The organism is Cryptosporangium sp. NPDC048952 (assembly GCF_043197895.1).
Classification (GTDB): domain Bacteria; phylum Actinomycetota; class Actinomycetes; order Mycobacteriales; family Cryptosporangiaceae; genus Cryptosporangium.
Genome location: NZ_JBICTY010000004.1, coordinates 448,995 through 503,180, shown reverse-complemented (window position 1 = coordinate 503,180; position 54,186 = coordinate 448,995). Strand labels below are relative to the sequence as shown.

Genomic DNA, 54,186 nt, shown 5'->3' with positions numbered 1-54,186 from the left:
GTCGTCGGTCTCGGGCCGACGGTGCCGAGCGTCGCCACCGGTCTGGAGATGTTCAGCAAGTCGCTCGACGCGGCACAGGCCGGCGACAACGCCGCGGTACTGCTCCGCGGGGTCAAGCGCGAGCAGGTGCAGCGCGGCCAGGTGCTCGCGGTGCCCGGCAGCGTCACGCCGCACCAGCGGTTCCGGGCGACGATGTACGCACTGACCTACGCCGAGGGAGGTCGGCACACGCCGTTCGAGGCCAACTACCGGCCCCAGTTCTACTTCCACACGACCGACGTGTCGGGTGGGCTGGAGCTGGACGGGGTGGACCTCGTGATGCCCGGTGACACTCTCGACCGGGTCGTGGTGGACCTGAGCAAGCCGGTCGCGCTCGAGGTCGGCCTCGGCTTCGCGGTCCGTGAGGGCAACCGCACGGTCGCCGCGGGAACGGTCACCGAACTGCTGGACTGAAGACGATTCACGGCCCGGTCGGGAAGTTCCCGGCCGGGCCGCGAATCATCGACGATGGATCCGTGAACAGCGAAGAGCACGAGGTCGTCGCCACCGTTCGGGAGTTCGTCGACCGCGAGGTCAAACCGGTCGTGCGCGAACTGGAGCACACGAACACCTACCCCGAGCGCCTCATCGAGCAGATGAAACAGCTCGGCATCTACGGCCTGGCCATCCCCGCACCCTGGGGCGAGGCCCCGGTGTCGATGCCGTGCTACGCGCTGGTCACCGCGGAACTCGCCCGGGGATGGATGTCGCTGGCCGGCGCGATGGGCGGGCACACCGTCGTTGCGAAGCTGCTCCTCGACCACGGCACCCAGGAGCAGAAGGACAGGTACCTCCCCCGCATGGCCACCGGCGAACTGCGCGCCACGATGGCCCTCACCGAACCCGGCGGCGGCTCGGACCTGCAGGCCATCACCACGGTCGCCACGCACACCGAAGACGGCTACCGCATCAACGGCCAGAAAACCTGGATCTCCAACGCCCGCCGCTCCGGCCTCATCGCCCTGCTCTGCAAAACCGATCCGGACGCCGAGCCCCAGCACCGCGGCATCTCCGTGCTCCTCGTCGAGCACGGCCCCGGCCTCACCGTCTCGAAGGATCTCCCGAAACTCGGTTACAAAGGCGTAGAAGCCTGCGAACTTCATTTCGACGACATGCGCGTCCCGGCTGACGCGGTGCTGGGCGGCACGCCTGGCCGTGGCTTCGCCCACATGATGAAGGGCCTCGAGACCGGACGCATCCAGGTCGCGTCCCGCGCGCTGGGCGTCGGACAAGCAGCTTTTGACGATGCGTTGCAGTACGCGCAGGAGCGCGAGTCGTTCGGCAAGCCGATCTGGCAGCACCAGTCGATCGGCAACTACCTGGCCGACATGGCCACCAAGCTCACGGCCGCCCGCCAGCTGATCCTCTTCGCCGCGGAAAAACTCGAGTCCGGCGAACGGGCCGACCTCGAAGCGGGCATGGCGAAGCTGTTCGCCTCCGAGACCGCGATGGAGGTCGCGCTCGACGCGGTGCGTATCCACGGCGGCTACGGCTACTCGACCGAGTTCGACGTCGAACGCTACTTCCGCGACGCCCCGCTGATGATCGTCGGTGAGGGGACGAACGAGATCCAGCGCAACGTCATCGCCGCGCAACTCGTCAAGCGTGGGGGGTTGGGCTGACGCCGTCCCAGCTCAGGTCGTCGAGGTTGACGACGATCGCCTCCTGTGTGGTGCGGGCGATCACGACGACGGCCTCGGTGTCGGGGTCGGGGTTCTCCTCGCGGTGCGGGACGTACGGCGGGACGAACACGTAGTCGCCGGGGGCCGTCTCGATGCGGGTCTCGACCGGTTCGTCGCCTTCCAGGTCGAGGAACACGAACACCGGGGTGCCGGACACGATGTAGATCGCGGTCTCCGACGCGCCGTGGTGGTGGTTGGCCGAGTTCGTCGACGCCGGGACGTGCGTCTGCCCCATCCACAGGTTCTCCGCGCCGACGGTCTTGCCGCTGATCGCTTCGACGCGACGCATGCCCTTCGTCTGCGTCGTGTCACCGATGAGACCGGCCGGTGCGATGCGGTGGAGCCTGCGGTGGAACGGGTCGATGTCGGCCGGGAGCACGACCCCGCTGGGAGTACGAGAACCGGCCGGAACGTGGAACGGAGAGGACATCAGGCACCTTTCGCGAGTTCGTCGACGTCGAGCAATCGCTCTACCGCACGCGCGGCGACCCCCACGGTCTCCGGCGACAGACCGCGCCGGCCCCAGAGGTTGAGCGGAAGGGGGTGCGGCCGTGGCAGGTCGTACCGGGGAATCAAGCCTTCCGGCGTCTGGCCGAGCGTCGCCAGCAGCGCGACACCCAGACCCGCGCCGACCGCGGCCTGCACCCCGGCGAGCTGCGCCGACTCCGCGCTGATCTCGGCCGGGATGTCGTGCCCGGCGAGCGTCTCCAGAGCACGGGTACGCAGGGCACACGGGTCGTCGAACGCGGCGATGGGGATCGGACGGCCGGCGACCGGCTTCCACGTCGGCGACGCGTACCAGGTGAGCTCCAGCTCCCCGACCGGCACCGCGCGCGGATCGTCACTGTGGCCCAGCAGCAGCGCCATGTCGATGGCGCCCGACGCGAGGGCGTCACGCAGACGCGTTCCCCGGTCGATGCGGAACCGCGCGGTCATCCCGAGAGCCGAACGAAGGCAGGGCAGCAGCTGCGCCGCGGCGTGTTCGGTCGAGCCGATCACCACCGTCTGCTCGGCCTCGAACCCGAACGCGCGCATCGCTTCGTCGTGCACGGCGAGGATCCGGCGCGCGTGGGCCAGCAGACGCTCACCGTCGGGGGTGAAGCGCGAGCCGCGTCCGGAACGCACGACCAGCGGGCGGTCGACAGCGGACTCCAGCCGACGGACGTGCTGGCTGATCGCGCTCTGGCTCAGCTGCAGCGATCGCGCGGCGCGCTGGAAGCCACCGCAGTCGGCCACCGCCACGTAACTGCGCAGCGGAACGATGTCCAGGCTCACGGTCATCCCCCACCTCGATTGATAAGCGAAAACGATCAGTCGTCATCGCGCAACGTCGTTGGACTTTTCCTACCTGCTCGATCAGGATAGTGGACATGAGCCCGCTGGTCAGTGTGATGAACGCCCACTGTCGCTGCCACTGACGCCGTCGCTTGCCCCCTTTTTCTGGAAGGCCCCCTATGTCTCGTCGTGCCCTCAAACTGGGCGCCATCCTCCTCGGAGTCGGCGGCCCGGGTCAGCACAACACCTGGCTCGACAGCGACGTCGCCGCCGACGCCAGCGTCGACATCCGCTGGTACATCGCACGTGCGCAGGAGGCCGAGGCCGCGAAGTTCGACCTCGTCTTCATCGTCGACAGCCAGTTCATCACGCCGGACTCGCCGAACCACTACCTCAGCCGCCTCGAGCCGCTGACCCTGCTGTCGGCCGTGGCCGTGCACACGACGCACGTCGGCCTGGTCGGCACGATCACCACCTCGTACAACGAGCCGTTCAACGTCGCCCGGCGGCTCTACTCGCTGGATCACATCAGCGGCGGGCGCGCCGGTTGGAACGTCGTCGCCACCGGCGACGCCGGAACGGCCGGCAACTACAGCCGCGAGCAGCACTTCGACTACGCGACCCGGTACGGGCGTGCGCTCGAGCACGTGCGGGTGGCGCAGGGTCTCTGGGATTCGTACGAGGCCGACGCGTTCCCGCGCGACAAGGAGCGCGGCGTCTTCTTCGACCGGGACAAGCAGCACACGCTCGACCATCGCGGTGAGCACTTCTCGGTCGTCGGCCCGTTGAACCTCGAGCGTTCGCCGCAGGGTCAGCCGGTGATCTTCCAGGCCGGGGACTCCGAGGACGGCCGTGACCTCGGCGCGAGCATCGCCGACGCGATCTTCACGCACGCGGCGACGCTGGAGCAGGCGGCCGCGTTCCGCACCGAGCTCCGGGAGCGCGCGGCCGCGAAGGGCCGTGACCCCGAGAACGTGCTGATCATGCCCGGGATCTTCCCGATCATCGCCGACACCGACTCCGAAGCCCGCGCCCGGGAAGCGAAAATTCTCACCGAGAAGAGCTTCGACCGCGCCCTCGCCGAGCTCGGGCGCCCGTTCGGGTGGCACGACTTCAGCCAGTACGACCTCGACGCGCCGTTCCCCGAGATCGACGCCGCCGCGGCGAACAGCTTCCGCACGCAGGCCGAGGCGATCGTCGCCCACGCCCGGGAGCACGGCCTCACGCTGCGCCAGGTCGTCGAGCACCAGCTCGACGCGCACCGCTCGCCGTTCGTCGGCTCGCCACTGACCGTCGCGAACGAGATCCAGCGCTGGTACGAGGGCGGCGGGTTCGACGGGATCAGCATCAGCGTCAACTCGCCTCGCGAGTTCGCGCGCTTCACCGACCAGGTGCTGCCGATCCTCCGCGAGCGCGGCGTCGTCCGCACCGACTACGAGGCCACCACCCTCCGCGGCAACCTCGGCCTCCCCATTCCGGCAAACCGGCACACCGCTGTTCCGGCGTCGTCCCTCTCATGACCAGAAAGAGCACCCCCATGCGCCGCTTCACGGTTGCCCTGGCCGCATTGGCCCTGGCCTTCACCGCCACCGCCTGCGCCGGCAACGGAAACGCCGCCGCCGGCGACGGCACGTCCACGCTCCGCTGGGCGACGTCGTACTTCCCGACGCACTGGGACCCGGTGGTCTCCGGCAGCGGCGCGCAGTTCCGTGAACTCGCGCTCGTCTACGCCTCGCTGACCAAGACCGACGAGAAGGGCAACGCGGTCCCCGACCTCGCCGAGAGCTGGAAGTACAACGACACCGGCGACCAGGTCACGTTCCACCTGCGCCCGAACCTCACGTTCAGCGACGGCGAACCGGTGAACGCCGCCGCGGTCAAGGCAGCGATCGAACGTGCCAAGACCCAGAAGAACTCCGCGCTGTTCGGCGACCTGACGTCGATCAAAACCGTGACGGCGAGCGGCGACCTGGACGTCGTCGTGCAGCTGACGCAGACCGACTACCAGATCCCGCTGCTCTTCGGCGAGCGCGTGCTCCAGGTCGCCAGCCCGAAGGCCGACCCCACCGCGCTCGACCAGAAGCCCGTCGGCGCCGGGCCGTTCATCGTCACCCAGCTGACTCCGGGCACCAAGGCCGTCCTCAAGAAGAACCCGGACTACTGGGACGCGAAGAACATCCACATCGAAAACGTCGAGCTGATCTCCGCGCCGGACGCCGCGACCGTCGTGTCGGGCCTGCAGACGGGCGTCTACAACTTCGCCGACATCACGCCGAACAACGCCGAAGCGGCGAAGGCCGCCGGCCTGGACGTCTTCGTGCAGCCGGGCTTCAACGCCAACAACATCAGCATCAACGTGAACAAGGCGCCGTTCACCGATCCCATGGTCGTCGACGCCGTGCGGTACGCGATCAACCGGCAGGAGTTCGTCGACAAGCTCGGATTCGGCTACGGCGAGTCCACTGACCAGCCGTTCCCGAAGAAGTACGTGGCCTACGACCCGGAGTCGGCCGACAAGTACGCCTACGACCCGGCCAAGGCCAAGGAGCTGCTCAAGGACGTTCCGCCGATCAAGCTGACGCTGGTCATCCCGGCCGCCGACCCGCAGGCCGAGATCGTGCAGTCGCAGCTGGGTGCCGTCGGGATCACCGTCGACATCAAGGTCGACAAGAATTGGGCGACGCCGTTCTTCGCCAAGGACCTGACGCTCTCGCTCTACGGCACCACCGGACGTGACTCGGCCGTGCAGACGCTGACCGCGCACTTCGGACCGAACGGCCCGCTGAACCTCAGCTCGCCGTACCAGCCCGATGGGTTCGACGCCGCTGTCGCGAAGGTCCGGCAGACGCCGCTGGAGTCGCCCGACTACGCCTCGGTGCTGCAGGCGGCCACCCGCGCCGGCCTGGAGAGCAAGGCGCTGGTGTTCACGTACTCCTCGCCGAATCTGCTGGCCAAGAGCAAGTCCGTGTCGGCCCTGCCCGCCAATCCCGGCCACATCGACTGGAACGGGGTCACGATCGCATGACCACGGTCGTCGCTGAGCCGCCACTCGTGCTGATCAAGGTCCAGCGGGCCACCGCGCGCATCCTGATCACCGTCGCCCGCTCACTCGCGATCTTCGTGCCGGTCTTCCTCGTCGCGACGTTCGTGACGTTCACGCTCCGGGCCTTGAGCGGCCTCACCCCCGCCCACAGCCAGCTGGGCGAGGACGCCACCCCCGAGGCCGTGGCACGGATCGAGCACGAGTGGGGTCTCGACCAGCCGTTCCTCGTCCAGTACTGGCACTGGCTCAGCGACGTCCTCCGCGGTGACCTCGGCCGCAGCTGGTCCAACGGCGTGAGCGTCACGCAGCTGATCGCGGAAGGCCTCGCGATCAGCCTGTCGGTGGCCGTGCTCGCGATGATCCTCGGCGTCGTCTTCGGCTTCGCGTTCGGCGCCCTCGCGGCGCTGCGGCGCGGAACGTGGATCGACCGGTCGATCACCGGAGTGCTGACCGTCTTCTCGATCATGCCGCCGTTCGTGATCGGCATCCTGCTGGTCGAGATTTTCGCGGTCGGCCTCGGCTGGTTCCCCTCCGGCGGTTACATCCCGTTCGAGGTCGGCTTCTCCCCCTGGCTGGGGCACCTGATGCTGCCGGCGCTCGCGTTGAGTTTCGACGCGATCGCCGACGTCGCCCGGCAGTTGCGTGCCGGACTGGTCGGCGCGTACTCGGAGAACTACGTGACCGGCGCGGTGGTCCGGGGCTTGAGTTCGCGCCGGATCTTCCTCCGGCACGTGCTGCCCAACGGCGTCGGACCCGCGCTGGCAGTGCTCGGGCTCAAGTTCCCGGTCATCATCGGCGCCTCGGTCGTCACCGAGTGGATCTTCGGCCTGCAGGGCTTCGGCCGCTTCGCGAACGACGCCGCCCAGGCCGGTGACGTGCCCGAGGTGCAGGGCGTGCTCGTCGTCTCGATCGTGCTGGTCGTGAGCTTCAACCTGATCGTCAACCTGGTGCTCGGCAAGATCACGCCGGCATCCCACCGGGGGGTCTGAGAGATGCTCCGACGAATTCTCACGCTGCGCGCCGGTCAACTGGCGGTGGCCATTCTGTTCGTCGTCCTGCTACTGGCGGTCTTCGGCCCGATCCTCGCGCCGGAGAAGGCCACGACCACGCCGTTGCTGGGCGTCTCCGGCGAGCACTGGCTCGGCACCGACTACCTCGGCCGCGACGTGTTCAGCCGCCTGCTCGAGGGCTCCCGCGACAGCGTCGTCGGATCGGTCCTCGTCGCGCTGGTGGCGCTCGTCGTCGGGGTGATCCCCGGCCTGCTCTCGGTGCTGCTCGGCCGCGTCTTCGAATGGACGACGCTCCGACTGGTCGACACACTCGTCGCACTGCCGTTCCTGGTCTTCGCCGTGGCGGTCACCGCACTGCTCGGCAACGGCCTCACCCAGGCCATGCTGGTCACCGGCGTGCTGGTTTCGCCGCTGTTCTACCGGGTGACACGCGCGGCGACGATGGCGGTCGCGCACTCCCAGTACGTCGAGGCCGCGCAGATCTCCGGCGCGTCGACCGGCTGGATCATCCGCCGGCACGTCTGGGCCAAGGTGCTCCCGCCGATCGCTGTCGCGCTCGCCCAGACCATCGGCGTCGGCTTCATCATCGTCTCCAGCCTCACGTTCCTCGGCATCGGCGTGCAGCCGCCGGCGCCGACCTGGGGCGGTCTGCTCGCCTCCGACCTCAACTACCTGCACTACCGGCCCTTCGCGCCGGTCGCGCCCGCGTTGCTGATCATGGCGACCGTCTGGGCGTCCAATCTCCTTGCCGACGCCATCCGCGACGTGTCCGGCGCGGCCGGCCGAGCCCTCATCGACGCGCGGAAGGTGGTCCGATGACCTCGCTCGCCGTACGTGACCTGCACATCCGCGACCTCGTCAACGACCGCGAGATCGTCCACGGCATCTCGTTCGACCTGACGCCGGGCAAGGTCGTCGGCATCGTCGGGGAATCCGGCAGCGGGAAGACGCTGACGTGCCGGGCCGCGCTCGGGATCCTGCCGGAGCACTTCGTCGTGTCCGAGGGCACGATCGAGATCGAGGGGCGGGACATCACGGGGCTGTCGCCGGCCGAGTGGACCGGCCTGCGCGGTTCGACGATCAGCGCGGTCTTCCAGGATCCGGCGTCGTATCTCAATCCGTCGATGCGGGTCGGTGCGCAGATCGCGGAGGTGGTCCGCGTGAAGCTGCGGGTCTCCCGGCGCGAGGCCCGGCGTCGTTCGGTGGAGCTGTTGGCTGCCGTCCACCTGCGCAACCCCGCGCTGGTGTACGAGCAGTACCCGTACGAGCTCTCCGGCGGCATGCTCCAGCGGGTCCTGATCGCCGCGGCGATCGCGGCGGACCCGGCCGTGCTCATCGCCGACGAAGCCACCACCGCGCTCGACGTCATCGTGCAGGCCGAAATCCTCGACCTCCTCGCCGACCTGCGTGAACGCACCGGGCTCGCGCTGCTGGTCGTCTCCCACGACCTGGCCGTGATCGCCCAGCTCTGCGACGAGGTGCTGGTGCTGCGCGACGGCGAGGTCGTCGAGCGCGGCACCACGGCCGACGTCCTGCACGACCCGCAGCACGAGTACACGCGCCTGCTGATCTCCGAGCACGAGCAGTACGGCCTGGAGAAGTACCTGGAGGCCGTCGATGTCTGAGCAGATCCTGCAGGTTACCGACCTGTCCGTGCGCTACGGCCGACGCCAGGTGCTCCACAGCGTTTCGCTGGACGTGAGGCCCGGCGAGACCGTCGGCATCATCGGCGAGACGGGGTCCGGCAAGTCGACGCTGGCCCGCGCGGTGCTCGGGCTCGTGCCGGCTTCTTCCGGTCGCATTCTCGTCGACGGCTCCGACGTAACGAGGTTTTCGAAGCGCAAGTGGCGGGCGTTCCGTCGCCGGGGCGTCGTCCAGTACGTGTTCCAGGATCCGCTGCGCAGCCTCGACCCGGACCTTCCGATCGAGGACTCCCTGATCGAGCCGCTGCTCGTGCGTGGGATCCCGCGTTCGGAGGCGGTGGCGCGCGGACGGGAACTCCTCGGCCGCGTGCGGCTCGACGAGGAGCTGCTCGGCCGCCTCCCCAGCGCGATATCGGGCGGGCAGCGCCAGCGGGTGGCGGTGGCTCGCGCCCTCATCACCGACCCGGCCCTCGTCATCCTCGACGAACCGGTCAGCGCCCTGGACTCCGCGAACCGCGTCCTCGTGCTCGAGATCCTCAAGTCGCTGGAAGCCGCGCTGGTCTTCATCTCGCACGACCTGGGCTCGGTCGCCGGTGTCGCCGACCGCATCGGCGTGATCTACCAGGGAGAACTCGTCGAGGACCGTCCGACGCGCGACCTGATCACCGCACCCGGACACGCCTACAGCCGGCTGCTCGTCAGCTCCGTGCCGACCCTGCGCTCGGCTGCCTCTGATCGATCCGAACGGGAACAGCTCCGCGCCCTTCTCCACGTCTGAGGAGAGATCCTTTGATCCACCTCGCACTGCACCCCTACGGCGTCGGCGGGCCCGGCCAGCACGGCCTCTGGAAAGACCCCCGGATCGCCAAGAACGCCAGCATCGACATCCAGTACTACATCCGCCAGGCCCAGATCGCCGAGGAAGCCCTGTTCGACGCGCTGTTCATCGTCGACAGTCAGTTCATCAACAGCACGTACCCGTCGCATTACCTCAACCGGCTCGAGCCGCTGACGCTGCTGTCCGCGGTCGCGGTGCACACCAGCCGCATCGGCCTGGTCGGGACCGCGAGTTCGACGTACAACTCGCCGTTCAACCTCGCCCGCCGGTTCGGCTCGCTCGACCACATCAGCGGTGGACGCGCCGGCTGGAACGTCGTGACCAGCTTCGACACCGGGACGTCCCGCAACTACGGGCTCGAGGAGCACCTCGACTACGCCACCCGCTACGGCCGCGCACTGGAAGCGGTGCAAGTCATCCGTGGGCTCTGGGATTCCTACGAGGACGATGCCTTCCCGGCCGACGTCGCCCGGGACGTGTTCCTGGACCCGACGAAGCTGCACGCGCTGAACCACGTCGGGGAGCACTTCCGGGTCGACGGACCGCTGAACCTGTCGCGGTCGCCGCAGGGGCAGCCGGTGATCTTCCAGGCCGGGGTCTCGGAGGAGGGGCGTAACCTGGCCGCGCAGGTCGCCGAAGGCATCTACGCGCCGGGGAGCTCGATCGAGCAGGCGCACGAGTACTACACCGACATCAAGCGCCGTACGGCCGCTGCCGGGCGCGACCCGGACCACATCAAGGTCTTCATCCACGGCGGGCCGGTCGTGGCGGCCACCGACGCCGCCGCCCGGGACCGGGAGCGGGAGATCTTCGCCGAGGACAACAGCTTCTCGGCGAACCTCGCGCTGCTGGGGCGGGGGTTCGGGGCCCACGACTTCAGTGTCTACGACCCGGACGGGCCGTTCCCGGACGTCGCTCACCTCGCTGAACGTGGGGGGCGTACCGGGGCCACGAAGATCATCGAGCGGGCGCGGCGGGAGAACCTCACGCTGCGCCAGGTCGTGGAGAGCGCGAACGAGTTCAAGCGGTCGCCGTTCGTCGGGTCGCCCGAGACGGTCGCCGACGCGATCGAGACCTGGTTCGCCGCCGAGACGTTCGACGGCATCAACCTGGCGTTCCGCACCGACGAGGAACTCCTCTTCTTCGTAGAAGGCGTAGTGCCGCTGTTGCAGAAGCGAGGCCTCTTCCGCACCGAGTACGAGTCCGACACCCTCCGAGGCCACCTAGGCCTTCCCATCCCGACGAACCGGTACGCCCAATGACCGCGCTGACCGACGCCGACGCGTCCGCCGTCGCCACGCCGTCCGCGGCCGACGCCTCCGCCGTCGAGTCGGCGGCGCGCGGAGGCGCCACCCCGTCCGCGACCGGCGGGCGGGACGTCCACACCGTCCACTTCCCGGACGCCGGCCCACCGGACGAAGTGGACGTCCTCATCGTCGGAGCCGGGCCCGTGGGGTTGTCGGCGGCGATCGAGCTTTCCGCGCGGGGCGTCGACGTCGCGGTGGTCGACCGAGCGCGTGAGGCCACGTTGATCCGGGCGGGCGCAATGGGGCACACGCCCCGGGTGGTCGAGCACTTCCGGCGCTGGGGTGTGCTCCAACGCATCCGCGACGAGTGGACGTTCCCACCCGAGTGGAACCGCGGCATCCGCCTGGTCACGTCGCTGGTGGGCCACGAGCTGATCCCGACGCCGCCCCCGGCGTTCACGGGTCCGGGCACCCGCCGAACCTCCTCGGAAGAGGCCCTGCGCCGCCCCCAGTCCGCCCTCCAAAAGGTCTTCCTCACCCACCTCACCGAACGCGGCATACCAATAGCCGGCGGCTGGCGGTTGGAAGCGCTCCGCGAGACCTCGGAGGGCATCGAAGCCGACCTTTTCGCGACCGCTCTCGCCGCGGGGCCGACCGGCACGGGAACGGGCGAGCGGCGCACGATCCGGGCACGTTACGTGCTCGGTGCTGACGGGGGCAGCAGCACCGTGCGGCGGCTCGCGGGCATACCGCGCGACGGCGATCGCGCCACCGAGAAGCGCTACCGCCTCATCGTCCGCACCGGCGACATCTCCGACCGCGTCGGCCCTGCCCCCAGCGGCACGAACATCGTCTTCAACCAGAAGGCCTCCGGCTTCCTCGCCGCGGTGAGCACCCGCGAATGGCGGGTCTACGCCGGCCCGTTCCCCCTGGACCACGAACCAACGAACGACGAACTCCTCGACGTCGCAAGGGCCGCCTTCGGCTTCGACGTCGACCTGGAGATCGCCTCCGCAACCACCTTCTACGAAGCCACCCGCATAGCCCGCACGTTCCGCCAGGGCCGCGTCCTCCTCGCGGGCGACGCAGCACACGTCCGCACTCCGGGCGGCAATCTCGGCGAGGGCTTCGGCGACGTGGTGAACCTCGGGTGGAAACTCGCCGCCGTCCTCGCGGGTCACGCGCCCGACTCGCTCCTCGACTCCTACGACTGGGAACGGCGTCCCCACAACCAGCGGGTAGCCAACTTCGCCCTGGCGAGGGCCCATCGGTCGCGGGAGGCGCTGGCCGACATCCGCGCGATCGGCGTCCCGGACGACGCCGACCTGAGCCCGTCGGCGCACGAAAAGCGCGCCGCGATCACCGCCCGGCTCAGCGCCGACCACGTCAACGCCGCCGGCGTCACCTTCGACGAGCGCTACGACCATTCACCCATCGTCTGGACAGACGGCCAACCCGGAGCCCCCTGGCGCCCCGACGTCTACGAAGACGACCCCCGCCCGGGCCACCGCGCCCCCGACGGCACCGTCGACCCCTACGGCGGCACCCTCTACGACCGCATCGGCACCAACTTCGCACTACTCGTGCTCTCGTCGGACCGCACCGTCGAGAAAGCCTTCACCGACGCGGTCGACGAGACCCTCCCGTTCACCGTCATCCACCTGGACGGAGTCCGCGACCTCTACGGCGCCGACAACGTCCTCGTCCGCCCCGATCAGCACGTCGCCTGGCGCGGCGACACCCTCCCGGTCGGCGGTGCCGCCGCCGTACTCGACCGGATCCTCGACAGGAGCCCCCGCATGACCGACTACCCCGCTCCGCAGGGTCTGCGCACCCGCGGCACCGTGCTGATCGTCCCCGGCCGCGGCGAAACCCCCACCAGCTACGCCCGCCTGGCCACCCGCCTGGCCGCCGACGCCTACCACGTGCGTGTTCTGCCCTCGACGGCGTCCGCGGCCGCCGGCACCGAGCTCGGCACCCTGCGCGACGAGTTGACGGCAGCGGCCGGCGATCCCGAGCTCGTGCGCCCCCTGGTGCTCATCGGTGCCGACACCGGAGCCGCCGCAGTCGGTGCGCTCGTGGCCCAGGGCGACACCGCCGCCGACGCGGTAGTACTCGCCGGCCTACCCGGCTACACCACCCGAACCACCGACACCTGGGACGACGAACTCGACACCCGTACCCACTGCCCCACCCACCGAGGCGTCCTCACCACCGACGCCACCCCGGGGGCCCTGAACGCCGCCGTCGACAGCGCACTGCTCGACGCCACCTACGGCAGCACAGTGGATCTCCCTCACCTGATCATCGTCGGCGACACCGACCCCTACGCCGACCGCGCCGCCCTGACGAGGGCAGCCAAGGCCCTCCCCCGAGCCCGCCTCGTCGTCGTCCGCAACGGCCACCACGACGTCCTCAACGACCTCCAACACCGCTCGGTAGCAGCGGAAATCGTCACCTTCCTGGAGGCGCTCCGGGATTCCGAGGAACTGGTCCCGTTCGTGACCGTCGAGTCGAGCGCCTGGTGACCCAGGGGCCAGCTCCTCTCCGCCCGCGCCGCCGCCCTGTTCGCCAGCGACCTCCCCACCGGCTCCCACCCGGGCCCGGCCGCCGTCACCGCCGCGATCGCGCATTCGGTGCGCAGCTGCGGCGGCACCCGCGGGTGCGTCGCCGCGCTCGCCACCGCGTACGGCGACTGCCCCGAAGTGGCCGCCCCGCGCATGCGGTGGGCGCTCGGCATCCTCACCGAACCGCTCGCGCTCGCCGCTTAGAGCTCTCCTGGGCGACCGTCCACTACCGATGCCGGGCGTGCATTTGCCGGACTGTTTACCCTGCAATTGTGGACACGGCTCAATTGCTGAATGTCTTGGCTTTGGCGGTGGCATTCGCCGCTGTGGTGGCGTCGACCGCTCTTTCGTGGCGCGCTCTCCGCTTGACGCACAACGCGAACCATTTACCCGTCGTCCTCGACGCACTCGAGGCACAACGAACGGCGGAATTCGCCACTCACGAGATCACACTCTGGGAGGAACTACCCAACCACGACGTCGCGCTAGGCTTCACCAGGCTGCCCGAGCCGCTGCGTGGCACGGCGTTCGAAGTCGCGTGTTATTACCAACATTTGAGCGCGCTGGCCGAATACGGCTTCGCCGAATGGGATCTTGTCGCCGTTCAGGTCTCGTACCGGATGCAACGCACCTGGACGTGCATCGAAGCGCACGTCCACGCCGAACGCGAATACCGCGGCGGCGAATACACATTCCTCAACACCTACGAAACGTTCGCGGCGAAGGTCGCGAAGACCGACATCGGCGAAGCCACCGAACGCCTCCACGAACGTGGCCGCCTGGCCCGCCTCCGGCACCGCCCCACGCCGCGGCTAGCAGGCGGCGGCGCGGGCGTGCAGTAGCGCCCGTTCGCGCTCGTTGCGAGTGAGGGAGGCCGCCCGCTCGAACTCCGCCCGCGCCTCGGTGTGCCGGCCCAGCTTGACCAGGAAGTCGCCGCGCGTCGCCGGGAGCAGGTGGTAGTTCTGCAGTGTCGGGAACGCCAGGAGCTGGTCCAGCAGCGCCAGCCCGGCCTCCGGCCCGTACGCCATCGACAGCGCCACCGCCCGGTTCAGCTCCACCACCGGCGACGGCTTGGTGGCGGCGAGGCGCTCGTAGAGTTCGGCGATCCGTACCCAGTCGGTGTCGTCGAAGCGGCGGGCCCGGGCGTGGCAGGCCGTGATCGCCGCCTGCAGCACATAGGGCCCAGGGGTTTCGTCGACCAGGGTTTCGGCTTTGGAAAGGGCGGCCAGGCCGCGGCGGATCAGCAACTGGTCCCAGCGGGCGCGGTTCTGGTCGGCCAGCAGAATGGGCTCGCCGCCGGGACCGGTGCGGGCGGCCGCCCGGGAAGCCTGGATCTCCATGAGCGCCACCAGGCCGTGCACCTCGGGCTCGCGCGGCGCCAGCCGGGCCAGGACGCGGCCGAGCCGCAGGGCGTCCTCGCACAGCGCCGGGCGCATCCAGTCGTCGCCGGCGGTGGCCGAGTAGCCCTCGTTGAAGATCAGGTAGACGACCTCGAGCACCGAGGAGAGCCGGGCCGCCAGCTCGTCGCCCTGCGGCACCTCGAACGGCACCTGGGCCTTGGCCAGCGTTTTCTTGGCCCGGACGATCCGCTGCGCGATGGTCGGCTCCGGTACCAGGAAGGCCCGGGCGATCTCGTCGGTGGTGAGGCCGCCGAGCAGCCGCAGCGTCAACGCGGTGCGCGCCTCCATGGACAGCACCGGGTGGCACGCCACGAACACCAGCCGGAGCAGGTCGTCGCCGATGCCGTCGTCCTCGGCGACGAGCGCGCCGATGTCGGGCGTCGCCTCCTCGAGTTCCCGGCCGACCTCCTCGACCTTGCGCTGGAAGGTCTCGTTGCGCCGGATCTGGTCGATCGCCCGGCGCTTGGCCGTGGTCATCAGCCAAGCGCCGGGATTACGCGGTACACCGTCCGCCGGCCACTGCTCCAGCGCTGCGACCAGCGCGTCCTGGGCGAGCTCCTCGGCCACGCCGACGTCGCGGACGAGCCTGGTCAGCCCGGCGATGAGCCGAGGTGATTCGATCCGCCAGACGGCTTCGATAGCGCGGTGGGTATCAGTGGCCACCGCCCCTGTATACCGTGATCAGACGTTTCCGGCGGCTTCCCGCTTCTCCGCGGCCTCGCGCTGCTCCGGGGTGAACTCGTCGCCGAAGTCGTCCGGGCCGAACGCGCGCCGGATCTCGAGGTTGGTGCCCGAGCCGTCCTTCGGCTGCGAGATCGGGCAGCGCTTGAACCGCTCGACGGCCTCCTCCAGCGACTTCATCTCGACGAGCCAGTAGCCGGCGATGAGCTCCTTGGTCTCGGTGAACGGCCCGTCGACCACGGTCTGCTTGTCGCCCTCGTAGTAGATCCGGGCACCATCGGAGCTGGGCGCGAGGCCGTCGGCCGCCAGGAGCACACCGTCGTCGATCAGCTCCTGGATGAACGCGCCCATCGTGTCGAAGTCCTCGGTGGCGGGCTTCACGCCGGCTTCGCTGTCCGCCGTGGCCTTCATGATCACCATGAACCGCATTGCTGTCTCCTTGTGTCAGGGTGTCTCTTCCCTAACGCGTCGAACGGCGGTCGCCCCACTCGACACCCCGTCAGAACTTTTTTTCGGGCTCGACGACGAAGCCGTGTTCCCCCTGCTCGTCGAGCACCAGCACAGGGCCGGCCACCGACGCGACGGCACGCGCCGCGACCTGCGCCGCAGCAGGATCGGGCTTCCGGAAAGCCGCACTCTCGAACCTCGCATCCGCCGCGAAACTGGTCTCCTGACCGGGCGAGGAGATCGTCACCTCGCCGAGGTCGAACTCGCCTCCGTCCTCGGGCAGCCGGGCGCCGGCATCCTCCCCGAGGACCGCGAACCAGTTCGCCCCGCAGCACCCGGCTGCGCGGAGCGCGTCCAGCACCTCCGCGACCGACGGCCGAGACGTCACCGCCGGAATCTTCAGGCCGTAGAACTCCGCCACCTCCGGGTCGTCCATCGGGGCGACGAACACGAAACCGCTCACGTCAACTCCGCGTGCAGGTCTGGTCGGTGGACGGGAGGGTTCCGGCCAGGAGATAGTCGTCGACTGCTTTGTCGACGCACTTGTTGCCGTCGAACAGGTAGACGCGGTGCCGGAACGCGCCGTCGAGGGTCACCAGGCGGGACCGGGTGAGCGCCCGGTGGATCCCCTGCTGCCCACCGACCGGATCACCGCTGGCCCCCACCAGCAGCGCGGGCACGTTCGACCCGATCCGCACCGGCCCCTTCGCCGGCTCGGCCGGCCAGAACGCGCACGGCGTGACGTTGCGCTCGAGCGGTCCGAACAGCGGTTCGTCGCGGAGATGGGTCTGAATGTCGCGGTAGTAGGTCTCCGGGTCCTTCGAGACGGGGCGGTCCGCGCATCGCACCGCGACCTCGCCGGCGGTCGGCCCCTCGGCGCCGGTACGGGCCTGCACCCGCGCGGTGAACGCCGCGTACGCCTCGTCGGTGTCGACGTCGATCCGCAGCAGCCCGGGCGGTGTCTGCTTCACCCCGGCGAGTACTTGGTCCTCGGAGGCCCCCAAGTGATAGGTCGCGTCTCGTTCCGCAGCCCAGCGCGCCCAGTTCGCCAACGCGGCGGCGTCCGGCTTACCGCTCGGCGCGGCGGCGGGGTCGAGCGCGCTGTCGAGCACCACCCGCCGGACGTGCTCCGGAAACATCTGCGCATACACCGCGCCGAGGTATCCCCCGTACGACCAGCCAAGATACGACACGCGGTCGGTGAGAAGCGCGCTGCGCACGACGTCCACATCCTGGGCATTGACGCGGGTGGAGACATACGGCAGGAGATCCTTGACGTTCGCGCAGCGGGAGGCGAGGTCTTTGGCGGTCGCGACGCTCGCCTCGAACGAGCGACGGTCGGGAGCGGCGGCAGGGGCGACGGCCGGCCAACCGCAGTCGAGCTTCGCGCTGCGTCCGGAGACGCTGACCAGGTCGTACCGGGCCGCCACCGTCGGCGACCCGTGCGACATCACCGGCGTGAGCCCCTGCAGCACGGCCAGCACCCCGTTGCCCGCGTTGCCGGTGTCGATGACCAGCGTCCCCTGGTGGTGGTCGCTGTCGGTGCCCAGCCGGCGGGTGACCGTCAGCGTGAGCGTCCGTCCGCGCGGCCGGTCGTAGTCCAGTGGCACCGTGATGTCGGCGCAGCGAGCCCCGACCTCGTCCAGGCGCTCACGGCAGCCGTGCCAGCTCACGTCCTGCCGGTAGAACCGGTCGAGCTCAAAAGGGTGGCTACCGCTGATCGCGAGCCGGATCACCGCTTCCCGCCCCCAGACCGCACAAACGACCACGATCAGGACCAGCACGACGATCAGGGGGCGACGCGATTTCAACACGAACCGGAATGTACTGGGGCTGTCACATCACCCCAGCTGCCCCAGCACCACGGAAGCGACGATGAACCCCCCGACGAGTCCGACGGACCGCCACGCAGGCCGACCCGCACCCCGCAGCATCCCGACCCCGAGCGGCACGAACGCCACCACCAGCCCCGCGACCTCCACCACCGAAGCCCACGTACTGCCTTTGAGCACCCCGATCATCAGCCCGACATCAACGCCAGCGCCACCGCCGGCACCAGCCGCAGCGTGCCCGACAAATAACATCCGATCGCCAGCACGATCCACCCGGCCATCACCGCACCGCTCAGGCTCGACACCACCCACTCCCGGTGCCCGTAATAGGCACCCACCGCGCGGGTGGCGGCGCCGAGACCGTTGCTGTCCACCACAGCAAACGCAAACGTTTGACGCCATCGTGAAAGGCCCGCGCGAACAGCCCGAACATCACCAGCGCGCCGCCCCACACCGCCCCGGCGGGGCGCGTGGCGCCGATCCGCGTGGCGACCGCGACGACCCCCGGCCACAGCGCCACGATCCCGGCGAGGAACAACGCGTAGGCGACGGTCATCACCGTTGGTTGCCGCTCGTAGGCGGCCAGCTGGTCGGGGAAGAAGAACGGGACGCCGAGGAACATGCCCAGCATCCTGCGGGGCGCGCCCCACGTACACATCGGACCGAGGCATCACGCGAGCTCACCAGGTACAACCGGAGGATGACGCCCGCTGGTCTGATCATCGAGCCCTGGACCAACGAGGACCTGGGCCTGCTGCGCCGGATCAACACCCCGGCCATGAAGAAGCACGTCGGCGGCCCGGAGACCGAGTCGCAGCTGCTGGTCCGACACGCGCGCTACCTGCGGTTCCCCACCGAAGGGCTCGGCCGCATGTTCAGCATCCGACTTGAGGACACCGGCGAGCCGGTCGGCAGTGTCGGCTACGCGGAACGGGTGTGGCAGGACGAGCCGGTGTTCGAGATGGGCTGGAACGTGCTGCCCGAGTACCAGGGCCGGGGCATCGCCGGCCGGGCCGCATCCGCCGCCGCGGCCCACGCTGCCGACACGGGCCGCCTCCGCTGGCTGCACGCGTTCCCGTCGGTCGACAACGCGCCGTCCAACGCGGTGTGCCGCCGCATCGGCTTCGAACTGGTCGGCGAGTGCGACTTCGAGTTCCCACCGGGCCGTTTCATGCGCAGCAACGACTGGCGCCTGGATCTGACCCGATGATCTTCCGCCCCGCCGTCGAGGCCGAGCTCGCCCGCGTCTTGCCGCTCGTCGTCGCGGATCCAGCGTGCGCTCTCACCGCCGACACCTACCGTGCCCGTCTCGCCGACGGCGAGTATCGCCTCGACCACACCTGGATCGCCGAGGACGCCTCCACGGTCCTGGCGGTCGCCATCTGGTGGGGAGACACCCGGCCCGAGGCTCTCGATGCGGTGTTCGTCCACGCCTCAGTGCACGACCCCGCGGCGCTGGCTGGTGATCTACTCGCCGCCGCGGGTGAACAGGCCGACTTCCATCTGCTTCTTCCACGCGACTGGCGGAATCAGCCCGACGTTGCCGCCGCCGTGGCATGGCGACGCGAAGCCGCAGGGCGCGCCGGGCTCGTGGCGAGTCTGGAGCGGCTGCGTTATGAGTGGACGCCGGGGGTCGGCCTCCCGGCGCCGTCCGGGCGCCTGTCCTTTCGTGCTGAGCCAGACGACGAGGTCTTCGTCGACCTGTTCCGCCAGGTCTTGGCGGGCAGCCTCGACACCACGTCCGGCCGGGAAGCCGCCCGGGTCGGCGCAGCAGCGCAGGCACGAAACGACGTCGCGTTCTACCGCGACGCCATGCTAGGCGACCGCTCCTGGTGGCGGATCGGCGAAGCTCCGGACGGAAAGGTGATCGGCTTTGGCGTCCCCTCGCGCAATCGCGCCTTCCCGGTCGTCGGCTACCTCGGAGTGCTACCCGAGCACCGCGGTCACCGGTATGCGGATGACATTCTCGGCGAGATCACCCGCATCCTCGCGTCCGAAACCGCGCCGAAGCGGATCCGCGCCGACACCGATTCGACAAACACCCCGATGGCCGCCGCCTTCGAGCGCGCCGGTTACCGCAATTACGCCTGCCGCTTGGTGCTGTCCGCCCCCGGTCCCCGCAGATAGAACGATGCGCGGTCACCGGCGTCCCTCGGCGAATCACGGCCAGTTCGGCAGGAGCGTGATTCCGAACCCGTTCAACCGCGTCAGCACGGCGGGCAGCCTGGCTAGTCGACGCGCTGGGCCAGGCGGAGGACGGTGAGGTAGCGGCGGGGGACGTGGTCGCCCATGCGGGTGCGGACGCGCTCGGAGATCGCGTCGAGGAGGGGTTCGCGGACGTCGGGCTCGAGCGCCCGGTAGAGGGACGTGGTGCGGAGCAGGTCGGCGACCCCGTTTCCGTCGAGCCACTGCACCGTCGGATACCACCGCACGATCGTCGGCCCGAACCGGGAGTCCAGATCGGGCACCGTCGCGTCCTCCTCCAGCGGCGGATGGCCCCAGCCCGGGTTGCCTGGCGAGAACTGCTCGTGCAGGTCCGCGGTCCCGGCGTACATCTCCGGCTCGTCCAGTCGACGAACGACGACGTGGTCGAGGACCGCCATCCATCCCTCGGGGCGCAGCAGGTCGTGCGCGCGTTGCCAGCCGACCGCGGGGTCGACCCAGTGCCACGACGACGCGGCGACGAGCAGGTCGAAGCGCCGGCCACTGTCGTCCCACTGCTCGAACGTGCTGCTCACGACGTCGACATTGCTGTTCGACGCGAGACGGCGGCGAGCAAGTGCACTGAGCTCGGCCCCGGGCTCGAGCGCGGTGACGGAACACCCGAGCACCGCGAGCGAGCGGGTGGCCTGTCCCGTGCCGCACCCGACCTCGAGCACGGCGGCGTTCTGGCCCACGCCGGTAATCTGCACCAGGTCGGCGAACAGCTCGTCGGGGTATCCGGGCCGGGCCCGCTCGTAGATGTCCGCCACCTCGTCGAACACGTGCCCGCCGCTCATCCCACGCCCACCTCCGCGATCACTGTTCCGCTCGTTCCTACCGGGACTTCGGCGACGATCCGGCCCGTAGGGTCGATCGCGCACGTCGGGCCGGTCCGATTCGGGTCGCGTCCCGTTGCCCGGTGACATCGGCGGAGAACAGCACCTGCGCCCCAGCAGCGGCGACACCCTCCGGGACGATCCGTATTCTGGCGCGATGCTCGGGCCGTTCAGCAAGTCGGTGCACGCCGAATACCACCAGTTCTACGTACAGGACGCCGAAGCGCACGACACAGCGATGAGAGCCGGCGCGGCCGTGGACCCCGATGTGGCGCCCGGCGGGTGGACCGATGACGCCGTGAAGCTGTACCGCATCGGCCCACCGCCGCGGGCGGACCCCGACGCCCCCGGCGAACACTTCGAGTACGTCCTCGACCTGTGGCCGAGCACCGAGCCCGCACCGCTGAACGTGTTGAAGCAGGGCACGGAATGACGCTCGACGCCGGGTATTTCGACGACTGGTACGCCGACATGAGCGCCTCGCCCGCCCGCGACGCGATCATGGCCCGGGCGCTGGGAGTGTCCGGAGTGACGGGCGTTCTTCCCTGGCGCGGGCTCGCGGACGTCACCGACGCCCTGCGCCTCGAACCCGGCGGTCTCCTCCTCGACATCGCGTGCGGCCGGGGCGCCTACGGCGTCGAAATCGCGCAACGCACCGGCGCGAGGCTCATCGGCGTCGACTTTTCGGCAGTTGCGCTTGAACAGGCCGCACAGCTGTCGGCAGACGCCGAGTTCCGGCTCGGGACGCTGACCGAGACCGGTCTCCCCACCGGAACTGCGAACGGGCTCATCTGCCTCGACTCCGTGCAGTTCGCCGCACCGCCCCTCGCCGCGCTCACCGAGTTCCACCGCCTGCTCGTTCCCGGCGGCCGGGTCGTCCTCACCGGCTGGGAGGCCGTGGACGACCGCGCGCCCGACCGCATCCGCGCCGTGAACCTCGCTCGGGACCTCCCGGAAGCAGGCTTCGTCGACGTCGAGGTCCACGACAAGCCCGACTGGCGCGCGGCCGAGCGCACGATGTGGGAGGACGCCCTGACCGCGCCCGCCACCGACGCGGCCGTGCGTTCACTGCAGGACGAGGGCCGACGCTCGCTGGAGACATTCGGTTCGCTGCGCCGCGTGTTCGCCACCGCTACGGCTCTACGATCGAGGGGTGTTCACGCGCCAAGGTCCGACGCTGGGTGAGCTGACCGTGCAGGCGCTGTCCTCGGTCGAGCGCGGGTACGACCTGCTCGCGCCGAAGTTCGACCACACACCGTTCCGCACGCCCGGCGTCGTGCTCGACGCGACGGTCGAGGCGCTGGCCGGGCACGGCCCGTTCGCCGACGGGCTCGACGTGTGCTGCGGAACCGGCGCGGGCCTGAACGTTCTGGAGTCGCTCTGCGACAACCGAGCCACCGGCGTCGACTTCAGCACCGGCATGCTCACGCAGGCCCGCGACGCGCACCCCGACGCCACGTTCGTGCGCGCCGACGCCCGCGCCCTGCCGTTCACCAGCGGCTTCGACCTGGCGGTCAGCTTCGGCGCCCTCGGGCACTTCCTGCCCGCAGACCGGCCCGCGCTGTTCGAGAGCGCGTATCGCGCCCTGCGCCCCGGCGGCCTGTTCGCGTTCCCGATCGAGGCGCCCCCGCCGCCCACGTCGAGCTGGTTCTGGCTCACGCACGGCTTCGATCTGACGATGCGCGTGCGCAACGCCGTGTGGCGTCCGCAGTTCGTCATGTACTACCGGCTCAGCGCCCTGCCGGACGTCACCGCCGACCTGTCCGCCGCCGGCTTCGAGACGACGTCGGTCGAGCTGACCGCTGCGGGCGAGTACCGCCCCGGTAGCCCCCGCTGCCTGCTGGTTCTCGCTCACCGCCGCCGGTAGGAGGCGATGATCACGCCTTTGGTGGTCGTGACGCAGTCGGTCAGGTCGAATTCGGTCAGGGGCGCGGGCCCGTCGAACAGGCGGGTGCCGGTGCCGAGCGTCAGCGGGTGGATGAGCAGCGTGTAGTGGTCGATCAGGCCGGCGGCGTGCAGGCTGCGCACGAGCGACGCGCTGCCGATGATCGCGAGGTCCCGATCGTTCAGCGCGGCCACGGTTTCGGTCGCGTCCCCCCGCAGCAGCACCGAGTTCTCCCAGGCCGACGTTTCCTCCAGCGTCCGCGACACCACATACTTGGTCGCCGCGTTCATGTGCTCGGTCATCGGGTTGCCGTCGGTGGCACGGGCCCAGACGGAGATGAAGTCCTGCCAGGTCCGCCGGCCGAACAGCATGTCACCGGACTCTGACCTGGCCTTGCCCATCTCGCGGGCCATCACCTCGTCGTTGTACGGCCCGCCCCAGCCGCCGTGCTCGAACCCGCCGCGGGTGTCCTCGTCCGGGCGCCCGAGGCCCTGCACGACGCCGTCGAGCGTGATCCACATCGTGGCCGAAATCGAACCCATCGTTCTGCTCCGTTCGGTGGTGCCGGCCGCGGTTCGCGACCGATCACCACCTATACGACCAACGACCGCCGATTTCGACACGGGTCGGCGAATCACTCGAGCCGCAACAGCGCCGCGGACGTGGGGCGCATCCCGCAGGCGTCCTCGTAGAACGCTGCCAAATGCGGTTCGTAGTCGACGTGCAGCCACTCGCAACCGAGCCGGGTGGCCTCCGCAGTGGCTTCCCGGACGAGGCCGACGCCGATGCCCGCCCGTTGGTGTTCCGGGTGGACAGCGGTGTCGAGCAGCACGGCGTGGGCGCCCCCGTCGCCGATCACGTTGACGAAGCCCACCAGTTCGTCGTCCGCGCGGGCGGTGACCCACAGCAGGCTGTGACGTGCGAGCCGCTCATTCCAGGGCTCTTCGGAGTCGTGGCCGAACGCCGCCTGGTGCAGGCGACTGATCTCGTGATCGGTGGCGGGGCCGTGGAGGCGGAATCGAATCAGGAGTCCTCCAGGATTTCCAGGGAGACGCGACTCCCGGTCAGCTCTTCGAGCTCGCCGCGGAGGCGGTCGGCCTCGTCGCCACGTGGCCCCACCAGCGCGATCGGACGCGCGGCGCGGACAGTGACGCGGAGCCGGTCGGCAGTGCGGCCGACGCTCACCTCCGAGATTCCGACGAGCCGGTCGACGGCCCGCTGCACGGCGCTGCGGATCGCGGTCTCCTGGTCGGACACGAGCGTTGCGTCGGCTGCGCTCACCAGAAGGCGGTCCACCAGTTCCTGGCGGCCCGAGGCGTCAGCCGCCGCATAGGCCTCCGCGGCCTCCGGCGTCAGCTCCAGATCGACGAAAACGCGGAGCACCGACCCGGTGATCACCGCCCTGCGGGCAACCGTGTACTTCTCTCCGGTCTCGGCCATCCGGGCCCGGACCAGCCTCTTGAACGCACTGTTGTCAGTCACGCGAGATCCTCTGTGGCGACACTGCCCCGCGCTCTGATCGCCATCGCTCACCGGTGACTGATCGTTCGTCGACGAGCGCGAACCAGCGGCCCTTGTCCTCACCGCCGCCGTGGACGCGGGCCACAACGACTCGGAGTGCGGCAGTCGCTCCTGCCGAACACCACCCTAGTACCGAAGCAGCTCGGCCGGCACCGCAGAGCCCCTGGCCCGGCTGGAAGTGACGGCGCATGCCGATGAACCGCTTCTCCGGTGGCCGCGCGACGGTCAGCTCCGCCGATCCAGCGCCAGCGACGCGGCGAGAATCCAGGTCCGACACTCACGTCAGGTCGCGCAGACCCGCCTCCCACCGCTGCTGACGCTCCTCGAGCGTCTGCTCCCACCACGGCACACCCCGCTCGCCGAGCGCCACCTTCGCGACCTGCACCCGGGCCCGCGCCGACGCCGGGTCCTTCTTCGCGCGGAGCAACGACCCCACGTCCCGGCGCGCCGACATCAGCGCCCGGCGCAGTTCCGCGGCGACGTCCTCCGGAATCGCCGGGTCGGTCGCCCGCCACCGCCGCCCCTTGATAACGACGAAGTGCCCGTCGTCAGTGGTCTCCACCCAGCGAGGTGTAACCGGCCGCTTGCAGGCTAAACAGCTCCGCGTACCGGCCGCCGTCGACGCTCATCAGCTCCTCGTGCGTCCCGGTCTCCACGAGCCGCCCCTCGTGCAGCACGTAGATCCGGTCGGCGTGCCGCACGTTCGCCAGCCGGTGCGTGATCAGGATCGTCGTCGTCTCGCCCTGCCGGTCCCGGATCGCCTGGAACAGCGCGTCCTCCGCGCGCGGGTCGAGCGCCGACGACGGCTCGTCCATGATCAGCAGGTCCGGCGACGAGTAGAAGCCGCGCGCCGCGGTGATGCGCTGCCACTGGCCCCCCGACAGGTCCTGCCCGTTGGCGAACGTCCGGTCGAGCAGCGTCCGGTAGCCGAACGGCAGCCCGGCGATCATCTCGTGCGCCGCCGCCCGCCGCGCCGCCTCCTCGACCCGCTCCTGCTCCGGATCGAACCGCACGTCCCCGAGGTGGATGTTGGTCTCGGCGGTGAACGGCCACTTGTACGAGTCCTGCGTGACGACGGCGATCCGCGGGTTGTCGCCCGTCGATCGGCGTCCGTTCCAGCGGATCTCGCCGCTGCTCGGAGCCCGGAGCCCGGCGATCAGCGCCGCGAGCGTCGATTTGCCCGAGCCGTTCTCCCCCACGAACGCGACGGTCTGCCCGGCCTCGACGGTGAGGCTCACCTCGTCGAGAGCGAGTTCTTCGCGGCCCGGGTACCGCAGGCTCACCGCGTCGATATCCAGGCGGGAAAGCGGATCGGGGAGACGGTCCGGAAGGGACGCGGGAGCGAAGTCGGCGGCGCGGTCGAGGAAGTGGACGTAGTCGCGGAAGAGCTGACCTTCGGAGTAGACGCGGTCGATCTGGTAGACGGTCGTGGTCAGCGTGCGCTGGGCCGCCTGGAGGGCGACGACGCAGGTCGCGGCGGCCGCGAGCGGGATGTGGCCGCGGAGCAGCAGGAACCCGAGCAGGACGTAGACGGCGGCCGTGGCCAGCCCACCGGTGAACGAGCCGACCGACTGTGTGGTGCTGATCCGGCGGGCCATCGCGAGCTGGATCCGGGTCTCGGCGCCCATCACGTCGTCGTGGAGACCGAGCAGGAACGTGCGGAGGCGGTAGGCGCGCAGTTCGGGGGCGGAGTCGCGCTGGGCCATCAGGTCGTGCAGGATCCGCAGCCGCCGACGCCGCACGGAGCTGGCGAGGAACGTGAGGTACCGGACCCGCCCGGTGTGCAACGACGCCCACAGCCGCGGAACCGTGGCCACGACCAGCGCGATCAGCAGCAGCGGGTGGATCACCACGATCGCGACCGCGACCGCGACGATGCCGATCACGCCGGCCAGCAGGTCGAACGACACCTCGACGAGGTCGATCACCGAACTGGAGTTGCGGGTGGCGCGCTCCATGTCGTCGGCGAACGCGTCCTCGTCGAACGCCTCGAGCGGAACGGCGGTCGTGACGGCGAACAACCCCTGTTCGACCTCGTGGTTGACCCTCGGCGTCAGGCTGTTCTGCGCGTACCCGGTAGCGACGGTGAGCAGCGCGCGGATCGCCGTCGCGACACCGAGCGCCGCCAGCGCGGGAATCGCCGCGCGGAGTCGGTCGGGGGTGGGGCCGGACGCGAACAGCTCGACGAGGATCTGCTGGGTGGCGAGCAGCCCGAACGTGGCCATCGCGCCGCTGACCACGGCCGACGCCGCGATGACCGTCGTCCGCAGCCGGTCGGCGCGCCAGCTGACGCGCACCGCCTGAGCGACCAGGCCCGGTAAGCCCGCGATCAGGGTGAACGCGCCGGTCTCGGCGCGGGCGCGGTCGCCGCTCTCCCACCACATGACGCGCAGTTCCGGCAGCACAGACTCCGTCATGCGTTCCACGATCCCGGATTCCGACGCGAACGAGCGGGTTCACTCAGCTAGTAGACAGTGTCTATTACGCGAGCGTACGGTCGGTACGTTCCTGACACCGAATACGCAAGAGGCAGATAATGGGCAAATTAGAGGGCAAAGTAGCCTTCATCACCGGGGCCGCCCGCGGACAGGGCCGCAGCCACGCGATCCGACTCGCGCAGGAGGGCGCCGACATCGTCGCGATCGACATCGCGGCGCAGATGCCGGAGGTCGGCTACCCGATGGCGACCCCCGACGACCTCGCCGAGACCGTCAAAGAGGTCGAGGCCCTCGACCGCCGGATCGTCGCCAGCGTGGCCGACGTCCGCGACATCGACTCGATGCGCGCGGTCTTCGACAGTGGGATCGCCGAGTTCGGGCGCGTCGACATCGTGTCCGCCAACGCCGGGGTCATGCCCGTCTACGGCGAGACCGCGCAGACGATGGACGCCTGGAACGCGACGCTCGACGTCCTGCTCACCGGCGTCCTCAACACGATCGAGCTGACCTATCCCCGCATGATCGAGCAGGGCGACGGCGGCTCGATCGTCGTCACCAGTTCGATGGCGGCGCTGCAGCCGATGATCCGGACGCTCAACGGCAAGACGCTCGGCCTGCTCGGGTACTCGGCGGCGAAGGCAGCCGTGATCAACCTGGCCAACAACTACGCGAGCGTGCTCGCCGAGCACAAGATCCGGGTCAACGTCATCTGCCCGACCGGTGTGCACACCCCGATGACCCAGAACGCGATGATCGAGGAGTACTTCGTCACCGGCGACCCGCGCGACCACCAGTCGCTGCAGAACGCGATTCCCGTCGACATGGTCGACCCGGTCGACATCTCCAACACCCTGGCCTACCTGGCCTCGGACGACGCGCGCTACGTCACCGGCGTGACGATCCCCGTGGCCGCGGGAGCTACGCTGCGCTGATGGCGCAGCAGACGCGGCGGGAGAGCCTCGCAGCGACCGACGACGTCCGCGCCGTCGAAACCCGCCGACGCCTGATCAGCGCTTTCCGCGATGCGGTGGACGGACCGGACCTCTCGGTCACCGAGTTCTGCCGCACCGCACGCGTCGCCCGGAGCACTTTTTACACGCATTTCGCGACGATGCAGGACGTGGCCGTCGCGGCGGTGAGCGAAGTCTTCGCGGAGATCGAACCGTTGGACTCCTCCCGCCGCTCCGACCACGTCCTGTCGCGTCCCGAGATCACGCGGCTCGGCCTGCGCGCGATGGTCGACGGGCTGTGGGAAGCCCGCGCGCTCGTGCGGTACGCGGGCTCCAAGCCCCTCATCCAGAGCAAGCTCGTCGAGGAAGTCGCTGTCGTCGCCCGCGGCACCGTGCTCTCCGAGCTGCCCTCGCTCGACGAGAACGGCGTGCGCACGCTCGCGCTGTACATGGCCGCCGGCACCGTCTACGTGCTGCTCGACTGGATCGAGGAGCCGTCGATCTCCGCGGACGAGCTGATGGAACACCTCTACACCGCGTTCCCGGCGTGGCTGACCGCGTAGTCGACACCGTCCTCGTGCGGTGGTACGAGCGGCGGGATCGTTCACCCGGCATCGTCGACCGCTGGCTCCGCGCCGCCGAGGAGCACCTGCCGGAGGCCATGCCGCGCCGCTACGGCGACACCGAGCCTCTCCGCGGGTCCGGTGGCTTCGCCGCTGCATACGCCCGCGCATCGTCCCTGTTTTTTCTGTCCGGAACTCCGCCGGTGCACCACGCGTCGTTGTCCGCCGGCCACGGGGTGGTTGCGGTCCACACGCTTCAAGCAGAACTTCCGATCGACGATATTCGGGTGCGCAATTTTGCGTTGGCTCTCGTACATCCGGGCGTGGTGTACGTGTCGGCGTCGCTCGAAGGGGGTCTCACCCTGGACAGGGGCACCCTGTGGGGCCCGGGGAGTTCGCGCGGCGAGCCCTATCTGGCGCCGCACGGCGACTGGTTGGGGTTGCCGCCGGAGCCGCCGGCCTGGTGCTGGTTCGGGCCGGTGTATCGGCGGGTGCGCGTGGGGTCGGCGGTTTCCGGCGGCCGGCTCTGGACCAGTGGGCCGTGGGTTCGCCCGTCATTGCAGGCGCGTTTGTCCGAAGTCGACCCGGCACGACGCTATGCACCGCGTCGCCCGCGGGGCTTGCGTCGTTCTGTGCTTCTTGGGGCTCTTGGGCCCAATCGACGGGCCCGCTGATCGCGGACGACATATACGCCTTTCCGCCGAGGGCCCCGCGGGCGGAGCCCCGCGGGCAGCGCCGCGGGCGGAGCCCCGCGGGCAGCGCCGCGGGCGGAGCCCCGCGGGCAGCGTTGCGGGCAGCGTTGCGGGCGGAGCCCCGCGGGCAGCGTTGCGGGCGGAGCCCCGCGGGCAGCGTTGCGGGCGGAGCCCCGCGGGCGGCGCGTCATGGGCGGAGCGTCATGGGCGTTGGCGGGTGGGGCGGACGATGATTTCGTTGACGTCGACGTCGTCGGGCTGGTCGATCGCGAAAGCGATCGCGGCCGCAATCGCCTGCGGCTGAATCGACGCTGCCCGATAGGTGCGCATCGCCTCCCGGGCCTCGGGGTCGGTGATGTGCTCGGCCAACTCCGACTCGACCACACCCGGCGAGATGGTCGTAACCCGGATACCGGGGTCGGCCTCCTGACGCAGTCCTTCGGTGATCGCCCAGGTGGCGAACTTGGTTCCCGAGTACACCGCGGAGGTCGCGACGACCTCGTGCGCCCCGACCGACGCCACGCCGACAAGATGCCCGGCACCCTGCTCCCGGAACACCGGAAGCGCGGCGGCAATGCCGTTGAGCAGCCCGCGGACGTTCACGTCCAGCATCCGGTCCCACTCCTCGACGAGAAGCGCATCCAGCCGCGACAGGAGCATCACACCGGCATTGGCAACGAGCACATCAAGCCGCCCATACCGTTCGACGATCCCATCAACAACAGCCCCAACAGCACCTCGATCAGTGACATCAAGCCCAACGACGTCAACCCGCCCCGAGGGGCTGACTGACGCAGCCAGGGCGTCGAGCCGGTCCTTGCGACGAGCAGCCGCAACGACGTGGTGACCATCGGCAGCAAGCCGGCGCACAACCGCGGCGCCGATCCCACTACTGGCCCCGGTAACAAGAACAACCTTCGAAGTGGTCATGACCCAACCGTTCGCCCACCACGGCCTATCCGGGAGAGCCACATCCCTCCCTGGGAGCACCACACCCAGGCACAATCCGGACCACCGTGCCTACGCTCAACCCATGACCACCACGCCGCTCGGCGACTTCCTCCGCAGCCGCCGAGCCGCCGTACGCCCAACGGACCTCGGCCTACCCGATGCCGGCCCGCGCCGCGTACCAGGCCTACGCCGCGAGGAGGTCGCCCAGCTCACGGGCATGAGCGTCGACTACTACGTCCGGCTGGAACAGGGCCGCGAACGCACCCCTTCCGCCGCGCTCCTGGACGCCCTGAGCACCGCCCTCCGCCTCGACGACGACGCCCGCTCACACCTGTTCCGCCTGGCCGGACTAGCGCCGCGCGACCGCGGCCCGCACGGCGTCGAGCACGTCGACGAGGGCCTCGTTCAGCTGCTGAGCGCCTGGCCCAACAACCCGGCGTTGGTGTACGGCCGCGCCTACGACGTGCTCGCGGCGAACCCCATCGCCGAAGCCCTGTTCGGTGGCTTCGCGTTCACCCGCAACCTGATGCTGCTGGTCTTCACCGACCCCCACCCCCACGACTTCTACGCCGACTGGCCGGCCGTCGCAGCGAACACCGTGGCCGGCTTCCGGATGCGTTTCGGCCGCTCCCCCGACGACCCCCGGATCAAGTCCGTACTGCACGAGCTGCTCGCGGGTAGCGCGGAGTTCCGCGATTTCTGGGCGCGCCACGACGCCCGAGGCAAGGCCCCCGAGGTCAAGACCTTCCACCATCCCGAGGTCGGCGACCTCACCCTCAGAACGCAGATCTTCGACGTAAGGGGCGCGGCCGGCCAGGAGCTGGTGGTCTACCACGCCGACCCGAACTCCCCGAGCGCCGACGCCGTAGCCCTGTTGGGCTCGCTGTCGGCGACGGCGTAAGGCTCGATAGAGAATTCCGTGACGAGCCCGGAGTCGATCCGGAACCGAATGAGCGCAAACGGGTGACCCCCCGGAGCGATCACCGCACCCGGCATCCCGTCGACGAGAACAGGCACGGCGACGGCGATCCGGTCACCGAAGTACCTGGTCTCCTCCGCGATCGGCCCCGCCCCCCGCACGACAGTAGGCGCGCCAGGCGGGAGCAGCCGCGGATCCACCGAACGCACGGCCCCAGGAGCCAACAGCGCCACCAACCGCCCCATATCGCCACCCGCCGCAGCCTCGAAAAACGCCTCCACCACCGCCATCTCCTCGACCACCGCACGAGCCCTCGCCCGATCCCCACCAGCGCCGCCGCCCCCTCCCACACCGCGGTCTCGCTCGTGAGCGCCGCGATCGTCAGCGCCGTCGCGCTGAGCACCGCGATCGTGAGCGCCGTGACGGTGAGCGCCGCGATCGTGAGCGCCGTGGGGCTGATGGCCGCGATCGTCAGCGCCGTCGGGCTGAGCACCGCGATCGTGGCCGTCGGGCTCAGCGACACGATCGTCGGCGCCGTGGGACTGAGCGCCGCGATCGCCGGCGCCGTGGGACTGAGCGCCGCGATCGTGAGCGTTGTGAGGCTGAGCGCCGGGGGCGGTCGCGGCGGGCGTGGCGTCGAGGCGTGATTCGCGGAGGCGGACGCGGGCGCGGCTGGCGAGCTTCTTCGCTGCGGCGGTAGTGGTCCCGAGCACGGCCGCAACCTCCTCGAACGGCAACGCGAACAAATCGTGCAGCACATACGCCACGCGCTGCCCCGGCGACAGTTCACCAAGAAGCACCAGCACCGCCCGCGACACCTCGTCCCGCCGAAGAAACTCCTCGTCGACGCTCAGCTGCTCACTCGGCAGAGCATCGGCCAGCAACGAAAGCTCCCCCCGCCGCTCCCTGGCACGGAGCTGATCAAGGCACAGCCGTGCCGTCACCGTCGTGAACCAGCCATCGAGATTGGCAACGTCCGCCGTTCGCGCCGCCTGAACGCGTAACCACGCCGCCTGCACAGCGTCCTCGGCGTCGTGGTGCGAACCGACGATCCGGAAGGCGACGGACATCAACCGTGGCCGCGCGGCCTCGAACCGTTCGAGAAGTTCCACGAGGGGTCACCTTTCGTGCGGGCTCAGCGTCAGGAGGGGCGTGCGAAACCGACCACCTGACCCCGATCCACGCCGGAGACCACTGTGACCCTACTGCTGCTGGTCGGAACCGTCGGCTGCGTTCTGGCCAACGCCTTCGAGGTGGCGGCCAAGATCGCCAAGGCCCAGTTCGTTCTGCAGAACGCGTCCGAGGTCGGCGTGCCGCGGCGATGGATTCCCTCCCTGGCGTTTCTCGAGGGCGCCGGAACCGCCGGGGTGATCCTCGGGCTGCTCGGCCTCCCCTGGCTCGGCGTGGCTGCCGCAGCCGGCCTGGTGCTGTTCTTCGTCGGCGCGGTCACAGCCCATGTCCGCGCGGGCGTGCTCCACAACATCGCGTTCCCTGCCACCTTCCTCCTACTGGCGATCGTCGCCCTCGGGCACTTCGTGGCAGTGCTTGTCTAGCAGCGATCGACCGTCACCGAGGCGCTGTCCACAACGGCTCCTGCCTCTCCGGCGGCCTGTGGACGGCGGCCTTTCTGTCGTACGCACGTGCGATAGTCATTGGCATGAGTGAGGTAGCGGGGTTGGGGCGGATACCGGCAGGACCACGGCTGTTCGCGGCACTGGCGGAACTGGGTCCGGTGGCCCGGCGGATGGTGGATGAGAACGGGCGGCCGGAGATCCTGCCCGACTGCGGCGACCAGGTGATCGTCGCTCAGCAGTGGCAACGGGCGATCGCCTGGGCCGACTCGCAACTCAACGCCGCGATCGTGCAGATCGCCGGCTCCTGGGTCAGCCCGGACGAGGAGGACTGGGGCCGCGAAGAAGTCGCCGCGGGCCTGCGGCTCTCCGGTCTGACAGCAGGCTCGCGCATCGACGTGGCCCGGGTCTTGGCCGGCCGCGGCTTCCTCACCCGCCGCGCGTTGGAGGAGGGCCGGATCACCCAGCGCCACGCCGAGGAGATCGTCCGGGCGCTGGAACCCCTCGACGACGACACCGCCGCTCTGGTCGAGGCGAAGCTCCTCGGCCTGGCCGACACGAAAACCCCGGCGCAACTGGCGGCCCGGGCCCGCAAAGAAGTCGCCAAGGCCGACCCGGCCGGCGCCGACGCCCGCCACCGCAAAGCCCGCACAGGCCGCCGCGTCGACTTCACCGCCGCCCCGGACGGCATGGCCCGCCTCGACGCCCTCCTGCCCGCCGACCACGCCGCCCGCGCGAGGGCCACCATCGACGACCTGTCCGGCAAAATGCGCCACGGCAACGACGACCGCACCCTCGACCAACGCCGCGCCGACGCCCTCATCGCCCTCCTCGACATCGGCGGCCTCACCACCACCGGCCTACTCCCCACCCCTCCCGTCCTCTCCGGAATTCCAGGCCTCGGATCCCCAGCCAGCCCCACCGACCCCACCCACACCGCTGCAGCGACCACCGATCCCACGGCAACCGATCCCGCGACCACCGGCCTCACCGGCACCGCCACGCCCACCGGCACCAGTACTGGCTCTACGAGCAGCGATCCAGCCAGCCTCGACCGCGCGAGCGCCGGATCGGCAAGCACCGCCGGGATCGCTCCCGCAAGCGCCGGATCGGCAGGCACCGGCAGCGCCACGCCCATCAGCGCCGCGTGCACCGAATCCACACCCGACAACAACGCACCCACCGGACCAGCCGGGCCCGCACCCACCGGACCCGCGCTCGCTGGCACCGCACCCACCGGTACCGGACCCACCGGTGCCGGACCCGCAGGCTGCGGCTGCGATGCGTGCCCCCATCACGAGCGGGGCGCAACAGCCGGCGGGCAGCTGGATAAGAAGACGCTGCAGCTCATCCGCACCGTCCTCGCCGGGAAACGCGCCACACCCGCGCGGATCGCGTTGACCGCGCCGCTGTCCACAGTGCTCGCAACCAGCAACACACCCGGCGACCTCACCGGCTACGGCCCCGTACCAGCCACGATCGTGCGGGAACTGGCCGGCGACGGACACTGGGAAAAATGGATCACCGACACCGGCGGCGTGATCACCGACCTCGGACGCAGCACCTACCGCCCCACCGCCCGCCTCGCCGCACTCATCCGCGCCACCTACCCCACCTGCATGTTCCCCGGCTGCTCGATGCCCTCCTACCGCTGCGACCTCGACCACAACATCCGCCACATCGACGGCGGCCACACCAGCACCCAGAATCTCCTGCCCCTGTGCCGACGCCACCACCGCGCCAAAGACGAGGCCGGCTGGGAAGTGGCCCACGACGCCGCAACCGGGACATGCACCTGGACCAGCCCCGCCGGACACACCTACACCGTCACCCCACCCGACCAGAGCGACGACACCGAAGCACTCACGGTCCCGGCGGACTGGACCGCGCCGCTCGCACCCGAACCGGTCCCCGCCGGGGCACCCGCAGCCGAAGACCCACCACCCTTCTAACAAGGGCACCACCCACCTCTACCGGGCCTCCACCGCACCACGGAGGCCCGGCATAACCACACCACCACGAACCGCGCTCCGCACCGCGCGAACGTTGACCACCGCTCCCCCGCACTACCGCACCGCACCGCCTCCTGCCCCGCCCCCGGCACCGCCTCGCGTCCGGCACCGCCTCGCACCACCCCGCATCCGCCCGCCCGGCGCCGCAGGGCAGGGCTCCTGCCGGGGTCGGACCTTCACGGTGGGCCGCCCCCCGCCTCGCGTCTACTCAGGATTGTCGTGTAGGACACGTGTAGCGGGCACGGGCATGCTCGCGGTCGTGGCCCGACTCGTCGAACCCGTCCAGGACGCCCTGGTTGGCCATCGAAGGACCTTCTTCGGTCACCCGGGGTTGAACGGGACGACCGCCTGGGACTACCAGGGCCGCGTCTGGGCCATCAAGCGACCGGCCGACGGCAAGCCTGGCGTCCGCCACTGCGTCACCTGCCTCGAATGCGGCCGGAGACTGACCTACCACGTCTACAGCGTCGCCGAGACCCGTCGCCGCCGTATCGCCCGGTGGGTGGGTGCGGCCGTCTGCTTCCCCGGCTGGGTGGCGGCGATGCTCGCGGTCGGTGCTCGTTCCGCGGGTAATGCGCCCCCGCTGGTGATCACGATGGGTAGCGTGCCGCTGCTGTATCTCATGATCTTCTGGCTGGGGATGGCCGCCGCTCGAGAGATCGGCGTCGCCGGGCGCGGGTCGACGCTGCCGCTATTTCTTCCCAAGCACAAGGTGTTCCTTCGTAGTCAGTACAACGGGGACTGGGTCTGAACCGCGCCGGGGCCGAGCCCGTCTTGGCGCCTGCCACGGCGCCGCGAAGCCCTCGTGTCAACGATGGCGCCAATACCGGTATCGCGCGCAGGCGAACTGCTGACCCTCACCGAGGCAGCCGGCGTCGCCTTCGACGACGTCACCACCAGGCAGGGCCTCAACCCCGGCAAGTTGCCCGATGTCCTGGGCTTCGACGCCGTCGGCCGCGCGCTCGTCGCCCCGATGACGTCGACGCCCTACTCCTGCTCAACTACCTCACCGCCTACCAGATGTTCCACCACGTCGCACGACCGCCGCGGCGATGCGGTTCTCGTTCTCGGCGCGCCGGTGGGTCGGCTCCGCGCTCACCCAGATCGCACGCGCGGCCGGGGTCACGGTGTTCGGAATGTCCAGCCTCCCCGGCGCGACCGTGTCGAAGCCCTCGGCGCAACCTGGGTGGCCGACGCGAAGCTCACGCCAGGCCCGCACCGCCTCCTCGAAGGCCGCAAGGTCACCGGAAAGATCGAGCTCGTCCCGTCGACGGCTGAGTAGCGTCCCGGCCATGGCCTTCACCGACGAAGAGATCACCTACCTGCGGTCGGCCCCACTCGGTCGACTTGCGACCGTCGCCCCGGACGGGCAACCCGACGTCGTCCCCGTCGCCGTCGAATACGACGGGACGTTCCTCTGGATCGGCGGCGCAGGCACCGTCACCGCCACCCGCAAGTTCCGCAACGTCGGCGCCGGAAACGGAAGGGTGGCGCTGGTCGTCGACGACCTCGTGTCACTGCAGCCGTTCATCGCCCGCGGCATCCGCATCTACGGCGACGCCGAGCAACCCTTCGAACGGGTCGGACTGATCGGCCCCGGCACCTACCTGCGCATCACGCCCACGGTGTCGTGGAGCTGGAACCTCGCGGGCGAGCCCGTCGGCGCGGAGTGGTATCCGTCGAACAAGACGATCCACGCACCTAGCTGAGCCGGAACACCGGGAACCCCGGCGCGATCGCCGACACCTCGGCGTCCGAGGAGTTCTTGTCGATCCCCTCGAAGAACTGGCCGACCTCCCAGCCCCACTTGCGCAGGTACTCACGCAGGACCGGCAGCTTGACGTCATCGCCCAGCTCCAGTGCGGTGAACGCCTCCACTCGCCGTCCGACGCGCAGCTCACCCTGACCCGACACGCGCAGGTTCCGCACCCACTGCGTCTGGCCCCGCGGCGCGATCAGGTAGCGCGCGCCGTCGTGGCTCAGCAGGTTCACCGGGTTCTCGCGCCACTCGCCGCTCGTGCGGCCACGAACGCGCAGCACGCGGCTGCCGGCAATGCTCACTCCCGCCTGGGTCAACGCCTGGATCGCCCGGTTGAAGACGTTCCGGATGAACCAGCCCGGCTCGAGATACCGCTGCTCGATGACACTCATGATCGTCTCCTGACGAAGAAGCGAGAGCACTGCTCTCCAACAAGAACGACGATCGCACTCTCAAATCCAAAAAGCAAGAGCACTGCTCTCTCGACGTTGCAGTGCTCTCGCGAAACGGCCATAGTGATGACATGCCGAACGCCCCCCGAACCGCTCGCGCACGGGCACGCGAGGAGCTCACCCGCGAGATCAAGGACGCCGCCGGTCGCCAGCTCACCGAGGTGGGCGCCGCGGCCCTCTCGCTCCGTGCGGTGGCCCGTGAACTCGGCATGGCGTCATCGGCGGTGTACCGGTACTTCCCGAGCCGCGACGACCTGCTGACCGCGCTGATCGTCGACGCCTACGACGCGATCGGCGACGCCGCCGAAAAGGCCGAGGCAGCGGTCGAGCGAAAACACCACGCGCAACGATGGCTGGCCGTCGCGACCGGCGCCCGGACCTGGGCGATCGCCCACCCTGAGGAGTACGCGCTCATCTTCGGCAGCCCCGTACCCGGCTACCGCGCACCCCAGGACACCATCGACCCGGCCACCCGGATCCCCCGGCTGCTCCTCGAACTCCTCGAAGACGCCGCCCCGACGAACGCCCCGGCACCGGCGAGCAAACCCACGCACACCGACTTCGGTATCCTCCGCGCCCTCACCGCGCCCAGCCTCACGGACGAGCAACTCGCCCGCATGCTCATGGCCTGGACCCAGCTCATCGGCAGCATCAGCTTCGAACTGTTCGGTCACCTGAAGAACATCGTCCACGACCACGAGACCTACTTCCGACTCCAGATGTCGACGATCGGCTCCGAGCTAGGCCTCGCGTGACGGAGCCTCCGACGCGTACCGGCGCCCGTAGTCCTCGCCCCAGGCACGCAGCTCCGACAGCAGCGGCGCCAGGCTGCGGTCGGTCCCCGTCAGCGAGTACTCCACGCGCGGCGGAACCTCGGGGTGCACGGTCCGCCGGACCAGTCGGTCGGCTTCGAGTTCCCGCAACTGCCGGGACAACATCCGCGGGGTGATCGTCGGGATCTCGCGCTGCAGCTGCGTGAAGCGGAGCGTGCCGCCGGCGAGATGTTCGAGGATCACCAGCTTCCACTTGCCTCCGACGACCTCCAGGGCCAGCTCCGTGGGACAGTGACGACGCTGACCTCATGAGCACAACAGCGGCAACGCCGCAGAGAGTCGCGACCACTCCCGACCGGTACGAGCCGTACGCGATCTCGCAGGCGATCGCGCTCGGCAACCTCGTGTTCGTCTCCGGCCAGGCCGGTATCGACCAAACCGGTCGCACCGTCGCGGGCGGGTTCAGTTCTTCTCCGAGCCCTTTCCAGCGGACACGATCGCCCAGGTGGCCTCGTTGGCCTCGCCGGAGTGGCAGATTGAAATCGAAGCGATCGCGGTTGTCCCCGAAAGGAACCACTGATGGGCAGCATCGTTGTCGGCACCCAGAACTCGACCGAACTGACGCTCCACTACACCGACCAGGGCGCGGGCCAGCCGGTCCTGCTCATCCACGGCTACCCGCTCGACGGTGACAGCTGGGAGAAGCAGACCAGCGCGCTGCTGGCCGCCGGCTACCGCGTCCTCACCTACGACCGGCGCGGCTTCGGCGGCTCCTCGCACGCCGCCGACGGGTACGACTACGACACGTTCGCCGCCGACCTCGACACGGTCCTCACCCACCTCGACCTGCGTGACGTCATCCTGGTCGGTTTCTCCATGGGCACCGGCGAGCTGGCCCGGTACGTGAAGAACCACGGCTCCGACCGGATCGCGAAGCTCGCGTTCCTCGCGTCGCTCGAGCCGTTCCTGCTGCAGACCGACGACAACGCCGAGGGCGTGCCGGGGGACGTGTTCGACGGCATCAAGGCGGCCGCGACAAACGACCGCTTCGCGTGGTTCACCCAGTTCTACACCGACTTCTACAACCTCGACGAGACGCTCGGCAAGCGCATCTCCGAGGACGTCGTGCGCGCGAGCTGGAACACCGCGACGCGCAGCGCCCCGGTCGCCGCCTACGCCGTGGTGTCCTCGTGGCTCGAGGACTTCCGCCAGGACGTCGAAGCCGTCAAGAACGCCGGGAAGCCGACGCTGATCCTGCACGGCACCGGCGACCGCATCCTGCCGATCGACGCCACCGGGCGGCGCTTCGCCGCGCTGGTGCCCGACGCCCGGTACGTCGAGATCGACGGGGCGCCGCACGGGCTGCTCTGGACGCACGCCGATGAGGTCAACACCGCCCTTCTGGAGTTCGTGAAGTCCTGACCTACACAGCCGCGCCCGGCACGACGAGTCCCGTCTCGTACGCCACCACGACCGCCTGGGCGCGGCTGTTCAGGTCGAGCTTGCGCATCACGTTTTTGACGTGGGTCTTCACCGTCGCCTCGCTGAGCACCAGCCGCCCGGCGATCTGGGTGTTGGTCAGGCCCATGCCGACCAGGCGCAGCACCTCGAGTTCCCGCGCAGTGAGCGACTCCAGCTGCGGCTGCCCCACCACCGACACCCGGTGGTGCCGGGACGAGTTCTCGATCAGCCGCTGGGTGATGCGCGGCGTGATCAGCACGTCCCCGGCCATGATCGTGTGCACGGCCGAGAGGATGCGCTCCGGCGGTGTGTCCTTGAGCAGGAACCCGGCCGCGCCCTCGCCGAGCGCCGCGTAGACGTACTCGTCGACGTCGAACGTCGTCAGCACGACGATCCGCGGCGGCGGCTGGATGGCACCGGCGAGGATCTGGCGGGTGGCGCCGATGCCGTCGAGCACCGGCATCCGGATGTCCATCAGCACCATGTCGGGACTCGTCTCGGCGGCCACCGCGACCGCCTGGGCGCCGTCGCCGGCCTCCCCCACCACCTCGATGCCGGGCGCCGCGGTGAACAGCGCCACCAGGCCCCCGCGGATGAGCGCCTGGTCGTCGGCGACCACGATCCGGATCGTCATCGAGCCCCTCCCATGGGCAGTCGAGCGACCACGCCGAACCCTCCCTCGTCCCGCGGACCGGCGGTGAGCACCCCGCCGTACAGCTCCACCCGTTCGCGCATCCCCCGCAGACCATGGCCGCCCGACGACGTCTCGGGCTCCTGCCCCACACCGTCGTCGAGCACCCGCAGCATCAGGGTGTTCTCGCCGTAGTCCAGAGCAATGTCGACGCTGGCCGGGCCGGCGTGCTTGATGACGTTGGTCAGCGACTCCTGCACCACCCGGTACGCGCATAGATCAGGGCCCGACGCGAGCGACCGGAAGCGCCCGCTCACCGACACGTCGACCGGCACCCCGGCGGCCCGGGTGCGTTCGATCAGCCCGTCGAGCTCCGCGAGCCCCGGCTGCGGCTCGTAGTCGGCGTTCCCCGAGTCCTCGGGGCGCAGCACCTCGAGCAGCCGACGCATCTCGCTGAGCGCCTCGTGGCTGGCTTCCTCCACGGTGGCCAGCGCGGTGCGGGCCGCGGGCCGGTCGGTGTCGAGCAGATAGCGCGACACCCCGGCCTGCAGCGAGATCACCGACATGTGGTGCGCGACGACATCGTGCAGCTCCCGGGCGATGCGGACACGTTCGTTGGCCGCGGCCCGTTCGGCGCGCGCGGCGAGGCGTTCGGTCTGTTCGGCCCGGCGTTTGACGCTCACCCCGAGCGCCCCGGCGACGACGATGCCCACGAACCCTTTCAGCAGCTCGGACCAGAGAACCGGCTGCGGAAGGCTGTGCCCGGCCATCGCGACGACCGTCCCCACCACGACAGTGAAAGTCACGCCGAACATCACCCCCGCCACCCGCGGGGAGCACTGCGTCGCCACGGTGAACGCGGCGATCACGACCGCGAAACCACCCTCGGGGTAGCTGAAGCCGGAGAGTACCGAGAGCGCGAGCTGCGCAGCGAGCACGACACTCAGCGTGGCAACGGGCGCGACCTGCCGTAACACGATCGGCGCCGCGGTGAGGACCGCGAGTGCGAGCGTCAGCAGGTACGCGTCCGGCTGTAGATACGTGACGCTGCTGATCGTCACCGCCGTGAGAACGGCAGCCAGCACCGCGTCGATCATGATTGCCCTGGCGTTTCCAGACACGGGTCAACCGTAGAAGGGGCCACCGACAATCCGCCTCGCCCGGGCGGAGGGTCCTGTCCTACCCCCAGTGGGGTACGACAGTTGCCGTCGTAGGGCGATGACTCAGCGCTACGGCGCCCCCTAGCGTCAACCGGCATGAAACGACTCTTTGTGATGGTGGCGGCATCCGCCGCCTTACTGGGTGCAACGGCGACGACGGCCACGGCGACCCCGCGGCCGGACGTCCAGAAGAAGCTTCAAGCCGACGCGGACGCGATCCTGAAGCAGGGTGCACCGGGCGTGATCGCGGAGCTGTCGACGCCGCACGGCAGCACCACGATCCGCGCCGGCTTCGGCAACACCGCGACGAAGGAGCCGGTGCCCTGGAACGCCAAGTTCCGGATCGGCAGCTTCACGAAGACGTTCGTCGCGACGACCGTGCTGCAGCTGGTCGGCGAGGGCAAGGTCGCGCTGGACGCCCCGATCGAGACGTATCTGCCGAAGACGGTGAACAACGGGAAGAACATCACCGTCCGTCAGCTGCTGCAGCACACCAGCGGCCTTCCCGACTACCTGGCGGCTGAAGAGTTCGCGTTCCTCGGCAGTAAGGAAGGCTTTCAGGCCAACCGCTTCAAGGACGTCACGGCTGAGCAGCTGGTCGCGCTGAGCAACAAGCAGAAGCCGCTGTTCGCACCGGGCTCGAGCTGGACGTACTCGAACACGAACTACGTGCTGGCCGGTCTGCTCATCGAGAAGGTCACCGGCGAGGACTGGCGTGACCAGGTCGAGAAGCGGATCGTCCAGCCCCTGCACCTGAGGGACACCAGCACGCCCGGCACCGACCACTCGGTTCCGCAGCCGCACGCGATCGGCTACGAGCGCTTCCCCGGTTCGGGCGCGACGCCGGAAGACCCGAAGTACGGCGAGCCGATCGACGCCACCGAACTCAGCTCCACCTGGGGTGACGCGGCCGGCGAGATCATCAGCACGACCAAGGACGGCAACCGGTTCCTGCAGGCGTTGCTCTCGGGCAAGCTGCTCAAGCCCGCGCAGCTGGCCGAGATGAAGAAGACGGTCGCCGCGAAGCCGTTCGAAGCGATCTGGCCCGGCGCCCGGTACGGACTCGGCCTGATGTCCGCGCCCAGCTCGTGTGGGCTGACCTGGTCGCACGGCGGTGACATCCACGGCTTCAAGACGCGTAATGGCGCCAACGAGAAGGGCACGCGGAGCGTCGTCGTCTCGATGAACACCGACTCGCTCAAGCCGCTGCCGGGTGCACCGAAGCTGACGCAGGATGTGGCGTTGAAGCTGATCGAGGACGCACTCTGCGCCTGACGAAAGAGCGATCTTAGGCACGCAGCGTCCCGGGGGCCTCCCGCCCCCGGGGCGCCGGCCGGGGCCTACGGCTGAGTGTCGCCGGCCCCGGTGTGCTGCTGGGCGGCGTCCACGCCTTTGTCGATCTGTGACGAGTGCTTGTTGCCGGTGCGCTCGTCGACCTGGTCACCGGCCTTGTCGATGCCCTGGTCGACCTGCTTGTCGTGTTTATCGGCGAAGTCCTTCGCCTTGTCCATGAAGCTCATGTCGGCCGGATGCCCGGGGTGACCAGCACCAAACGTGGCCCCGGCACAATGAACACCATGAACCACATAGGACGGCTCGACCGCGTGGTTTTCGACGCACCCGACATCGACAAACTCTCCGAGTTCTACACGACGCTCACCGGGTGGCCGATCGTGGCCACCGAACCGGACGTGATCACGCTCCGGACGCCGTCCGGCCACGGCTTCGGGGTGCACGCGCCCGACTACCGGGCGCCGGAGTGGCCCGGGCAGGACCGCCCGCACCAGGTGCACCTCGATCTCGACGTCGAGGACCTCGAGGAGGGTGCCGATCGAGCTGTGGCTCTCGGCGCCCAGCGCATCGGCGGGGGCCCGTACTGGGTGACGCTGACCGACCCCGCCGGCCACGTCGTCGACCTGTGTCTGAGCCGGTCGGTCGCGCCGATGAGCCGGCTGTGGGTTTCGTTCGACGTCGCCGACTCGTCGGGGGCGGCACGGTTCTACTCGGTGCTGCTCGGGATGCGGATCGACCACGACAACGAGGTGGCCGCGGACGTCGTCGCCGAGGACGGCACGACGGTGTGCTTCCAGCCGGTGCCCGGCTACCAGCCGCCGCGCTGGCCGGATCCGGCGTTTCCGCAGCAGGCGCACCTCGACGTCCGGGTCGAGGATCTCGATGTCGCCACCGAGCGCGTCCTCGCGCACGGGGCCACCCCGCTGACCGACCGCGTCTTCGCCGACCCCGCCGGGCATCCTTTCTGCCTCTACGGGTAGCCCCGACGCATGCCGCTGCCGCCGCCACTTCCCGGCACCGCCCTCCGGATCCTCGCGACCACGGATCTCGGCGCGGCGTTCACCCCGGTGCGCACGAGCTTCGGCACGGCCGGTACCTGCGCCGGAGTCGAGGCACTGCTCGCCGCCGAACGCGTACCCGCAGTCTGGCTCGATGCCGGTGACCTGGCGGTCGGCCCAACGAAGGCCCTCCTCGGCCGCCGACCGTGGCCGGAGCTCGGCGCGCTGCCGATCGCCGCGGCCGCGGCCGGGAACCACGAGTTCGACGACGGGGTTCCAGCTCTGCGATCGGCCGCCGCCGCGCTCGGGTTCCCGCTGCTCTGCGCGAATGTCGACGTCGGTCTGCCCGGCTCCGTGCTGCTCCGTACCGACGCCGGACCGCTGGGCGTCATCGGCCTGACCCACCCCGCGACCCACCTGTTCACGTCCGCACCGACGCCCGAGCGGTCGAACCGGGTGAGCGCGTTGGCCGCGGAACTCCGCGATCAGGGCGCCGAGCGGGTGGTCGTCCTGCTGCACGACGGCGTCGACTGGTGGCCCGGGGGCCGGCGCACGACCCGCCTCGCCCGCACCACGGCGGCGTGGGCCTCCGACGTCGACCTGATCATCGGCGGCCACACCCCCGCCGGCTGGATCGGCACCCTGTCCGGCACGCCCGCCGGGCACGCTCCGATCTTCGCGTCCGCCGTGCTCGTCGTCGACCTGCCGGACGTCGACCGGAAGCCTGTGGTTCGTGGATTTTTCCGCGTCCCGGGCACGGGGCAACCGGACACCACCGACGTGGTCGGCGAAAGCCGACACACCTGGCTCTCCCGCACCGGCGCACGCCACTACCTCCCGGACCTGCTCGCTGCGGCGTTCCGCGACGCGACCGGAGCCGACGCAGGCCTGGTTCTGGCCAGCCAGCACACCACGCAGGGTGCGCTCGACGGCGCCGTCGCGGCGCTGCCCGCCGGTCCCGTGACCCGCCTCGACCTCTACCGCCTGTTCGGTGACCCCGACGATCGGCTCGCCGTGGCCCGGCTACGGCGCGGTGAGCTCGCGCGCCTCCGGCACGCGCTCGAGAGGGTCTCCGATCCCCGCTCGGAGGCGGCGGACGACGTGTGGTGGAACTGGTGCCGCATGCCCAACGCCTTCACTGCTTCCGGCGACGACCTGCGCACGGTCGCCGTGCTGCCGAACGTCGTTCCGCGTCTGTCCGGGCTCCTGGGGCGAGAACTCGACACCGACCTCCCCGGAGCCGGCGCCCGGGCAGCGCTCGTCGCGCAGTGCTCCTAGCTCACGGTCCAACCGTCCGCGGGCGTCACGGGGCGCTCCACGGAGTCGGTACGGGTCACGACGGCGTTCTGGTGTTGCGTCGAGAGCACGACGTGGGTGGTGAGCTCGCCGTGCAGGCCGAGTTGTTCGATGACGCCCTCGAGGTGCAGCAGGGACGTCGCCCGCAGCTTCAGGATCGTGCAGTGGGCGCCGCTGAGCTTGTGCACCTCGACGATCTCCGGATAGTCCGCGGCGCGGCTCGTGCGGAGTAGGCAGCTGCCCAGCTTGCACCGCAGGTGGATGAACGCGGTGACGCCGTAGCCGGCGCGCTCCGGATCGACTGTCGCGCGGTAGCCGGTGATGACGCCGCTCTCCTGCAGCTTGCGCACCCGTTCGGCGACGGCCGGGGACGACAGATGGATCCGTCGACCCAACTCGTTGAACGACAGCCGGCCGTCCTTCTGCAGCTCGTCGAGAATGCGCCAATCGACGTCGTCCAGCGCGTTTTCCGTCCGTGAGGGGTTCATCGTTTCAGCCTGGCGAACGGAAGGCGGACGAGCCAAACGCATGGGCGACGGCCATGTTCGCCGAGCGCGCCCAAACCTAGCGTTTCCAGCATGAAACGACTGTGGGTAGCGGGTGCGGTGGGCGGGCTCGCCCAGACGGTGATCGGCGTGGCGGCGACGTTGCTGGCCAACGATCTGGCCGGGGGTGTCGCGGCGGGGTTGCCGCAGACGGTGCAGGTGCTCGGCACGGCGGGAGCGGCGCCGTTGATCGGGCGGTGGTCGTCGCGGGGGCGCGGGGTCGGTCTTGCGCTCGGTGCGCTGGTCGGGGCGGCGGGATGCTTCGCGTTGATCGCTGCCGCCGCCTTCGGCAGCGTCGCTCTCGTCCTCGCGGGGAGCTTCGCGTCCGGCTTCGGTGCGGCAGCGGTGTCGCTCAGCCGTTACGCCGCAGTCGACGTCAGTCAGCGCGGCAGCGAAGCGCGGGCGGTCTCGGCGGTGCTCGCCGCCGTGGCGGTCGGTGCGGTGGCCGGCCCCAACCTCCTCGCCCCGGCAGCAGCCCTGGACAAGGCGGCCTCGTTACCGACCTACACCACCGCCTTCGCGCTCGCCGCCCTGACCTTCCTGACCGCCGCAGCCCTCTGGCCGGCCGCCACGCCGCCGTCACCGGCCGGCCTGACCACCTCGGCGCTCGTGGCGGAGCGGGCGGACCGCGGCCGGAGCGGCGCAGGGATCGGGCCCGCCGTCGCCTTGCTCGCCGTCGCCAACCTGGTGATGGTCGGGGTGATGACCATGGCGCCGGTGCAGTTGCACCACGTGGGTGGCGGGCTCGCGCTGGTCGGCGCGGTGGTCGGGGTCCATATCGCGGCGATGTTCGCGCCGGCACCGCTCAGCGGATGGATCGTCGACCGGTTCGGAATCGGCGGTGGGGCTGCCGTCGCCTCCGCCACGCTCCTGTCGGCGACCTCCCTCGCGGCCTTCGCCGCCCGGTCGACGCTGGGCCTCGCGGCCGCGGTCGCGCTGCTGGGCCTGGGCTGGAGCGCGGCCACCGTCACCGGCAGTGCTGCTCTGATCCGCGCCACCGCCCCGGCGGATCGCCCGCGCGCGGAAGCGATCGGCGAGGTCGGGATGGCGCTCGCCGCCGCGATCGGCGGTGCGGCGTCCGGCCTCCTCGTCGGCGTCGGCGGCTACGCCCTGCTCGCGACAACCGCCGCCGCCTGCGTAGCGGGCGTCCTGATCCCGATCACCCTCCGACTGTCAGCTACCAGCGGATCCCGCTCTCGCGCACCGATCGGCTGACGACGATGTTTGTCACCGGACCGGTTCGGGGCACGGTGCAGCGCATGAGCGCTGCACTGTGGGTCGGAGTCTTCGTCGCCTTGGCCGCCGCGATCGTCGGTGTGCCGCTCGCGCTGCGGTCGGAGCGGAAGAACGACTAAGGCTTACGCCCGACCGCACCGTACGACGACACCTCGGCCGGGTCGGGCCGAACGCCATCCTCGGGACGCCAGTCGCTCACCGGCACGATGCCGGGCTCGACGAGTTCCAGCCCGTCGAAGAACCGCGCGAGCTCGTCGGCCGAGCGCCACTCCATCTCGTGCCCGAGCATTCGCCGCGCGTCTGCGGCGTCTTCGGGGCGGGCGAAGTCGAGCGTGGCGTTGGTGACCGCGAGATAGCTGCCTCGCGGCAGTGCCGTGAGTAGCGTCGATATGAGCTTGTGCGGTTGGTCTTTGTCTTTGACGAAGTGCAGGATCGCCACGAGCATCAGCCCGATCGGCTGGGTGAAGTCGAGCGTTTCGCGGGCGCGGGCGAGGATCTGCTCGGGATCGCGGAAGTCGCCTTCGAGGTAGGTGGTCGCGTCGGTGAGGAGTCGCTGCGCGTGCACCAGAACGAGTGGATCGTTGTCGACGTAGACCACGCGCGCGTCGGGTGCGACCTCGTGCACGTTGCCGGCGCTCGGGATACCCGTGCCGATGTCCAGGAACTGGCGGACGCCCAGCTCGGAGAGGGCCTTGACCGCGCGGCGCAGGAACGCGCGGTTCTCGCGCGCCGCCAGCGGGACCGAGGGGAACCGGGCGGCGATCGCGTCGCCGGACTCGCGGTCGACGGGGAAGTTGTCGGTGCCGCCGAGCCAGTAGTTGTAGCGGCGAGCGGAGTGCACTACCGAGGTGTCGATATCCACATCGGGCACGGTATCCCCGCCCTTGACCCCCAGTAGTGGCGGGCCCAGCGACGTGCTCGTGGATGTTGCCCCAGGTCGCGCACACTGTAACTCGCCCGAGTAAAGGAGTCCGTGTCCATCAGCTCAATTCCCGTATGGCTTGGAACCGGCCGCTGGCCGAGGTTGCTGGCGAGCTGAAGGTTTCGGCGCGCTCTCTCCAGCCGTTTGAGCCGCAGTGCGCCGGCGGAGATCGCGACCAAGCCGACGATCGCGATCGCCCACGCGTAGTGGCTTGAGCTGCGGTCGGCCCGCGGATCTCCGAGACCGAGACCAATGCCGGCAGGTCGACGTCACCGCCGCCACCACGACCAAGGTATTCGGCAGCTATATCCCGACGGTACGCGTCACCGCAGATAATGCTCCGCCGACCGGACCGACGGGCCGAACGACCAGCCGATCCAGCCTAATAGCGCGCCGATCGGCCCCACGCCATCTCACCTCGCGACGGCTTCCTCCCGCGGCGATGGTGACGGACGTGAGCGGTGCTCCCGATCACCGATAGCCCGCGCGGCTACCTCGACCGGACCCCAAAGTCATTCATCCCGTCGGCGCAACAGCAACCGGCTACGCTTCAGCCCCCCGACCCGTCCTGGGTGGATCACGACAGACCACAACGGTCCGACTCCCGCGAGGGTCAGGCCTACGTGTTCTGTCGACGCTAACCGCGGCCCGCTACCACAATCGGCCGCATGATTCCGACGCCCGTCTCGCGGCGCCCCGCGAAGTCCATCATCGGCGAGGTCAACGCTTACGCCCGGCAGGCAGAGAGCCAGCGGGGCCGCCATAGTTAGCCTGGGGACTGCCCAGACTTCCGTTGACTCGTTTCGGTAGGTGGAGTCAGACCGCGTGAGCGGTCTGGTGGAGTGTCTCGTATTCGATCGGAGTGAGCCGTCCGAGAGCGTTCTGGCGCCGGCGGCGGTGGTAGGTCTTCTCGATCCAGGTCACGATCGCCAGGCGGAGTTCCTGGCGGGTCAGCCAGCGGCGCCGGTTGAGGACGTTCTTCTGCAGCAGCGCGAAGAACGATTCCATCGCGGCGTTGTCCGCGCAGGTCCCTACCCGGCCCATCGACCCGCGCAGCCCGGCGTCGCGCAGCGCCTGAAGGTAGGCGTGGGACCGGAACTGGCTGCCCCGGTCCGAGTGGACGATCGCTTCGGCCCGGCCGCGCAGGGCGACAGCGTTGCGCAGCGCGTTGACTGCCAGGTCAGAGGTCATGCGGGCGCTCGGGTGCTCGGTGATGTCGGTCAGCCAGACCTGGTTGGGTGCCGCTGCGGTGAACTCGCGCCGGACCAGATCGTCATGGACCGGCGGTCCAGGCCGCCGGTTGCGTCCGCGTTTGCGGGCGTGAGCTGACCACAGCCGCTGCTGGGTGCAGAGCCGGTTTACCCGGTTGCCGCTGGCGACCACGCCCTGATCAGCGAGTTCGTCGGCGATGAACCGATAGCCGAACTCAGGATCATCGTGGTGGATATCGATAGCGGCGTTGATCAGGTGCGCGTCGGCCCAGTCCCGGTCGGTGACCGGCCGGGACCTCCACTGATAGAAGGCCTGTTTAGAGAAGCCCAACGTCCGGCAGGTCACCGCAACCGGAACACCATCAGCGGCAAGGTCGAGGACCAGCGGGAACATCATCTTGGGAGGACGTCGCGGGCGAAGTAAGCCGTCGCCCGCCGCAGGATCTCGTTCTCCTGTTCCTGCTGTTTGGTCCGCCGTCGTAGTTCACGGTTCTCCGCCTCGAGAGCACTCTCGGTGGTCGGCTTCGCCGATGGCTTGGCAGAGGCTCCGGCCGCGGCTTCTTCGCGATTGGCAATCTTGAGCCAGCGGTTCAGGCAGGACTCGGAGACGCCGAAGCTGCGTGCGACTTCGGCGATCGTGCGGTCGCCCTGACGGGCGACCGCGATGACATCAGCCCGGAACTCTTTCGGGAACGGCTTGGGCGTGGACTGATCCACCCAGCGAGGCCAAGGCCTCACAGGTCAAAGAGTCAACCAAACCCTCAGCAGTCCCTCATGGCGTTTGGGCGCTCGTCGAGGTGCTCACCGTCGAATCGCGTTGCGCACCAACTGATCCGGCAGCGTGCATGTTCCGCAATATCGAGCGGTGCAGCCTTCGCAGCGCGGCGGCCCGTATGCCGGCGCCCGAGTGCTGCCTCGGGCGCCGCGGTTGAATCATGCGCAGCGCGGGACCGCAGGATCGACCCAGGGCGTGCCCTTCAACGTGCCACTGGTAGATCCATTGTTGTAAAACGCATCCGCCGACGCATAGAAGGTGTCGTTCCAGCCGGGCGACGCGATCCGATACCAGTTGGTGTTGCCGTTGGCGACCGCCAGGCCGGGTAGCCAGCAAGTGATTTGAACTGTCTGGTATGCAGCGATCAGCGGGCCTTCGGTGCCGCCACCGTTCACATGGTTCGACCAGGTGTGGGTCGGTCCACCAACGGTCTCTGCATAGGTTTGAGATGCAGAATCAGCAGGTGCCGGATCAGCTGGCGCGGGATCGACGGGCACCGGATTCACCGGGACCGGGCCTGCAGGCGCCGGGTTCACAGGCGCCGGGTCGACCGGCGGCGGTGCGACCGGTGCAGGGTCGTTGCGGTAGTTGACGCGTTGGCTTTCGCCGTTGGTCAGCAACCCGTGGATCTCGTCGAACACGTTTCCGAATCCGAGTTGATAGATCGGCCACAGAGTGATCAGCATTGCGACGCGAGCGGCGAGCAGTTTCGCCTGCTTCACTCCTAACTTCGAGAGCCCACCACCGACGATCTCCTCGTTGAGGACTTGGCGCCAGCAGTCCAAGAAGCCGAACACGGAATTGACGCCGACGTGGGAGCCGCCGAGGTCGGCGCCCAGATCACCGATGCAGTTTCCTTCCGCTACGAGAACCCTGGCGATGTTCTCCGTGCCGCCACCAAGGACCATGCCGATCATCTGTCGGGCGAAGGTGTCGCCGGCCGCCAGAGCCGTCGCACCGGAGACGTAAAATGAGTATGGGCTAGATATGGTCGTTCGCTTATACCCGACCGTCATCCATTCGCCGGGCTGCAGCAGAACTTTCCAGTTGGGATTGAAGTCGTACTTGCTGCCGAGCGCTTGGCGTTGCTCCCAGGTCATGTTGCTGACCCAGACGTACGAGGGCGTTCCGGGTACATCGACTTGAAGCGAAACGCCCCGGTTCGACTTGATCTGAATCTCGGCTACCGCCGCTCCCTTGTAGGTATTGGTTTTAGCGCACGCGTGCACGAGACCACTGTGCGCTGCGTCGAGATGGAACCACGAAGGCGGACCGCTACAGGTGATCGGCGACGTCCGGCCCCCAACCGCCGAGGCGAGAGCAGACTTGAACGACCGCCACCACGCGAGCGGGTTCGCCCAGGTGGGGATGTTTATCGAGAAGTCCGTGGTGGTCAGCGTGAAGTTTCCGTGAGCATCGACGGTGGCTGGCCGGTAATCCCAGAACCCGGCGTCGCTTTGATGCGCAATGACCGGGATGGCCTCCGGCGAGGGGCGAGGCCCAGCGGTGAAAGTGAGCGTCAGCGGCTTGTGCAGTGACGTGTCGTCGAACACAACATCGATGCCATCGCCTGCGGCGATCAGCCCGCTATTCGCCGCGAACTTCACCTTCTGGCGGCGGATCGTCACCGTGCCGCCGCCCGAGAATGTCCCCTGCGGCGCGGTGATCCGGACGACGTCCGGAATCGCCGCGTCAAAGCGCGATTTCGGTGACACCGCCACGTCGACCGCGGAGCCGACCGGCTCGACAATTGCCTGAGTGGTTGGCGTAGAAGCCGACGGCGAAGCAGCCGGACCGGCCGGACTGCCGTGCGGTGACCGCGCCGAAGCGCAGCCTCCTAACACGAGAGCCGCCACCACGAATAATGTCAATATCCGAGTTCTCCCCCACATGCGGCGGGACGCTAGCATTCGGCCTCGCGCATTCTTTTCAGGGGCCAAGCAGGGATTCGCGAATCGATCCCAAAACGCGACAAAGCCCTCGTTTCAGTACGCAACCAGACGGCTTCCTGAACCGCGTCCATGGTGGATCGGCGACGCAGCGGTGGGATTGTAGATTGACACCCCGTATCGCACCGCATGACCGTTCTTTAGATTGCAGCACTGCCGGAACGCTCGGCCGCGATGCGCGGACGCTTCAACACCCGATTGCTCCCCGTGTACAGCCGCGCACCGTTCCCTCCGCACCAAGTGCCACATAACGGTCTCCGCGCCTACCGACTGCTCGGCAGCGGCGGACAGCGATGAGGATGCGCTCCTCAGTAGTGCCCGTCGTCCGGCAACTGAAGGTCACCAACAACAGCAACCTGCTCGACCCTGGTCGAGGAGTCGATCCGCACTATCGGAGGGTCCGGCTCGAACGGCACCCTGACCGAGCCAGCTGAGCCGCGGCCAGCAGGTAGTTGTAACGGGTCGTCTCAGGCGGGTTCGCCACGCGCAGCGACCGGTCCCAGTCACGCAGGTAGCTGCTCCAGGCCGGCGTCAGACCGGCCGTCAGAGCGCTCAGATTCAGCAAAGTCATCGATTCGAAACCCGTCGAGTAAAGGGGTCCAACAGCGGCGCGCTTGACCTCGACGAACTTCCACAGACACGAAAAAGGGCTCCCACAGGGCATCTGACCTGCGGAAACCCTCGCCGTTGTCGGGCTGACAGGATTTGAACCTGCGACCCCTTGACCCCTGAACAGAGGTTAGCCGTTCGGCGACGTTACACAGTAGACGGTTGATTTCCGCTGATCGGGTCGGTTCGAATCCAGCCCGTCAAGGTTGATTCGTCAACAACCGGAAGCCGCGTGGGGATCCGCGTTCGTAGCGTCGGCTCCCATGACCGCACCGTACGATCCCTACCGCCGCGACGACGAGCAGTACCGGGGCGCCACCTACGGTGGACCGCCGAACCACGAGCCCTACGACCCGCGCCGATCCGGCAACATCTATGGCCAGCCACCCCAGCAGCCCGGCTGGCAGTCCGCGCCGCAACCGGCCTACGGCCAGCCCGCCTACGGGGCTCCCCCGCCGAAGAAGGCCGGCGCCGGAAAGATCATCGGCATCATCGCCGCCAGCCTCGTCGGTGTCTGTGTCCTCGCCGGAATTGTCGGCGCGATCAGCGGCGGCACCGACGACAAGACCACCCTCGTCGACACCGCGAAGTCATCAAGTCAGGCACCCGCTACGGCGCCGGCCGACGACGCGCAGCAGCCCGCGGCTGAACCCACCGAAGCGGAAGCCGCGACCGACGACATCACCTACAAGGTCACTGGCGGAGGCTCGGCGATGATCAGCTACATGGACGGCAACTTCCAGATTTCGCAGGTCACCGAGCCTTTGCCGTGGAGCACGACCGTCGACGGGCCGAGTGTCGTCGGGCAGAACATGAATGCCCAGCGCAAATCCGGCGACAACGGCACGATCACCTGCCAGATCTTCCGCGGCGATGAAATGCTCACCGAGAACACGAGCTCGGGGCCGTACGCGGTCGTGAGCTGCTTGATCAATTGACCGGGGCGCGTCCCGAGGGTACGAGCCCCTCGGGACGCCGGCCGGAGGACTCAGCCCCAGAGTTCGGTGATCGTGGAGAACACCTTCTGGTTGTGGGAGAACTCGATCGTGTTGCCGTCGGGGTCCTTCACCGCGCAGATGTAGCCGATGTGCGCGGCCATGTCCCGCGGCTCCCACTCGAGGGCGCCGGCGGCGCGCGCCTTCTCGGCGACCGCGTCGACGTCCTCGCGGTTCGGCAGCTCGATGCCGATGTGCGCGAACGGCGCGAGGGTGGTGGCCTTCTTGCCCGGCTCGATGCCGAAGTTCTTGCCGATCTCCGGCTTGAACTCGGCCAGGACGAGCACGAACGGCGAGTCGACCTGGTTCTTGTTCGACAGCCAGACGCCCCGACCGTTGTCGTCGGTGTTGTGGGTGACGATCACCAGCGGGGTGACGGTCGTGTAGAACTCGATCGACGCGTCCAAGTCGGTGACCGGCAGCGCGACGTGCGTCCAGCGGGGTTCGGTGAGTTGAGCCATTTTTTTCGTCCTCTCAGATGGTGGGCCACTTGGCCCGGTCGGGAAGCCCGGAGCGGCGACGGATGCCTTCGCCGGCCTTCTGCGCCCGCTCGAGCAGGTCGAACTCGTCGAGCGTGGTCAGGCGGTAGTTCTCGACGACGCGACGCCCGCCGACGAACACGGTGTGCACGCCACGGCCGTCGGCCGACCACACGAGCTGGTTCGCCACGTTGTGCAGCGGACGCCACTCGGGGCGGTCGGTGTCGTGCAGCACGAGGTCAGCCTGCTTGCCGACCTCGATCGAGCCGAGCTGGTCGGCTTCCTGCAGGCCACGTGCACCGTTGCGCGTCGCCATCGCGAAAGCCGTCTCGGCGGGGAAGATCGTCGCGTCGCGTCGCGCGTCCTTGAACAGGCCGGCGACGAGGTAGGTCGCACGCATGAGGTCGTGGTAGTTCGACGCGTTGTTGCCGTCGGTGCCGATCGCGACGTTCACGCCGGCCGCCGCCATCTCGGGGAACTTGCCGATCTGGGTGACGCCGTAGGAGACCTTGAGCGCGGTCGTCGGGCAGTGCGAAACACTCGTCCCGGTCGAGGCCAGCAGCGCGATCTCCTCGTCGTCCACGTGCACGGCGTGGGTGAGGATCACATTGGGGCCCAAGACGCCGAGCTCCGCCAGGTGCACCATCGGGCGCTGGCCGAACTTCTCCAGGAAACCCTCGGGGTCCATCGCGGCCGGCGACATGTGGAAGCTCAGCCCGGTGCCGTGCTGGATCGACAGCTCCTTGGCGGCCTTCCACAGCTCGTCGCTGCAGCAGGTGTGCCCGATGATGATCGGCCAGGCCTGGATGCGTCCGTCGTAGGCCGACGCGTGCCGGTTCATCGAGTCTTCGAGCGTCGCGATGGCCGTGTCGGTGTCCATCTTCAGGACGTCGTAGTCCTGGACGAGGTCCCAGGCCCACGGTCCGACGCGGGCCCGGATGCCGATCTCGCCGAGCGCCTCGACGACCGGGTCGATGAAGCGCACGGTGCCGGCTTCGAGGAACGTCGTGGTGCCCGACTTGAGCATCTCGAGCGCGGCGAGCTGCGCGGAGATGTGCTCGTCTTCCTCGCTGTAGTACGTGTGGATCGGCGTGAGCCACTCGAAGACGTTCTCGATGAACGGGGTGTCGTCCGGCACGAAACCGCGGGTCAGCGGCTCGCCCGTGGCGTGCACGTGCGTGTTGATCAGGCCGGGCGTCACGACGAACCTGCGTCCGTCGAGGACGTCGTCCGCCGACCACTCCTGCTCGACGTCGGCCGTCTTGCCGACGGCGGCGATCAGACCGTTCTGGATCGCTACCGCCGCGTCGGTGATGATGTGCCGCTCGTCGTTCATGCTGACGACGGTCGTGTGGACGATGAGCGTGTCGGCTTTGTTCATCTGGTGCCTCGTTTGAT

62 protein-coding genes and 2 pseudogenes (2 of these 64 running past the window's edge) are annotated in these 54,186 nt (G+C 69.3%); 34 read left to right on the top strand and 30 right to left on the bottom strand.

Annotated elements, in window-relative coordinates; genetic code table 11:
* On the top strand, positions 1-453 hold the end of the coding sequence (tuf, locus tag ACGFY5_RS24995; protein ID WP_392723363.1) for an elongation factor Tu. It extends 738 nt beyond the left edge of the window; only the last 453 of its 1,191 coding nucleotides appear in the window; the start codon falls outside the window, past its left edge; it ends in the stop codon at positions 451-453.
* Positions 454-515: 62 nt separating this feature from the next.
* Positions 516-1,661 (top strand): acyl-CoA dehydrogenase family protein, encoded by a 1,146-nt coding sequence (locus ACGFY5_RS24990; RefSeq protein WP_392723361.1) that lies wholly within the window; start codon positions 516-518, stop codon positions 1,659-1,661.
* Here the strand turns inward: ACGFY5_RS24990 and ACGFY5_RS24985 are convergent.
* A complete protein-coding gene (locus ACGFY5_RS24985; protein ID WP_392723359.1) occupies positions 1,639-2,151 on the bottom strand; it encodes a cupin domain-containing protein in 513 nt (170 codons plus the stop codon). The two genes, ACGFY5_RS24990 and ACGFY5_RS24985, sit on opposite strands and share 23 nt — an antisense overlap.
* Positions 2,151-3,002, bottom strand: a complete 852-nt coding sequence (locus ACGFY5_RS24980; RefSeq protein ID WP_392723357.1) for a LysR family transcriptional regulator — start codon at positions 3,000-3,002, stop codon at positions 2,151-2,153. The genes ACGFY5_RS24985 and ACGFY5_RS24980 overlap by 1 nt, the downstream gene beginning before the upstream one ends.
* 173 nt (positions 3,003-3,175) lie before the next feature.
* On the opposite strand from ACGFY5_RS24980, the gene ACGFY5_RS24975 reads away from it, so the two are divergent.
* From ACGFY5_RS24975 to ACGFY5_RS24930, 10 genes are all read left to right on the top strand, one after another.
* Complete coding sequence (locus ACGFY5_RS24975; RefSeq protein ID WP_392723355.1) at positions 3,176-4,516, top strand: NtaA/DmoA family FMN-dependent monooxygenase; 1,341 nt, start codon at positions 3,176-3,178, stop codon at positions 4,514-4,516.
* Positions 4,513-6,021: an ABC transporter substrate-binding protein gene (locus ACGFY5_RS24970; protein ID WP_392723352.1), complete on the top strand. Its 1,509-nt coding sequence runs from the start codon at positions 4,513-4,515 to the stop codon at positions 6,019-6,021. The genes ACGFY5_RS24975 and ACGFY5_RS24970 overlap by 4 nt, the downstream gene beginning before the upstream one ends.
* Positions 6,018-7,028, top strand: coding sequence for an ABC transporter permease (locus ACGFY5_RS24965; protein ID WP_392723350.1), 1,011 nt, complete (start codon positions 6,018-6,020; stop codon positions 7,026-7,028). The genes ACGFY5_RS24970 and ACGFY5_RS24965 overlap by 4 nt, the downstream gene beginning before the upstream one ends.
* A 3-nt stretch (positions 7,029-7,031) precedes the next feature.
* Positions 7,032-7,868, top strand: a complete 837-nt coding sequence (locus tag ACGFY5_RS24960) for an ABC transporter permease (protein ID WP_392723348.1) — start codon at positions 7,032-7,034, stop codon at positions 7,866-7,868.
* Positions 7,865-8,674, top strand: a complete 810-nt coding sequence (locus ACGFY5_RS24955) for an ABC transporter ATP-binding protein (protein ID WP_392723346.1) — start codon at positions 7,865-7,867, stop codon at positions 8,672-8,674. Before ACGFY5_RS24960 ends, ACGFY5_RS24955 begins: the two co-directional genes overlap by 4 nt.
* Positions 8,667-9,470: an ABC transporter ATP-binding protein gene (locus ACGFY5_RS24950; protein WP_392723344.1), complete on the top strand. Its 804-nt coding sequence runs from the start codon at positions 8,667-8,669 to the stop codon at positions 9,468-9,470. The genes ACGFY5_RS24955 and ACGFY5_RS24950 overlap by 8 nt, the downstream gene beginning before the upstream one ends.
* An 11-nt stretch (positions 9,471-9,481) precedes the next feature.
* On the top strand, positions 9,482-10,792 hold the full coding sequence (locus tag ACGFY5_RS24945) for an NtaA/DmoA family FMN-dependent monooxygenase (protein WP_392723342.1): 1,311 nt from the start codon (positions 9,482-9,484) through the stop codon (positions 10,790-10,792).
* Positions 10,789-13,305, top strand: coding sequence for an FAD-dependent oxidoreductase (locus ACGFY5_RS24940; RefSeq protein ID WP_392723340.1), 2,517 nt, complete (start codon positions 10,789-10,791; stop codon positions 13,303-13,305). Before ACGFY5_RS24945 ends, ACGFY5_RS24940 begins: the two co-directional genes overlap by 4 nt.
* 108 nt (positions 13,306-13,413) lie before the next feature.
* On the top strand, positions 13,414-13,548 hold the full coding sequence (locus tag ACGFY5_RS24935; RefSeq protein WP_392723338.1) for a hypothetical protein: 135 nt from the start codon (positions 13,414-13,416) through the stop codon (positions 13,546-13,548).
* A gap of 68 nt (positions 13,549-13,616) precedes the next feature.
* On the top strand, positions 13,617-14,186 hold the full coding sequence (locus ACGFY5_RS24930; RefSeq protein ID WP_392723336.1) for a hypothetical protein: 570 nt from the start codon (positions 13,617-13,619) through the stop codon (positions 14,184-14,186).
* Here the strand turns inward: ACGFY5_RS24930 and ACGFY5_RS24925 are convergent.
* The 6 genes from ACGFY5_RS24925 to ACGFY5_RS24900 form a co-directional block, all read right to left on the bottom strand.
* Positions 14,157-15,407 (bottom strand): RNA polymerase sigma factor, encoded by a 1,251-nt coding sequence (locus ACGFY5_RS24925; RefSeq protein WP_392723334.1) that lies wholly within the window; start codon positions 15,405-15,407, stop codon positions 14,157-14,159. The two genes, ACGFY5_RS24930 and ACGFY5_RS24925, sit on opposite strands and share 30 nt — an antisense overlap.
* 18 nt (positions 15,408-15,425) lie before the next feature.
* Positions 15,426-15,854, bottom strand: coding sequence for a YciI family protein (locus ACGFY5_RS24920; RefSeq protein WP_392723332.1), 429 nt, complete (start codon positions 15,852-15,854; stop codon positions 15,426-15,428).
* Positions 15,855-15,924: 70 nt separating this feature from the next.
* The gene (locus tag ACGFY5_RS24915; RefSeq protein ID WP_392723330.1) at positions 15,925-16,335 is read right to left on the bottom strand and encodes a hypothetical protein; all 411 of its coding nucleotides are present in this window, start codon (positions 16,333-16,335) and stop codon (positions 15,925-15,927) included.
* A 1-nt stretch (position 16,336) separates the two neighbouring features.
* On the bottom strand, positions 16,337-17,686 hold the full coding sequence (locus ACGFY5_RS24910) for an alpha/beta hydrolase (RefSeq protein WP_392723328.1): 1,350 nt from the start codon (positions 17,684-17,686) through the stop codon (positions 16,337-16,339).
* 27 nt (positions 17,687-17,713) lie between these two features.
* A complete protein-coding gene (locus ACGFY5_RS24905; protein WP_392723326.1) occupies positions 17,714-17,893 on the bottom strand; it encodes a hypothetical protein in 180 nt (59 codons plus the stop codon).
* A gap of 103 nt (positions 17,894-17,996) precedes the next feature.
* Positions 17,997-18,326, bottom strand: coding sequence for a hypothetical protein (locus ACGFY5_RS24900; protein WP_392723324.1), 330 nt, complete (start codon positions 18,324-18,326; stop codon positions 17,997-17,999).
* A gap of 78 nt (positions 18,327-18,404) precedes the next feature.
* Here ACGFY5_RS24900 and ACGFY5_RS24895 point away from each other — a divergent pair, with 78 nt between their 5' ends.
* Positions 18,405-18,914, top strand: a complete 510-nt coding sequence (locus ACGFY5_RS24895) for a GNAT family N-acetyltransferase (protein WP_392723322.1) — start codon at positions 18,405-18,407, stop codon at positions 18,912-18,914.
* A complete protein-coding gene (locus tag ACGFY5_RS24890) occupies positions 18,911-19,831 on the top strand; it encodes a GNAT family N-acetyltransferase (protein WP_392723320.1) in 921 nt (306 codons plus the stop codon). Before ACGFY5_RS24895 ends, ACGFY5_RS24890 begins: the two co-directional genes overlap by 4 nt.
* Positions 19,832-19,932: 101 nt before the next feature.
* On the opposite strand, the gene ACGFY5_RS24885 is transcribed toward ACGFY5_RS24890, so the two are convergent.
* Positions 19,933-20,703, bottom strand: coding sequence for a class I SAM-dependent methyltransferase (locus ACGFY5_RS24885; RefSeq protein WP_392723318.1), 771 nt, complete (start codon positions 20,701-20,703; stop codon positions 19,933-19,935).
* A gap of 196 nt (positions 20,704-20,899) precedes the next feature.
* On the opposite strand from ACGFY5_RS24885, the gene ACGFY5_RS24880 reads away from it, so the two are divergent.
* The 3 genes from ACGFY5_RS24880 to ACGFY5_RS24870 are packed head-to-tail and all read left to right on the top strand — an operon-like array spanning position 20,900 to position 22,609.
* Positions 20,900-21,175 (top strand): hypothetical protein, encoded by a 276-nt coding sequence (locus ACGFY5_RS24880; RefSeq protein ID WP_392723316.1) that lies wholly within the window; start codon positions 20,900-20,902, stop codon positions 21,173-21,175.
* Positions 21,172-21,927, top strand: coding sequence for a class I SAM-dependent methyltransferase (locus tag ACGFY5_RS24875; protein ID WP_392723315.1), 756 nt, complete (start codon positions 21,172-21,174; stop codon positions 21,925-21,927). Before ACGFY5_RS24880 ends, ACGFY5_RS24875 begins: the two co-directional genes overlap by 4 nt.
* A complete protein-coding gene (locus tag ACGFY5_RS24870; RefSeq protein ID WP_392723313.1) occupies positions 21,896-22,609 on the top strand; it encodes a class I SAM-dependent methyltransferase in 714 nt (237 codons plus the stop codon). Before ACGFY5_RS24875 ends, ACGFY5_RS24870 begins: the two co-directional genes overlap by 32 nt.
* On the opposite strand, the gene ACGFY5_RS24865 is transcribed toward ACGFY5_RS24870, so the two are convergent.
* From ACGFY5_RS24865 to ACGFY5_RS24845, 5 genes are all read right to left on the bottom strand, one after another.
* Positions 22,594-23,169, bottom strand: coding sequence for a dihydrofolate reductase family protein (locus ACGFY5_RS24865; RefSeq protein ID WP_392723311.1), 576 nt, complete (start codon positions 23,167-23,169; stop codon positions 22,594-22,596). The genes ACGFY5_RS24870 and ACGFY5_RS24865 overlap by 16 nt on opposite strands.
* A gap of 92 nt (positions 23,170-23,261) precedes the next feature.
* Positions 23,262-23,603 (bottom strand): GNAT family N-acetyltransferase, encoded by a 342-nt coding sequence (locus tag ACGFY5_RS24860; RefSeq protein WP_392723911.1) that lies wholly within the window; start codon positions 23,601-23,603, stop codon positions 23,262-23,264.
* Positions 23,604-23,650: 47 nt separating this feature from the next.
* Positions 23,651-24,109, bottom strand: coding sequence for a KH domain-containing protein (locus tag ACGFY5_RS24855; protein ID WP_392723309.1), 459 nt, complete (start codon positions 24,107-24,109; stop codon positions 23,651-23,653).
* A gap of 316 nt (positions 24,110-24,425) precedes the next feature.
* Positions 24,426-24,710 (bottom strand): hypothetical protein, encoded by a 285-nt coding sequence (locus ACGFY5_RS24850; protein WP_392723307.1) that lies wholly within the window; start codon positions 24,708-24,710, stop codon positions 24,426-24,428.
* Entirely contained in the window at positions 24,697-26,565 is a 1,869-nt protein-coding gene (locus ACGFY5_RS24845) for an ABC transporter ATP-binding protein (RefSeq protein ID WP_392723305.1), read from the bottom strand. The genes ACGFY5_RS24850 and ACGFY5_RS24845 overlap by 14 nt, the downstream gene beginning before the upstream one ends.
* A 119-nt stretch (positions 26,566-26,684) precedes the next feature.
* Between ACGFY5_RS24845 and ACGFY5_RS24840 the strand changes: the two genes are divergently transcribed.
* Positions 26,685-27,518, top strand: coding sequence for a mycofactocin-coupled SDR family oxidoreductase (locus ACGFY5_RS24840; RefSeq protein WP_392723303.1), 834 nt, complete (start codon positions 26,685-26,687; stop codon positions 27,516-27,518).
* Positions 27,518-28,099 carry a hypothetical protein gene (locus ACGFY5_RS24835; protein ID WP_392723302.1) on the top strand — a complete coding sequence of 194 codons (582 nt, stop codon included), beginning with the start codon at positions 27,518-27,520 and terminating at the stop codon, positions 28,097-28,099. Before ACGFY5_RS24840 ends, ACGFY5_RS24835 begins: the two co-directional genes overlap by 1 nt.
* An 893-nt stretch (positions 28,100-28,992) precedes the next feature.
* Here ACGFY5_RS24835 and ACGFY5_RS24830 read toward each other — a convergent pair.
* Positions 28,993-29,721 (bottom strand): SDR family oxidoreductase, encoded by a 729-nt coding sequence (locus ACGFY5_RS24830; RefSeq protein WP_392723300.1) that lies wholly within the window; start codon positions 29,719-29,721, stop codon positions 28,993-28,995.
* 103 nt (positions 29,722-29,824) lie between these two features.
* Between ACGFY5_RS24830 and ACGFY5_RS24825 the strand changes: the two genes are divergently transcribed.
* Positions 29,825-30,643, top strand: a complete 819-nt coding sequence (locus ACGFY5_RS24825; RefSeq protein WP_392723299.1) for a helix-turn-helix transcriptional regulator — start codon at positions 29,825-29,827, stop codon at positions 30,641-30,643.
* Here ACGFY5_RS24825 and ACGFY5_RS24820 read toward each other — a convergent pair.
* The gene (locus ACGFY5_RS24820; protein ID WP_392723932.1) at positions 30,571-30,963 is read right to left on the bottom strand and encodes a hypothetical protein; all 393 of its coding nucleotides are present in this window, start codon (positions 30,961-30,963) and stop codon (positions 30,571-30,573) included. The genes ACGFY5_RS24825 and ACGFY5_RS24820 overlap by 73 nt on opposite strands.
* 63 nt (positions 30,964-31,026) lie before the next feature.
* Here ACGFY5_RS24820 and ACGFY5_RS24815 point away from each other — a divergent pair, with 63 nt between their 5' ends.
* Positions 31,027-31,308 carry a hypothetical protein gene (locus ACGFY5_RS24815; RefSeq protein ID WP_392723931.1) on the top strand — a complete coding sequence of 94 codons (282 nt, stop codon included), beginning with the start codon at positions 31,027-31,029 and terminating at the stop codon, positions 31,306-31,308.
* 6 nt (positions 31,309-31,314) lie between these two features.
* On the opposite strand, the pseudogene ACGFY5_RS24810 reads toward ACGFY5_RS24815, so the two are convergent.
* A pseudogene (locus ACGFY5_RS24810) lies at positions 31,315-31,773 on the bottom strand (sigma-70 family RNA polymerase sigma factor); the annotation flags it as partial.
* Positions 31,774-31,857: 84 nt separating this feature from the next.
* Here ACGFY5_RS24810 and ACGFY5_RS24805 point away from each other — a divergent pair.
* The 5 genes from ACGFY5_RS24805 (at position 31,858) to ACGFY5_RS24785 (ending at position 35,953) form a co-directional block, all read left to right on the top strand.
* Positions 31,858-32,214 (top strand): DoxX family protein, encoded by a 357-nt coding sequence (locus ACGFY5_RS24805; RefSeq protein WP_392723297.1) that lies wholly within the window; start codon positions 31,858-31,860, stop codon positions 32,212-32,214.
* Between the two features lie 104 nt (positions 32,215-32,318).
* Positions 32,319-34,184: a DUF222 domain-containing protein gene (locus ACGFY5_RS24800; RefSeq protein ID WP_392723296.1), complete on the top strand. Its 1,866-nt coding sequence runs from the start codon at positions 32,319-32,321 to the stop codon at positions 34,182-34,184.
* A gap of 319 nt (positions 34,185-34,503) precedes the next feature.
* Entirely contained in the window at positions 34,504-34,995 is a 492-nt protein-coding gene (locus ACGFY5_RS24795) for a hypothetical protein (RefSeq protein ID WP_392723295.1), read from the top strand.
* Between the two features lie 63 nt (positions 34,996-35,058).
* Complete coding sequence (locus tag ACGFY5_RS24790; RefSeq protein ID WP_392723293.1) at positions 35,059-35,526, top strand: hypothetical protein; 468 nt, start codon at positions 35,059-35,061, stop codon at positions 35,524-35,526.
* Positions 35,527-35,536: 10 nt separating this feature from the next.
* Positions 35,537-35,953, top strand: coding sequence for a PPOX class F420-dependent oxidoreductase (locus tag ACGFY5_RS24785; RefSeq protein WP_392723291.1), 417 nt, complete (start codon positions 35,537-35,539; stop codon positions 35,951-35,953).
* Here the strand turns inward: ACGFY5_RS24785 and ACGFY5_RS24780 are convergent.
* Entirely contained in the window at positions 35,946-36,395 is a 450-nt protein-coding gene (locus tag ACGFY5_RS24780) for a nitroreductase/quinone reductase family protein (RefSeq protein ID WP_392723290.1), read from the bottom strand. The genes ACGFY5_RS24785 and ACGFY5_RS24780 overlap by 8 nt on opposite strands.
* A gap of 131 nt (positions 36,396-36,526) precedes the next feature.
* Here ACGFY5_RS24780 and ACGFY5_RS24775 point away from each other — a divergent pair, with 131 nt between their 5' ends.
* Positions 36,527-37,210, top strand: a complete 684-nt coding sequence (locus ACGFY5_RS24775) for a TetR/AcrR family transcriptional regulator (RefSeq protein ID WP_392723289.1) — start codon at positions 36,527-36,529, stop codon at positions 37,208-37,210.
* Here the strand turns inward: ACGFY5_RS24775 and ACGFY5_RS24770 are convergent.
* The gene (locus ACGFY5_RS24770) at positions 37,196-37,471 is read right to left on the bottom strand and encodes a winged helix-turn-helix transcriptional regulator (RefSeq protein WP_392723287.1); all 276 of its coding nucleotides are present in this window, start codon (positions 37,469-37,471) and stop codon (positions 37,196-37,198) included. The two genes, ACGFY5_RS24775 and ACGFY5_RS24770, sit on opposite strands and share 15 nt — an antisense overlap.
* A gap of 65 nt (positions 37,472-37,536) precedes the next feature.
* Here ACGFY5_RS24770 and ACGFY5_RS24765 point away from each other — a divergent pair.
* Together ACGFY5_RS24765 and ACGFY5_RS24760 are read left to right on the top strand one after the other, a co-directional pair.
* A pseudogene (locus ACGFY5_RS24765) lies at positions 37,537-37,808 on the top strand (RidA family protein).
* The gene (locus ACGFY5_RS24760; protein ID WP_392723285.1) at positions 37,808-38,650 is read left to right on the top strand and encodes an alpha/beta fold hydrolase; all 843 of its coding nucleotides are present in this window, start codon (positions 37,808-37,810) and stop codon (positions 38,648-38,650) included. The pseudogene ACGFY5_RS24765 and the gene ACGFY5_RS24760 overlap by 1 nt, the downstream one beginning before the upstream one ends.
* Before the next feature lies 1 nt (position 38,651).
* Here the strand turns inward: ACGFY5_RS24760 and ACGFY5_RS24755 are convergent, their stop codons facing one another.
* On the bottom strand, positions 38,652-39,323 hold the full coding sequence (locus ACGFY5_RS24755) for a response regulator (protein WP_392723283.1): 672 nt from the start codon (positions 39,321-39,323) through the stop codon (positions 38,652-38,654).
* A complete protein-coding gene (locus tag ACGFY5_RS24750; protein WP_392723281.1) occupies positions 39,320-40,441 on the bottom strand; it encodes a sensor histidine kinase in 1,122 nt (373 codons plus the stop codon). Before ACGFY5_RS24750 ends, ACGFY5_RS24755 begins: the two co-directional genes overlap by 4 nt.
* A gap of 135 nt (positions 40,442-40,576) precedes the next feature.
* Between ACGFY5_RS24750 and ACGFY5_RS24745 the strand changes: the two genes are divergently transcribed.
* Positions 40,577-41,755: a serine hydrolase domain-containing protein gene (locus ACGFY5_RS24745; protein ID WP_392723280.1), complete on the top strand. Its 1,179-nt coding sequence runs from the start codon at positions 40,577-40,579 to the stop codon at positions 41,753-41,755.
* Between the two features lie 65 nt (positions 41,756-41,820).
* Here ACGFY5_RS24745 and ACGFY5_RS24740 read toward each other — a convergent pair whose 3' ends face one another.
* On the bottom strand, positions 41,821-42,000 hold the full coding sequence (locus ACGFY5_RS24740) for an antitoxin (protein WP_392723278.1): 180 nt from the start codon (positions 41,998-42,000) through the stop codon (positions 41,821-41,823).
* 57 nt (positions 42,001-42,057) lie between these two features.
* Here ACGFY5_RS24740 and ACGFY5_RS24735 point away from each other — a divergent pair, with 57 nt between their 5' ends.
* Both ACGFY5_RS24735 and ACGFY5_RS24730 read left to right on the top strand, forming a co-directional pair.
* Positions 42,058-42,753: a VOC family protein gene (locus ACGFY5_RS24735; protein WP_392723276.1), complete on the top strand. Its 696-nt coding sequence runs from the start codon at positions 42,058-42,060 to the stop codon at positions 42,751-42,753.
* Between the two features lie 9 nt (positions 42,754-42,762).
* A complete protein-coding gene (locus ACGFY5_RS24730) occupies positions 42,763-44,049 on the top strand; it encodes a metallophosphoesterase (RefSeq protein WP_392723275.1) in 1,287 nt (428 codons plus the stop codon).
* On the opposite strand, the gene ACGFY5_RS24725 is transcribed toward ACGFY5_RS24730, so the two are convergent.
* Entirely contained in the window at positions 44,046-44,555 is a 510-nt protein-coding gene (locus ACGFY5_RS24725) for an Lrp/AsnC family transcriptional regulator (RefSeq protein WP_392723273.1), read from the bottom strand. The genes ACGFY5_RS24730 and ACGFY5_RS24725 overlap by 4 nt on opposite strands.
* Positions 44,556-44,645: 90 nt before the next feature.
* Between ACGFY5_RS24725 and ACGFY5_RS24720 the strand changes: the two genes are divergently transcribed.
* Positions 44,646-45,827 (top strand): MFS transporter, encoded by a 1,182-nt coding sequence (locus ACGFY5_RS24720; RefSeq protein ID WP_392723271.1) that lies wholly within the window; start codon positions 44,646-44,648, stop codon positions 45,825-45,827.
* A gap of 136 nt (positions 45,828-45,963) precedes the next feature.
* On the opposite strand, the gene ACGFY5_RS24715 is transcribed toward ACGFY5_RS24720, so the two are convergent.
* The 4 genes from ACGFY5_RS24715 to ACGFY5_RS24700 form a co-directional block, all read right to left on the bottom strand.
* A complete protein-coding gene (locus tag ACGFY5_RS24715) occupies positions 45,964-46,710 on the bottom strand; it encodes an SAM-dependent methyltransferase (protein WP_392723269.1) in 747 nt (248 codons plus the stop codon).
* Between the two features lie 876 nt (positions 46,711-47,586).
* Positions 47,587-48,698, bottom strand: a protein-coding gene (locus ACGFY5_RS24710) for an IS3 family transposase (protein WP_392723268.1) whose coding sequence is annotated in 2 segments (ribosomal slippage) — positions 47,587-48,386 and positions 48,386-48,698 — 1,113 coding nt in all. Because the reading frame shifts where the segments join, the coding sequence is not laid out codon by codon here.
* A 216-nt stretch (positions 48,699-48,914) separates the two neighbouring features.
* Complete coding sequence (locus ACGFY5_RS24705; RefSeq protein ID WP_392723266.1) at positions 48,915-50,612, bottom strand: hypothetical protein; 1,698 nt, start codon at positions 50,610-50,612, stop codon at positions 48,915-48,917.
* Between the two features lie 481 nt (positions 50,613-51,093).
* Positions 51,094-51,276, bottom strand: coding sequence for a hypothetical protein (locus ACGFY5_RS24700; protein ID WP_392723265.1), 183 nt, complete (start codon positions 51,274-51,276; stop codon positions 51,094-51,096).
* 301 nt (positions 51,277-51,577) lie between these two features.
* Between ACGFY5_RS24700 and ACGFY5_RS24695 the strand changes: the two genes are divergently transcribed.
* The gene (locus ACGFY5_RS24695) at positions 51,578-52,252 is read left to right on the top strand and encodes an MmpS family transport accessory protein (protein WP_392723263.1); all 675 of its coding nucleotides are present in this window, start codon (positions 51,578-51,580) and stop codon (positions 52,250-52,252) included.
* A 50-nt stretch (positions 52,253-52,302) separates the two neighbouring features.
* On the opposite strand, the gene ACGFY5_RS24690 is transcribed toward ACGFY5_RS24695, so the two are convergent.
* The 3 genes in view from ACGFY5_RS24690 to ACGFY5_RS24680 are tightly spaced (at most 13 nt apart) and all read right to left on the bottom strand, a layout consistent with a single transcriptional unit that may run on beyond the window.
* Positions 52,303-52,770: a VOC family protein gene (locus tag ACGFY5_RS24690; RefSeq protein WP_392723262.1), complete on the bottom strand. Its 468-nt coding sequence runs from the start codon at positions 52,768-52,770 to the stop codon at positions 52,303-52,305.
* Positions 52,771-52,783: 13 nt separating this feature from the next.
* Positions 52,784-54,169: an amidohydrolase family protein gene (locus ACGFY5_RS24685; RefSeq protein ID WP_392723260.1), complete on the bottom strand. Its 1,386-nt coding sequence runs from the start codon at positions 54,167-54,169 to the stop codon at positions 52,784-52,786.
* Positions 54,166-54,186, bottom strand: the 3' portion of a protein-coding gene (locus tag ACGFY5_RS24680; RefSeq protein ID WP_392723259.1) for a methyltransferase. Its footprint extends 957 nt past the window's final position; 21 of the gene's 978 nt are visible here — the last part of the coding sequence; its start codon lies off the right edge, out of view; the stop codon is at positions 54,166-54,168. Before ACGFY5_RS24680 ends, ACGFY5_RS24685 begins: the two co-directional genes overlap by 4 nt.

Coding starts and splice junctions, on each gene's coding strand:
- ACGFY5_RS24885 (WP_392723318.1), bottom strand. CDS start 20,703: ATGAGCGGCGGGCACGTGTTCGACGAGGTGGCGGACATCTACGAGCGG.
- ACGFY5_RS24755 (WP_392723283.1), bottom strand. CDS start 39,323: ATGACGATCCGGATCGTGGTCGCCGACGACCAGGCGCTCATCCGCGGG.
- ACGFY5_RS24735 (WP_392723276.1), top strand. CDS start 42,058: ATGAACCACATAGGACGGCTCGACCGCGTGGTTTTCGACGCACCCGAC.
- ACGFY5_RS24950 (WP_392723344.1), top strand. CDS start 8,667: ATGTCTGAGCAGATCCTGCAGGTTACCGACCTGTCCGTGCGCTACGGC.
- ACGFY5_RS24685 (WP_392723260.1), bottom strand. CDS start 54,169: ATGAACAAAGCCGACACGCTCATCGTCCACACGACCGTCGTCAGCATG.
- ACGFY5_RS24845 (WP_392723305.1), bottom strand. CDS start 26,565: ATGACGGAGTCTGTGCTGCCGGAACTGCGCGTCATGTGGTGGGAGAGC.
- ACGFY5_RS24760 (WP_392723285.1), top strand. CDS start 37,808: ATGGGCAGCATCGTTGTCGGCACCCAGAACTCGACCGAACTGACGCTC.
- ACGFY5_RS24880 (WP_392723316.1), top strand. CDS start 20,900: ATGCTCGGGCCGTTCAGCAAGTCGGTGCACGCCGAATACCACCAGTTC.
- ACGFY5_RS24695 (WP_392723263.1), top strand. CDS start 51,578: ATGACCGCACCGTACGATCCCTACCGCCGCGACGACGAGCAGTACCGG.
- ACGFY5_RS24965 (WP_392723350.1), top strand. CDS start 6,018: ATGACCACGGTCGTCGCTGAGCCGCCACTCGTGCTGATCAAGGTCCAG.
- ACGFY5_RS24970 (WP_392723352.1), top strand. CDS start 4,513: ATGACCAGAAAGAGCACCCCCATGCGCCGCTTCACGGTTGCCCTGGCC.
- ACGFY5_RS24725 (WP_392723273.1), bottom strand. CDS start 44,555: ATGAACCCCTCACGGACGGAAAACGCGCTGGACGACGTCGATTGGCGC.
- ACGFY5_RS24975 (WP_392723355.1), top strand. CDS start 3,176: ATGTCTCGTCGTGCCCTCAAACTGGGCGCCATCCTCCTCGGAGTCGGC.
- ACGFY5_RS24895 (WP_392723322.1), top strand. CDS start 18,405: ATGACGCCCGCTGGTCTGATCATCGAGCCCTGGACCAACGAGGACCTG.
- ACGFY5_RS24745 (WP_392723280.1), top strand. CDS start 40,577: ATGAAACGACTCTTTGTGATGGTGGCGGCATCCGCCGCCTTACTGGGT.
- ACGFY5_RS24960 (WP_392723348.1), top strand. CDS start 7,032: ATGCTCCGACGAATTCTCACGCTGCGCGCCGGTCAACTGGCGGTGGCC.
- ACGFY5_RS24835 (WP_392723302.1), top strand. CDS start 27,518: ATGGCGCAGCAGACGCGGCGGGAGAGCCTCGCAGCGACCGACGACGTC.
- ACGFY5_RS24905 (WP_392723326.1), bottom strand. CDS start 17,893: ATGATCGGGGTGCTCAAAGGCAGTACGTGGGCTTCGGTGGTGGAGGTC.
- ACGFY5_RS24720 (WP_392723271.1), top strand. CDS start 44,646: ATGAAACGACTGTGGGTAGCGGGTGCGGTGGGCGGGCTCGCCCAGACG.
- ACGFY5_RS24830 (WP_392723300.1), bottom strand. CDS start 29,721: ATGACCACTTCGAAGGTTGTTCTTGTTACCGGGGCCAGTAGTGGGATC.
- ACGFY5_RS24800 (WP_392723296.1), top strand. CDS start 32,319: ATGAGTGAGGTAGCGGGGTTGGGGCGGATACCGGCAGGACCACGGCTG.
- ACGFY5_RS24840 (WP_392723303.1), top strand. CDS start 26,685: ATGGGCAAATTAGAGGGCAAAGTAGCCTTCATCACCGGGGCCGCCCGC.
- ACGFY5_RS24690 (WP_392723262.1), bottom strand. CDS start 52,770: ATGGCTCAACTCACCGAACCCCGCTGGACGCACGTCGCGCTGCCGGTC.
- ACGFY5_RS24785 (WP_392723291.1), top strand. CDS start 35,537: ATGGCCTTCACCGACGAAGAGATCACCTACCTGCGGTCGGCCCCACTC.
- ACGFY5_RS24955 (WP_392723346.1), top strand. CDS start 7,865: ATGACCTCGCTCGCCGTACGTGACCTGCACATCCGCGACCTCGTCAAC.
- ACGFY5_RS24920 (WP_392723332.1), bottom strand. CDS start 15,854: ATGCGGTTCATGGTGATCATGAAGGCCACGGCGGACAGCGAAGCCGGC.
- ACGFY5_RS24775 (WP_392723289.1), top strand. CDS start 36,527: ATGCCGAACGCCCCCCGAACCGCTCGCGCACGGGCACGCGAGGAGCTC.
- ACGFY5_RS24780 (WP_392723290.1), bottom strand. CDS start 36,395: ATGAGTGTCATCGAGCAGCGGTATCTCGAGCCGGGCTGGTTCATCCGG.
- ACGFY5_RS24825 (WP_392723299.1), top strand. CDS start 29,825: ATGACCACCACGCCGCTCGGCGACTTCCTCCGCAGCCGCCGAGCCGCC.
- ACGFY5_RS24900 (WP_392723324.1), bottom strand. CDS start 18,326: ATGTTCCTCGGCGTCCCGTTCTTCTTCCCCGACCAGCTGGCCGCCTAC.
- ACGFY5_RS24740 (WP_392723278.1), bottom strand. CDS start 42,000: ATGAGCTTCATGGACAAGGCGAAGGACTTCGCCGATAAACACGACAAG.
- ACGFY5_RS24940 (WP_392723340.1), top strand. CDS start 10,789: ATGACCGCGCTGACCGACGCCGACGCGTCCGCCGTCGCCACGCCGTCC.
- ACGFY5_RS24980 (WP_392723357.1), bottom strand. CDS start 3,002: ATGACCGTGAGCCTGGACATCGTTCCGCTGCGCAGTTACGTGGCGGTG.
- ACGFY5_RS24890 (WP_392723320.1), top strand. CDS start 18,911: ATGATCTTCCGCCCCGCCGTCGAGGCCGAGCTCGCCCGCGTCTTGCCG.
- ACGFY5_RS24865 (WP_392723311.1), bottom strand. CDS start 23,169: ATGGGTTCGATTTCGGCCACGATGTGGATCACGCTCGACGGCGTCGTG.
- ACGFY5_RS24985 (WP_392723359.1), bottom strand. CDS start 2,151: ATGTCCTCTCCGTTCCACGTTCCGGCCGGTTCTCGTACTCCCAGCGGG.
- ACGFY5_RS24875 (WP_392723315.1), top strand. CDS start 21,172: ATGACGCTCGACGCCGGGTATTTCGACGACTGGTACGCCGACATGAGC.
- ACGFY5_RS24790 (WP_392723293.1), top strand. CDS start 35,059: ATGGCGCCAATACCGGTATCGCGCGCAGGCGAACTGCTGACCCTCACC.
- ACGFY5_RS24700 (WP_392723265.1), bottom strand. CDS start 51,276: ATGACTTTGCTGAATCTGAGCGCTCTGACGGCCGGTCTGACGCCGGCC.
- ACGFY5_RS24730 (WP_392723275.1), top strand. CDS start 42,763: ATGCCGCTGCCGCCGCCACTTCCCGGCACCGCCCTCCGGATCCTCGCG.